This is a genomic window from Streptomyces sp. SID8352 (assembly GCF_009862265.1).
GTDB lineage: Bacteria > Actinomycetota > Actinomycetes > Streptomycetales > Streptomycetaceae > Streptomyces.
Genome location: NZ_WWGX01000072.1, coordinates 1 through 57296, shown reverse-complemented (window position 1 = coordinate 57296; position 57296 = coordinate 1). Strand labels below are relative to the sequence as shown.

The window sequence follows — 57296 nt, the reverse complement described above, 5'->3', positions numbered from 1 at the left end:
GCGCTGGCCGTGCTCAGCGGGGTGCTGCTGTTCACCGGGACGGTGTGGCTGTGGCCGAGGCTGGCCCGGCAGAGCTGGCGGACCGTCGGGGCGCGGGTGGGGCTGCTGTTCGCGACCCAGGCGGCCGTCTTCGCCGCGGTCGCCCTCGTCGCCAACCAGTCCTTCGGGTTCTACGCGAGCTGGGCCGACCTGTTCGGCCGGGAGACAGGGCGGGGCGTCGTCGTCGACCACTCCGCGGGCGGTGCCCCGTCCGGCGTGCGGGTGGTCGACACCCGGCGGGTGGTCCCGGCGGGCACCGGCCGCCCGGAGTCCGGCGGGCAGGTCCAGAGGGTCGAGATCGTCGGCCGGACGACGGGCATCACGACCCCCGCCTACGTGTACCTGCCGCCGGAGTACTTCCAGCCGCGCCACCGCGCCCGCACCTTCCCCGTGGCCGTGGTGCTGACCGGCTACCCGGGGACGGCCGAGGCGCTGGTCGACAAGCTGCACTATCCGCGGACGGCGCTCAACCTGGCCAGGGACGGGCGGATGCGGCCGATGATCCTGGTCATGCTGCGGCCGACGGTGGCGCCGCCGCGCGACACGGAGTGCGTGGACGTGCCGGGCGGTCCCCGCGCGGAGTCGTTCTTCGCCCGGGACCTGCCCGAGGCCGTGCTCGGTCACTACCGGGTGGGCCGGGGGCCGGGGAGCTGGGGCGTCGTGGGCAATTCGACCGGCGGGTACTGCGCGCTGAAGCTCGCCCTGCACCATCCCGGCGTCTACGCCGCCGGAGCCGGGCTGTCGGCGTACTACGACGCCCCCGTGGACGCCACGACCGGCGACCTGTTCCGCGGGGACCGCGCGCTGCGCAATCGGGCGAACCTGTGGTGGAGCCTCGAACACCTTCCACCGCCGGACACTTCACTGCTCGTCACCAGCAGCCGCTCCGGGGAGTCGAACTACCGGGACACCCTGGAGTTCATTGAGCGGGCGAAGCGCGGGAAGCCGACGCGGATCTCGTCGATCATCCTGGAAAGCGGCGGTCACAACTTCAATACGTGGCGCCGGGAGATCCCGCCGACCCTGGAGTGGCTCAGCGAGCGGCTGAGCCCCCGGTGAGAGGCGTGCGGGGGCGGCGCGGGCGGTGACCCGGGCGCCGTCCGGGCCCGTCGCCCAGCGGTGTTGAGGCGGGTGCCGCGGGGGTTTCCGGCGCCGTCCCGGAAAATGATCTTGGGGGAATTCGGTCCGGGTTCGGCCGGCCGAATGCCGGGGGGCCGTGAACGCCGGGGAGGAAAGGGTGTTTTCGCGGGGCGGGGCGCCAAGAATCCCCTACGCGCGGTAAGTTTCTGGCCATGCCACGTGGACGTCATCGCCATTCCCCGCCCCTGCACAGGATGCTTCCGCCGTCGGCGATCGCGGGCGTCTCCGTCGTGTGCGCCGTCGGCCCCTGGGTGGTCGCGGAGACGACGGTGCTGCGCGCCCTGGCCGCGGCCGCCGCGGTGACGGCGGTCGTCGGCGCCGTCGTGATGCGCCGCTGGGACGCGCAGGCGGGCAAGCGCGTCGCCGACCTCTCGCGCGCGCGGGCGAGCGACGAGTGGCGCCACGAGGAGCGGGCCGCCGAGCTGGAGTCCGACCTGGACGAGTCGCGCGAACTGCGGGCGAAGTTGGAGCAGAAGCTGCGGGCCAAGCGCGCGGAGCTGGCGAAGCTGCGCAACGAGCACGCCGCCCTGCTGCGGCGGTACGCCACGGCGGAGACCGAGCGGGCCAGCGCCCTGGAGGGCCGTCGGCTGCTGGAGATCGAGACCGTGCCCCCGGCCCGCGCGCTCCCGGCGCCCCGCACGGCCCCGGTGACGGCGACGCCGGGTGAGCCGGTGCGGCCGACCGGGCTGGCGCCGGCCGCCGGGCCGGGGAGGTCCGCCGGTGCGGTGCGGGCCGGGGGCCCGGAGGCGTCCGCGGGAGTGGCGGAGCGCGTCGGCGCGGAGGAGCCCGACGAGGCCGGTGAGGCCGTCCGGGAGATCCTGGCCGCCTTCCCGGCCGGAGGCGCCGCCCGGCTGTACGCCCTGGCCAACGAGGCGCTGAACCGGCTCGGCGTGCCGGACGACGACGAGGGCGGCGACGAGGGCGCCGACGGCGCCGCCGACGGCGACGAGAACGACTCGCAGGTCGCAGCGGGCGCGGTGGAGGACGACGCCGAGGGCGCGGAGAACGCCGGGGGTCCGGAGGGCGCCGAAGCGGCGGAGAGCGCCGGCGAGGGCGACCGGGCGGACGACACCGACGGGGCCGAGCCCGACCCCGATCCGGACGGTGGCGGCGACGGCGACGGCGACGGCGGGGACGACGGCGATGGCGGGGGAGAGGCCGTGACGGCGGCCGAGCCCGCGCCGCAGGGTGTCGTCCGGCCGCGCGACGGCTCGGCCGACGACGGCCCTGCCGCGGCGCCCTCCGCCCGGTCGGCCGCCTCGGCGCACTTCGCGGTGGAGGCCGCCGTGGCGGTCGCCCCGGCGGAGCCCGCGCGGCGGCCCCGGGTCGAGGGCGGCTTCGACTTCTTCGGCACCAAGGGCACCGGGTTCACCGGCGAGGCCGGTGGCGGCCCCCGGACCGGGGCCCCCGTCGCCGCCCGGGGCGCCGAGGCGGCCAGGGGGGCCAGGGAGGCGCTGGAGTCGGTCCAGGACGAGGACCTGGCCGACGTGATCGGCGAGGAGACGCTCGCCCTGCACAAGGCCGAGACGCGGGCCCGGCGCGAACCGGTGGCCCGGGAGACCCGGGGCACCGATCGGGTGATCGACCTGACCGCCCACGACGAGACCGAGCAGATCGACGTCAAGGGGCTGCGCAGCGCGGTCTCCTGACCCGGGGGCGCGTGGGGGGTGGCGGGCCCCTCGGGCCAGGGTCCTGTGGCGCGGTCTCCGGGTGCCCGGGGCCGGTTCCCGGGCCGGATGCCTGGGCCGGGTGCCGCTGCCAGTACCCACCAGGGACCGGTTATTACGGTCGGGTGCCGGGTGCCGGGTGCCGGGTGCCGGGTGCCGGGTGCCGGGTGCCGGGTGCCGGGTCCGGTTGCCTGGTGCCCTGTTTGGGGGTACCCACCGTCCCGGTGCGGGTGGTCGGCGGGCGGGCCACCTGCGGCCCGGCGGACGGTCGGGTGGCCCGGTTCCCGGGCCGGGTGCCCAGGTCCCTGACAGGGGGTGGGTTCCCGGGGGTCCGGGCGGGGGGTTCGTATCCGGGTTCCAGGCGGGGCGTTCGTACCCGGGATCCTGGCGTCCAGGTCAGGTGTCCGGGACAGGGTGTCGAGGAGCAGCGCGCCCGGGGCGCACTGCTCGGCGCCGGACCACCGGGCACCGGAGACCGAGCCGGTCCGGACCACCTGGCATCTCGGGTCCCGGAACCCGAGCCGGTCACCTGACGCCTCGGCACCGGCACCCGGACCGGCCACCTGGCATCTCCGGCCCCCGGCAGCCGGTCACCGGTTGTCCCGGGGCCCGGGGCCGGAGCCGGACTCTTGGAGCCCACCCCGGCCCAGGGCCCGGGCCCGGCCACCCGTTCCCGCCCCCGGCCGTGGCTCACGTCATCCAGCGGTCCGGCTGGGCGTCCCTGCGGCCCGTGCGGGAGCGGTCGGCCTGCTGCTGGAGCAGGGCCGCGGCCTCGGCGGCGTCGCGGAGGCCGGCGGTGACCGTCCCGTTGGCGCCGGTGTCGACGCGCACGTCGGCCAGGTCCAGCGCGCGCCGCACGGGCCCCTGCGTCAGGCGGACGCTCTGCACCTTGGCGTGCGGGACCAGTGACAGGGTGCGCCGGAACAGCCCGCGCCGGGCGGCGAACACCGTGTCCGTGACGACCACCCCGTGGCCGCGCCACCACACCGGTCGGCACCAGCGGGCCCGGCCCGGCGGGCGGGACAGGGAGGACGGCGGCGGCACCGTCACCCCGGGCAGGGCGCGGGCGACGACCGACTCGGCGAGCGCGCGCGGGGCGACCGGCAGCAGCAGGGAGTTGGCCGAACCGGCCACGTCCAGCTCGACCCGCACCCAGCCGGGGCGGCGCCACAGCAGCGGTTCCACGATCCGCACCGACTGCACCCGGCCCGGCGGCACCGTCTCGTGGGCCCGGTCCAGCAGCCCGTGGTCGATGCGCAGGCCGTCCGGCGACTCGGCCACCGTCCAGTCGTACTCCTTGACGTACCGGCCCACGCTGGCGGCGCCCGCCGCGCCGAGCAGTGGTACGGCGAGGGCCAGCAGCGTCCACGGGCTGTGGGTGAACGTCCACAACACGGGCAGCACGACCAGGGCGGTGGCCAGGGTGGCCCAGGTGGCGCCGGTCAGCAGCAGCGAGACGGCGAGCACCCCGGGCGGTACCCGCAGCAGTTGGCGGGACGGGGCCTCGCCGACCTCGCGGGCGCTGTCGGGAGCGAAACCGGCGGCGCGGGCGAGGAGTTCGGCGCGCAGCGCGCGTGCCTCGTCCGCGCCCAGGAAGGCCAGTTCGTCCTTCGAGTCGGTGCCGACGACATCGAGCTTCAGCTTGGCGACCCCGGCGATCCGGGCCAGCAGCGGCTGGGTGACGTCGATGGCCTGGACCCGCTCCAGCCGGATGTGCGCGGTGCGCCGGAACAGCAGCCCGGTGCGGATGCGCAGCTCCGTGTCGGTCACCGCGAAATGGGTGAACCACCAGGTCAGGAAGCCGTACAGGGCGGCGGCCGGGATCAGTACGGCGAGGCCGACCAGCAGGGTCGTGGTGGTCAGGTGGGTCAGGTGGCGGCGCGCCTGGTCGGGGTCGTGCACGGCCCAGCCGATGAGCACGGCGATCGGCGCCCATGCCCGGCGCAGCGGGGTGACGGGGTGCAGCCGCCGCTCGGTGACCCGGTCCACCGGCCGCGGCTCCGGTGTGCTCACAGCCCCGCCGATCGGGCCTCGCCCAGCTCGGTCAGCCGGTCGCGCAGCCGCTCCGCCTCGGCCGGGTCGAGGCCGGGGACGGTGGCGTCGCTCGCGGCGGCGGCCGTGTGCAGCTGCACGCTGGCCAGTCCGAAGTGCCGCTCCACGGGCCCGGAGGTCACCTCGACGAGCTGCATCCGGCCGTACGGCACCACGGTCGTCGTCCGCCAGAGCACACCGCGGCTGATCAGCAGGTCGTCGGCGCGCTCGGTGTACCGCCAGGAGCGCCAGTTGCGCTCCAGCATCACCCAGCCCCAGACCAGCAGGGCGAGCGGCGGCGCGGCGAGGGCCGCCCACGGGGGGCCCAGGACCAGCCCCGGGACCAGCCCGGCGGCGACTGTCAGCAGGCCCAGCCACACCACCAGCAGCAGCCGCCGCATCCGCAGCAGCCCCGGCGGCAGCCCGGTCCACTCCGGGCCGGGGCCCGCCGGAGCCGTCCCGGCCGTGCCCTGAGCCGTTCCGGCCGCGGGAGCCGTTCCGGTCGTGCCCGCTGCCGCTTCCGTGCCCGGTGCCGCCCCGGCCGCTGCGCCCGGCGCCGCCGCCGTACCGGCCGCCGTCCGCGCCCCGGCACCGGACGGAGCCACCGCCCCGGCCGTGCCGGGTGCCGTCGCCGGTTCCGTCGCCGCGCCGCCCGTGTCGTCGTACGGGCTCCCCGTTTCCATGGGCCCAGCGTACGTAGGGGAGACTGGGACCATGACGCCCACGACGGAGACCACGGTCGGTATCGGCGGCGCCGCGGAGAGCACCGACATGGTGCTCAACATCGGCCCCCAGCACCCGTCGACGCACGGTGTGCTGCGGCTGCGGCTGGTCCTGGACGGCGAGCGCGTGGTCAGCGCGGAGCCGGTGATCGGGTACATGCACCGCGGCGCGGAGAAGCTCTTCGAGGCCCGTGACTACCGGCAGATCATCATGCTCGCCAACCGCCACGACTGGCTGTCGGCGTTCTCCAACGAGCTGGGCGTGGTCCTCGCCGTGGAGCGGATGCTCGGCATGGAGGTCCCCGTGCGCGCGGTGTGGACGCGGACCCTGCTCGCGGAGCTGAACCGGGTCCTCAACCACCTGATGTTCCTCGGCTCCTACCCCCTGGAGCTGGGCGGCATCACCCCCGTCTTCCACGCCTTCCGGGAGCGCGAGGTGCTCCAGAACGTCATGGAGGAGGTGTCCGGCGGGCGGATGCACTACATGTTCAACCGCGTCGGCGGCCTCAAGGAGGACCTCCCGGCCGGCTGGACCGCCCGCGCGCGCTCCGCCGTCGCCTCCGTGCGCTCCCGGATGGACGTCTACGACGACCTGGTGCTCGGCAACGAGATCTTCCGCGGGCGCACGCGGGGCGTGGGCGTTCTGTCCGCGCGGGCCGTGCACTCCTACGGCGTCAGCGGGCCCATCGCGCGCGCCTCCGGCGTCGACTTCGACCTGCGCCGCGACGAGCCGTACCTCGCCTACGGCGAACTCCAGGGCACCCTGCGACCCGCGGTCCGGGCCGAGGGCGACTGCCTCGCCCGCTTCGAGTGCCTCCTGGAGCAGACCCACAACGCGCTCGCCCTCGCCGACGCCTGCCTGGACCGCCTGGCCGAGCTGCCGCCCGGCCCGGTCAACCAGCGGCTGCCCAAGGTCCTGAAGGCCCCCGAGGGCCACACGTACGCCTGGACCGAGAATCCGCTCGGCATCAACGGCTACTACCTGGTCAGCAAGGGCGAGAAGACGCCGTACCGGCTGAAGCTGCGCTCGGCCTCGTTCAACAACATCCAGGCGCTGGTGGAGCTGCTGCCCGGGACGCTGGTCGCGGACATGGTGGCGATCCTCGGGTCACTGTTCTTCGTGGTCGGCGACATCGACAAGTAGCGCGGACGCGTCCGGCGGGCCGACCGGCTGCGCCAGCCAGAGGAAGCCGCCCAGCCCGTCCGGCGCGGTCAGCTCGGCGGCCTCGGAGGCGCCCGCTAGGGCGCGCACGTACGCCGCCGGGTCCCGGGAGGCCAGCGCGAGCGGGGGGCGCGCGCCGGTCACGCCCAGGGCGCGCAGGGCCGCGCGCTGGGGGAGCAGCAGCGCCCCGGGGAGCCCGGGTGCCGCCGCGCAGGCGTCAAGGGCCACATGGGCGGTGATGTCGCAGGACCCGTCCGGCACCGGCGCCGTCCCGCGGCCCTCCCGGAACCCGGTCAGCGTTCCGTACGGCGGTCGCGCGCCGGCCGTGTGGGCGTAGTCGGCGGCCACGGCGAGCCCCCGCTCCAGGGTGGCGACCGCCGAGGTCCACGCCGTGTCCCGGGGCAGCCCGATCTCGGCCCGCAGGCCGGGCACCGCCGCCCCGGCCGCCGCCTCCCGCGTCCCGGCAGCGCCCGCCCCGGTTCCGGGGGCCGTCGTGCCCGGCAGCGGCCACCAGCGCGCCAGCCACGCGGCGTCAACGCCGTCCACGGGCGCCCCGGGCCGCTCGGTGCCGTCCCCGGCGACGAGCACCCGGCGGACCACGCCCGCGCCGTCCGTCTCGACGACGTCCAGGGGGACGTTGTCCAGCCACTCGTTGGCGAACAGCAGCCCGGTGACCCCGTGCGGCGGCGCGGGCAGCCAGCGGACGCGGGGGTCGAGCCCGCCGGGGCGCCGGGTGACCTCCACCGCGTAAGCGGTGGTGCGGGCGGCCACGGCGGGGGGCAGCGCGGCCAGCACGCCGGCCGCCAGTTCGCCGCGCCCGGCGGCCATGTCCACGAAGGCCAGCTCCGGGGGGTGCCCCAGCGCCGCGTCCACCCGGCACAGCAGCCGCGCCACGGCCCCGGCGAACAGCGGCGACGCGTGCACCGACGTACGGAAGTGCCCGGCCGGGCCCTCGGGGCGGCGGTAGAAGCCGTCCGGCCCGTACAGGGCCTCCTCGGTGGCCTCCCGCCACCCCCGCGCCCGCGCGGGGCTCCGTGTCGCGTCTCTCACGCGCCCAGACTAGGGTCTTTCGTTCGGACGAGCCCGGCATGATCCGAACGAGAGGCCCCAGGGCCTGCCCGGGAGCGGCCGTCCGGGCCGGGCACCCGCGCGGGCGCGGTGTTCCGGGGCCGCCCCCTGGCGCGGTGTCCGGCGGGGCGCCGGGGGCCTTCGGGGACGGCGCCGGGGTGGGGCCGGGCGGGACGCCCCGGGGGCGCCACCGGGGCATCCCGGGTGCCCCGGGGCGGTACCGGTGGGGTGCCCGGGGCGGGCTCCCGGCGCGGATGCCCGGGGCCGCGCGCGGGGCGGCGGGACACGCGCCGGGCGCGGCGGGCCGAGGCCGTGGGAAAGGGGGCCTCCACCTTGGGGAGTACGCGCGGGGGGCGCGGATCGGCCCTTCGGCTGACCCCTGCGCCCGTCCCGCTTCCATACGCTGGATGGCGTGCAGCGCCTCTACGACTTCCTCCGCAGACACCCGACCGGGGTCGACTGTTTCTGGGCCCTCGTCCTGTTCGGGATGTCCGTGGCGTCCGAGGCCTCGGTGCCGGACGAGGTGGGCACCACGCGCATGGCGCTGATCGTGCCGATCCTGGTGCTGCTCTCGGTGGTGGTGGCGCTGCGCCGGAGGATGCCGGAGCGGATGCTGCTGCTGGCCGGCGCGACCGGTCTGGCGCAGCTCCTGCTGGACGTCTCCACGATGATCGGCGACTTCGCGCTGCTGGTGATCGTCTACACGGTGGCCGCGACCGGCGCCCGCTGGTCCTCCCGGGCCGCGCTCACCCTGGGCCTGGTCGCGGCGCCCGTCGCCCAGGTGCGCTGGCCCCAGGAGAGCAGCGGGCTCGCCGGGAACATCGCCATAACGGTCTTCCAGGCGGTGCCCTTCGCCCTGGCCTGGGTGCTCGGCGACTCCATCCGCACCCGGCGCGCCTACTTCGCCCAGCTGGAGGAGCGCGCCGCCCGCCTGGAGAAGGAGCGCGAGGCCCAGGCCAAGGTCGCGGTCGCCGCCGAGCGCGCCCGGATCGCGCGCGAACTGCACGACGTGGTCGCGCACAACGTCTCTGTCATGGTGGTCCAGGCCGACGGCGCCGCCTATGTCCTGGACGCCGCCCCCGACCAGGCCAGGAAGGCGCTGGAGACCATCTCCTCCACCGGCCGTCAGGCCCTCGCGGAGATGCGCCGGCTGCTCGGCGTGCTGCGCACCGGCGAGCACCGGGAGGCCGGGGAGTACGTCCCGCAGCCCGACGTGCGGCAGATCGAGGACCTCGTCGAGCAGTGCCGCACCGCCGGACTGCCCGTCGACTTCCGGGTCGAGGGCACGCCGCGCCCGCTGCCCAGCGGCGTGGAGCTGACCGCCTACCGCATCGTGCAGGAGGCGCTCACCAACACCCGCAAGCACGGCGGGCCCAACGCGGGCGCGAGCGTCCGCCTGGTCTACTTCGACGACGGCCTCGGCCTCCTCGTCGAGGACGACGGCAAGGGCGCCCCGCACGAGCTCTACGAGGAGGGCGGCGAGGACGGCCGGGGACACGGCCTGATCGGCATGCGGGAGCGCATCGGCATGGTCGGCGGCACCCTGGACGCGGGTCCCCGGCCGGGCGGCGGCTTCCGCATCAGCGCCCTCCTGCCGATCAAGCAGCACTGAACCGCCGGCCGCGCCCCCGGGCGCGGCCCGACACCTGTCACGGACCGGCACACAGGCGGACGCCCCGGGCGCCGCCGCCGGAGAAACGGAAGAGGCCCCGATGACGATCCGCGTGATGCTCGTCGACGACCAGGTGCTCCTGCGCACCGGGTTCCGGATGGTGCTCGCGGCACAGCCGGACATGGAGGTCGTCGCGGAGGCGGGCAACGGCGTCGAGGCCCTGGAGGTGCTGCGCTCGACCGCCGTGGACGTGGTCCTGATGGACGTCCGCATGCCCAAGCTCGACGGCGTGGAGACCACCAGCCGCATCCGCGCCCAGGAGGACCCGCCCAAGGTGCTCATCCTGACCACCTTCGACCTGGACGAGTACGCCTTCTCGGGGCTCAGGGCGGGCGCCTCCGGCTTCATGCTCAAGGACGTGCCGCCGGGCGAGCTGCTCGCCGCGATCCGCTCCGTGCACAGCGGCGACGCCGTGGTCGCCCCGTCCACCACCCGCCGCCTCCTCGACCGGTTCGCCCCGATGCTGCCGACCGGCGGCCAGGAGCCCCGGCAGAAGGAGCTCCAGCGGCTCACCGAGCGGGAGCGCGAGGTGATGGTGCTGGTCGCCAACGGCCTGTCCAACGGGGAGATCGCCGCCCGGCTGGTGCTCTCCGAGGCGACGGTCAAGACGCACGTCGGCCGCATCCTGACCAAGCTGGGGCTGCGGGACCGGGTGCAGGTGGTCGTCCTGGCCTACGAGACCGGACTGGTCCGGGCGGGCGGCGGCCACGCCTGACCCGGCCCCCGGCGCGGAAGGGACCGGCGCGGGCCCGGCGCGGGACCGGGGCGGACCGGTCCGGGATCCGGTCAGGACCGGGCCGGTGACCCGGACGGCCGGCGCCGCTACCGTCTGCCGCATGCTCCTCTGGATCAACGGCCCCTTCGGGGGCGGCAAGACGCAGACCGCGTTCGAGATGCGGCGCCGCCTGCCCGGCAGCGTCGTCTGCGACCCCGAGCACATCGGCTTCGGTCTGCGCCGGACGCTGCCGCCGGGGCTGCGCACCGACTTCCGGGACCTGGCGGCCTGGCGGCAGGGCGTGGTGGAGGTGCTCGACCTGACCCTGCGGGGGCAGGGCGGTGTGGTACTGGTGCCCATGACGGTGACCGACGCCGGGCACTTCGAGGAGACCGTGGGGCGGCTGCGCGAACGCGGGCACGACGTCCGCCACTTCACCCTGCTGGCCGCCCGCGAGACGGTGCTGCGCAGGCTGCGCGAGCGGGGCCCCGGGCAGCTGCTCGCCCACGCCGCGCGCACCGGTCCCCGCGAGAACTGGGCCGTGCGGCAGCTCGACCACTGCCTGGAGCGGCTGCGCGAGCCGGAGTTCGCCGAGCACCTGTGGACCGACCACTCGACGGTGCCGCGCACCGCGGACCGGATCGCCGCGCTGGCCGGGCTGACCCTCGCCCCGAACGCGGAGGGCCCGCTGAGGACCCGGCTCCGCCAGGTGCGGGTGGGGCTGCGGCACATCCGGTTCGACTGACGGGGCGGCGCGCGGCCGGGCGGTGACGCGCGCGGCGCCAGGTCCCCTCCGTCCCGCCGCCCGGCGCGGGGCCCGCCCGGTACGGGGCTCCCCGGGCCGGAGACGTCAGCGCAGGACGCCCTCCAGGAGGTCGCCGCCCAGCCGGGCCACCACGGTCACGTCCAGCTGGTGCGGCACGTACCGGCCCCGGCGCCGGGTGATGATCAGGCCCGCCCTCTTCAGCACCCCCAGGTGCCGGGACACCTCCGGCGCCGTCATCCCGTGGGCCTGCGCCAGCTCGCCGGTGGAGTACGCGCTGCGCGCCAGATGCCGGCAGAGCCGCAGCCGCACCGGGTGCGACAGCGCCGTCATCCGCAGCAGGAGCTGCTCCACCGAGGGCGGCGAGGACAGCTCGGGGGAGGCGACGGGTACGCCGCGCCGCCCGAGGCCAGGCCGCGCCGCCCCTGGGCCCCGGCCGTGCCCGGGCACCACCGACGGCCTCCGGGGCTCCCCGTCCTCCCGGGGGGCACCCCTTCCGGAGCGGGACCGGCGCCCGCCCGGGACGCCGGGCCCGGTCGGCCGCCGGGCGGGTCGCCCGTCGGCCGGGTCAGCCGTCGGCCCCCGGCAGCCGGGCGGCGAAGTCCGCGACCGCCGCCCGCACGTCGTCGGCCGTCCACTCCAGGCCCGCCGCCTCCACCCCGACCTCGGTGACCGCGATGCCGGGTCCGGGGGCCTGCCAGGAGCGGGCGAAGAGCAGGGTCCCGGTCTCCTCGCCCTGCCGTACGGCGGCCTCCGCGGCGGCCTCGGCGTCGTGGGGCAGCCAGACCTGGAACTCGTGGGTGTGCGGCACCCCGGGGTGGACCCGTGCCCAGGGCAGCCCGGCCGCCGTGAAGCCCTCGCGCAGCGCGGCGGCCACCACCCGCGCGTGGGCGACGTAACCGGGCAGCCGGGGCAGCTCCCGCTCCAGCCCGGCGAGCGCGGACAGGGCCGTGGGGAACTGCTGGAAGACCGCGCCGCCGTAGCGGTGCCGCCAGGTCCGCGCCTCCTCCATCAGCGAGCACGGCCCGGCCAGGGCGGCGCCCCCGTAGCCCTTGAGGGACTTGTAGAACGAGACGTAGACGCTGTCCGCCAGGCCCGCGATCTCGGACAGGGGGCGGCCGAAGTGGACGGTGGACTCCCAGAGGCGGGCGCCGTCGAAGTGGACCACGGCGTCGCGCTCCCGCGCGGCGGCCACCGTCTCCGTCAGCTCCTCCCAGGTGGGCAGCAGATAGCCGGCCTCCCTGAGCGGCAGTTCCAGCATCAGCGCGCCGAAGGGCTCCGCCAGGTCGCGCACCTCGTCGGCGGTCGGCTGCCGGGGCGCGGAGGTGATCCTGACCGGGCGCAACCCGCTGACCTGGCTGAAGGCGTCGCCCTCGTGGAGTTCGGGGTGGCTGAGCCCGTGCAGCGCGACCGCCCGGTCGCCGGTGCGGCCGGCCCAGCAGCGCAGGGCCACCTGCTGGGCCATGGTGCCCGTCGGGAAGAAGGCGGCGGCCTCGGTGCCCAGGAGGGCGGCCACCCGCTCCTCCAGGGTCTCCACGACGCCGTCCCCGTAGAGGTCCGAGGGCTCGTCGAGATCGTGGAACTCCGCCGCGCCGTCCAGCAGCGCGAGCCGTTCGCGCAGGCTGGCGCCGAAGCCTGGGCCCGCCAGGGCGCGCCGGGCGCTGCGGTGGGCGGCGGTGCGCCGCTCCCTCAGCACGGCGAGCCGCTCCTCCGGCCCGCCGGAAGGTGCCGTCTCGTCCGGGCCGCTGTCCCGCCCGCTCCCGTCCGCCGGGGGCGGGGCACCCGAAGTGGCCCGGGGGTCCGTGTCCGCCGTACGCGCCGCTGAGTCGCTCATGCCGGGATGATGCCCCGTGCGCGCCCGCGCGGGCACCCCGCCCTCACCACCTCCGGCCGCGCCGGCCTCCTCGCCCGTGCGCGCCCGCGCGGGCACCCTGCCGGAGCCGGGGCAGGTGGGCGGTGTCGGCCACCCTGCGCGCGCCCGCCCGGCGCACGCCCCGCGCCCGCGCGTTCCCCGACCCGGCGTTCCCCCGTGCCCCGTCGGCGAGCGATTCCCCCGGGCCCCGGGGAATCCGCCGAGCCCTGGGAACCCGTCGGTCGCCCACAGCCTGTGGACGGCCGGACGGAGCCCGCACCGATAGCGTTAACATGACGAGAAATCGTCCGGTACCCCGAGCGGACTGGAACGGGAAGGCCCCGCCGCGTGAATCCAACCCCACAGCCGGATCCCAAGGACCGCCCCGCGCGGCTCACCGTAGGCGTCGTCGGCGCCGGACGCGTGGGTCCCGCGCTGGCCGCCTCACTCCAACTGGCCGGGCACCGGCCGGTGGCCGTCTCCGGCGTCTCCGAGGCCTCCCGCAGGCGCGCCGAGGCCATGCTCCCGGACGTGCCGCTGGTGGCCCCCGCCGAGGTGCTGGGCCGCGCCGAGCTGGTGCTGCTGACCGTCCCCGACGACGCCCTGCCCGGCCTGGTCGCCGGGCTGGTGGAGACCGGGGCGGTGCGCCCGGGCCAGCTCCTGGCGCACACCTCCGGGCGGTACGGGGTGAGGGTGCTGGAGCCCGCCCTGCGCGCCGGGGCCCTGCCGCTGGCCCTGCACCCCGCGATGACGTTCACCGGCACCCCCGTGGACGTCCAGCGGCTCGCCGGGTGCTCCTTCGGCGTCACGGCGCCCGAGGAGCTGCGGCTGGCCGCCGAGGCCCTGGTGATCGAGATGGGCGGCGAGCCGGAGTGGATCGCCGAGGAGCGCCGCCCGCTCTACCACGCGGCGCTCGCCCTGGGCGCCAACCACCTGGTCACCCTCGTCGCCCAGTCCATGGAGCTGCTGCGCACGGCGGGCGTCGCCGCCCCCGACCGGATGCTCGGCCCGCTGCTGGGCGCCGCCCTGGACAACGCCCTGCGCTCCGGCGACGCGGCGCTGACCGGCCCCGTCGCGCGCGGGGATGCGGGCACGGTCGCCGCCCACGTCGAGGAGCTGCGCGCGCACGCCCCGCAGGCCGTGGCCGGGTACCTGGCGATGGCCCGCGCGACCGCCGACCGGGCGCTCGCCCACGGACTGCTCAGGCCCGAGCTCGCGGAGGACCTGCTCGGCGTCCTCGCCCACGCGGCCGACGGCACCGAAGGGAACACCCGATGACCACCGCCCTGCTGCGCACCGCCGGGGAGCTGCGCGACCGCGAGCGCCGCGGCCGCCGTGCCGTCGTGATGACCATGGGCGCCCTGCACGAGGGCCACGCCACCCTGATCCGCGCCGCGCGCGAGCGGGTCGGCGCGGACGGGGAGGTCGTCGTCACCGTCTTCGTCAACCCGCTCCAGTTCGGCGAGGCCGAGGACCTGGACCGCTATCCGCGCACCCTGGAGGCCGATCTGGAGGTGGCCGGGCGGGCGGGCGCCGACGCGGTGTTCGCCCCCTCCGTCGAGGAGGTGTACCCGGGCGGCGAGCCCCAGGTGCGGGTCAGCGCGGGCCCCATGGGCGGACGCCTGGAGGGCGCCTCCCGCCCCGGGCACTTCGACGGCGTGCTCACCGTCGTCGCCAAGCTTCTCCACCTCACCCGCCCCGACCTGGCCCTCTACGGACAGAAGGACGCCCAGCAGCTCGCCCTGATCCGCCGCATGGCGAGCGACCTGAACTTCGGCGTGGAGGTCGTCGCCGTCCCCACCGTCCGCGAGGAGGACGGGCTGGCCCTGTCCAGCCGCAACCGCTTCCTCTCGCCCCGGGAGCGCGGTACCGCGCTGGGGCTGTCCCGGGCGCTCTTCGCGGGGGTGGACCGGCTCGCCGCGCAGGAGGCGCTGAGCGCCCGGGCCCGCGAGGTGCCCGCCACGCCCGCGCGCGCGGAGGCGCTCGACGCCCTGGGCGAGTCCCGGGCGGCGGCCGACGCGCACGCCGTCTCCCGCGCCGCCCCGGGCGGCCCGTCGGCGGTGCGGGCCGCCGCCCGCCTGGTGCTGGACGAGGCGGCCCGCCTGGATCCGCCGCTGGAGCTGGACTACCTGGCCCTGGTCGATCCGTCCGACTTCACCGCGATCGCGGACGGGTACACCGGCCCGGCCGTCCTCGCGGTGGCCGCCAGGGTCGGCGCCGTCCGGCTGATCGACAACCTCCCCCTCACCTTCGGAGCCGCCTCGTGACCAGCACAGGCATACGACTGCACGCCCCCGCGCCCGGCTGGGCCGTCGCCGCGGACGTCGTGGTCGTCGGTTCCGGCGTCGCCGGCCTGACCGCCGCCCTGCGCTGCGAGGCGGCCGGGCTGGACACCGTGGTCGTCACCAAGGCCCGGCTGGACGACGGCTCCACCCGCTGGGCGCAGGGCGGCATCGCGGCGGCCCTGGGCGAGGGCGACACCCCCGGGCAGCACCTGGACGACACCCTCGTCGCGGGCGCCGGGCTGTGCGACGAGGAGGCGGTGCGCATCCTGGTCACCGAGGGCCCCGACGCCGTGCGGCGGCTCATCGACACCGGGGCGCACTTCGACGAGTCCGACGAGGGCGGCCTGGCACTGGCCAGGGAGGGCGGCCACCACCGCAGGCGCATCGCCCACGCGGGCGGCGACGCCACGGGCGCGGAGATCTCCCGGGCCCTGGTCGAGGCGGTCCGCGTGCGGGGCGTGCGCACCGTGGAGAACGCGCTGGTCCTGGACCTCCTCACGGACGCCGACGGCCGCACCGCCGGGGTGACCCTGCACGTCATGGGGGAGGGCCGGCACGACGGCGTCGGCGCGGTGCACGCCCCCGCCGTGGTCCTGGCGACCGGCGGCATGGGCCAGGTCTTCTCGGCGACCACCAACCCCTCCGTGTCGACCGGCGACGGCGTCGCCCTCGCCCTGCGCGCCGGGGCCGAGGTCAGCGACCTGGAGTTCGTCCAGTTCCACCCCACGGTGCTGTTCCTGGGCGCGGACGCCGAGGGCCAGCAGCCGCTGGTCTCCGAGGCCGTGCGCGGCGAGGGCGCCCACCTGGTGGACGCGGACGGCGTGCGCTTCATGCTGGGGCAGCACGAGCTGGCGGAGCTGGCGCCCCGGGACATCGTCGCCAAGGGCATCACCCGGCGGATGCTGGAGCAGGGCACCGGGCACATGTACCTGGACGCCCGGCACTTCGGCGCCGAGATGTGGGAGCAGCGCTTCCCGACGATCCTGACCGCCTGCCGCGCCCACGGCATCGACCCGGTCACCGAACCGGTCCCGGTCGCCCCGGCCGCGCACTACGCCTCCGGCGGTGTCCGCACCGACTCCCGGGGCCGCACCACGGTGCCGGGCCTGTACGCGTGCGGGGAGGTCGCCTGCACCGGTGTGCACGGCGCCAACCGGCTGGCCTCCAACTCGCTCCTGGAGGGCCTGGTCTACGCCGAGCGCATCGCCGCCGACGTCGCGGCCCGCCACGCCGACGGCACCCTGGGGGCCCGCGTCCCCGCCGAGGTCCCGCACCCGGAGTCCCCCGCGCACCCGCTGCTGCCCGCGGAGGCCCGCTTCGCCATCCAGCATGCCATGACCGAGGGCGCCGGCGTGCTGCGGTCCGCCGCGTCGCTCGACCGGGCCGCCGGGAAGCTGCAGGACCTGCACGGCGCGGCCCGCGAGGCGCTGCGCGAGCACGGCAAGACCGCCGAGCCCGGCGTCGACACCTGGGAGGCGACCAACCTGCTGTGCGTGGCGCGGGTCCTGGTGGCCGCCGCGGCCCGGCGCGAGGAGACCCGCGGCTGCCACTGGCGCGAGGACCGCCCGGGGCGCGACGACACCGCCTGGCGGCGCCACGTCGTGGTACGGCTGAACCCGGACCGTACGCTCGCCGTGCACACCACACCGACCGCGGAGTTCCCTCCGACCACCCCCGGCCCCCGGCCGGCGCAGCGCCCCCAGGAGCGACAGCAGTGAACACCCCCGACCTTCCCCTGGCCTCCTCCGGCGGCTGCGGCGGCGACTGCGCCTGCGCCGCGGACCACGACGGCGAGACGTACCAGGAGTGCGGACTCGACCCGGCCCTGGCGGCGCTCCTGCTCGACTCCGGGCTCGACCCGGTGGAGGTCGAGGACATCGCCAACGTCGCCCTGGGCGAGGACCTGGCGCACGGCGTGGACGTGACGACGGTCGCCACCATCCCCGAGGACGCGGTCGCCACCGCCGACTTCACGGCGCGCGAGGCGGGCGTGGTGGCGGGGCTCAGGGTCGCCGAGGCGGTCCTGTCCCTCGTCTGCGAGGAGGAGTTCGAGGTCGATCGGCACGTGGCGGACGGCGACCGGGTGCAGCCGGGCCAGCGGCTGCTGTCGGTCACCTCGCGCACCCGCGACCTGCTCACCGCCGAGCGCAGCGCGCTGAACCTGCTGTGCCGCCTGTCGGGCATCGCGACGGCCACCCGTGCCTGGGCGGACGTCCTGGAGGGGACGCGGGCCAGGGTCCGCGACACCCGCAAGACCACCCCCGGGCTGCGCTCGCTGGAGAAGTTCGCGGTCCGCTGCGGCGGCGGCGTCAACCACCGCATGTCGCTCTCCGACGCGGCCCTGGTCAAGGACAACCACGTGGTGGCCGCGGGCGGGGTGGCGGCGGCCTTCCGGGCGGTTCGCGAGCACTTCCCCGAGGTGCCGATCGAGGTCGAGGTGGACACCCTGCACCAGCTCCGCGAGGTGCTGGACGCGGGCGCCGACCTGATCCTGCTGGACAACTTCACGCCGGGCGAGTGCGAGGAGGCGGTGGCCCTGGTCGACGGCCGCGCCGCCCTGGAGGCGTCCGGGCGGCTGACCCTGGACAACGCGGCCGCCTACGCCGCCACCGGCGTCGACTACCTGGCCGTGGGGGCCCTCACCCACAGCTCCCCCGTCCTGGACATCGGCCTGGACCTGCGGGAAGCGGTGTAGGGCCATGCTGCTGACGATCGACGTGGGCAACACCCACACCGTCCTGGGGCTGTTCGACGGCGAGGACATCGTCGAACACTGGCGCATCTCCACCGACCCGCGCCGTACGGCGGACGAGCTGGCGGTGCTGCTGCAGGGGCTGATGGGCCGCCACCCGCTGCTCGGCGACGAGCTGGGCGACGGCATCGACGGCATCGCCATCTGCGCCACCGTCCCCTCCGTCCTGCACGAGCTGCGCGAGGTCACCCGCCGGTACTACGGCGACGTCCCGGCGGTGCTGGTGGAGCCGGGCGTGCGGACCGGGGTGCCGATCCTCACCGACCACCCCAAGGAGGTCGGCGCCGACCGCATCATCAACTCGGCCGCCGCGGTCGACCTGTACGGCGGCCCGGCGATCGTGGTGGACTTCGGCACGGCGACCACGTTCGACGCGATCAGCGCGCGCGGCGAGTACATCGGCGGGGTCATCGCCCCCGGCATCGAGATCTCCGTGGAGGCGCTCGGCGTGCGGGGCGCGCAGCTCCGCAAGATCGAGGTGGCCCGGCCGCGGAGCGTGATCGGCAAGAACACGGTGGAGGCGATGCAGGCGGGCATCGTCTACGGGTTCGCGGGCCAGGTCGACGGGGTGGTCCGGCGGATGGCGCGGGAGCTGGCGAAGGACCCGGACGAGGTGACCGTCATCGCGACGGGGGGCCTGGCGCCGATGGTGCTCGGCGAGTCGTCGGTGATCGACGAGCACGAGCCGTGGCTGACGCTGATCGGGCTCCGCCTGGTCTACGAGCGCAACGTCCCCCGCGCCTGACGCCTCCCGCCGGCTCCGGAGCCGTACCCCTCTCCGGAGCCGCCCGCGCGGGCCGGGACGCCCCGGGAGGGGCGCGTCCTCGGGCCGCCGGGAGCGGAGCCGCCCGGACGCGGAGCCGCCCCGCGCGGCCGGGACCCGTCCTCGGGCCGCGCGGGGCGGGTCCGGCGGGCCGCTCGGGCTGTCGCGGGCGGCACCGGCCCCCGGGCTCGGACAGGCACCCCTTCGGGGGCGCGATGACGCGCCACGCCGGGGCGCTATGGGGATTTTGTCCGATTAGCGCGTATCGTCGGCCCATGCCCACGCCCTACGGACCCCGCGGCGGGATGGCCTTCGGCGCACAGGAACTGCGTGTGCTCCGGCGCGCCCTCGCCCTCGCCCTGCATCCCCGTCCCGCCTCCGCCGAGGACGTCCATGACTGTCTCCGCCTCGCGGAGTCCCTGGACGAGGCGATGGACGAGGCCACCCGCCTGCGCGCCTTCCTGCTGGCCGACCTCGCCCGCTACCGCGCCGCCCTCCCCGGCAGCGTCACCGGCTACCTCGCCGTCCTCACCGAGGCGCTGGACGCCGGCCATCAGCCCGGGGCGGACGACCTCGCCGCCCTGCGGGCCCTGCGCGGCACGCCGGCCGCCGCCGTGCTGCTGGCCCGGTGCCGCCCCGTCCCCGCCGCCCGCAGCCACCTGCTCGCCCTCCCCGGCGGGCGCCGGGCCGACGAGAAGCCGCCGCAGGACCCGGCCCGGAAACCCGCCCGGAAGCCGGCCCCCGCGCCCGCCCCGGCCGACCCCCGCCGCCCGATCCCCACCCCCGGCGAGGTCTTCCCCCGGCGCAGGCCCAACCCGCCCGCCCCCGGCTCCCGGCACCACCTCGCCGCGGGCTGAGCGGCCCTGGCTACTCTGGAGCCATGGAATACGTCTCCGCGCTTACGCCCCCGTTCGTCATGGCGGCGCTCTTCATCGGCGTGATCAGGGTGATCGTGAAGACCCAGGGCGGCGCCAACAAGGCCAAGGAGGACGCGGCCGTGGACGCCGCCCTCGCCCGGACGGACGGCACCGCGGCCCACCGGGAGTCCTGACACCCCGGCGCGGCACGGCACGACGGCGCGGCCGGTGCCGTACCGCGCCGTACCGCGCCCGCGCCGACCCCCCTCCGCCCCTGCGCGCCCACCCCCCAGGGGCCGTGACCTCGCGGCACCGCTCGGCGACTCCGCGTACGACGCGTGCTCCGGCACCCGTCGTACGCCCTTTTTATGGCGATCTGTCGACACAGGCGCATGCCCAGCCATCAAATGTCCCGTTTCCCCCGTATTGTTCTGACCGTGCCTCGCCCCTTGGGAGAACTCGAAGACGCGGTCATGACGCGGGTGTGGAAGTGGAACCGCCCGGTCACCGTCCGGGAAGTCCTCGAAGACCTCCAACAGGAACGGTCCATCGCCTACACCACAGTGATGACGGTTTTGGACAATCTTCATCAGAAGGGCTGGGTGCGCCGCGAGGCGGAAGGCCGGGCCTATCGATATGAGGCCGTCTCCACCCGGGCCGCCTACGCCGCCGCACTGATGAACGACGCCTGGTCGCAGAGCGACAACCCCGCCGCCGCGCTGGTGGCCTTCTTCGGCATGATGAGCGAGGAACAGCGGGGGGCGCTGGCGGACGCCATCCGTATCGTCCAGGCCCCGGAATCACGGAACCCGGAACCCGAGCCGAACCCCGGTTCCCTTCCCGGCGCGGGCGGGCGATAGCGTCCCCCCATGCCAAAAGCCATCACCGTCCGGAGGGCCCGCACCAGCGATGTCCCGGCCGTGCGCAGGCTCCTCGACACCTACGTCCACGAGCGCATCCTCCTCGACAAAGCGATGGTGACGCTTTACGAGGACATCCAGGAGTTCTGGGTCGCGGAACGGGACGACAACGGCGAGGTCGTCGGCTGCGGTGCCCTGCACGTGATGTGGGAAGACCTGGCGGAAGTGCGGACTCTCGCGGTGAAGCCCGGTCTGAAGGGGGCCGGCGTCGGCCACCAGTTGCTGGAGAAGTTACTGGAGACCGCACGCACGCTGGGCGTTCGCCGGGTATTCTGCCTGACCTTCGAAGTGGACTTCTTCAGCAGGCACGGCTTCGTGGAGATCGGGGAGACCCCGGTCGACCGGGACGTGTACGCGGAGCTGCTGCGTTCCTATGACGAGGGCGTAGCGGAGTTCCTGGGTCTCGAACGGGTGAAACCGAACACCCTGGGCAACAGCCGCATGCTTCTGCATCTGTGATCGCCGGACTTCGCCAAGTGACATCGGGGATCGGCCGCGATCACCGCGCATCATCCCGGGCATCGGCGGCCGTTCGCCGCGTTTATTCGGAGGGGTGCCGCACGCGGTCCCTATGTCCGAAACGCGCAACTTTCCGGCTCCGGAGTGCTCCGGCCGGGACCACGAGTCCCGGCCGGGGGTTTGTGTTTTCCGGGCAAAAGCGGTTTGCTTTCCGGCGTACTGCTGTACTGCATATAACAAGGGGCGGCGATACGGCGGACGCCGGCGGACCTCCGACCCTCACGTTATCGATGAAAGGAAATCCGGTGGCACAGAAGGTTCAGGTCCTTCTTGTCGACGACCTCGACGGTGGCGAGGCAGACGAGACCGTGACGTTCGCGCTGGACGGCAAGACATACGAGATCGATCTCACCACCGCCAATGCGGACAAGCTCCGCGGCCTTCTCGACCCCTATGTGAAGGGCGGACGCCGCACCGGTGGCCGTGCTTCCGGCGGTCGGGGCAAGGCACGCGCGGCGTCCGGCGGCAGCCAGGACACCGCGGCGATCCGCGCCTGGGCGAAGGAGCGGGGCCTGGAGGTCAACGACCGCGGCCGCGTTCCCCAGGCGATCCGCGAGGAGTACGAGAAGGCCAACGGCTGATCACCGGTCCGGCCGCGGGCCGCGCGCCCGTGGACGCCGTCCCCGCGCGCTACCGCGCGGCCCGGGACAGGCGCGTCCGGTGGACCTGCGTCGCCAGGGTGTGGACGAGTCGTGCGAGATCGGGGGCGCGCGACGGGCCCGCCACGGCCGACAGCGCCGGAAGCGGGCATTCGGCCTCGCGACCCGGCACGGGGGGCCGCAGCCATACGGCGGCCCCCTGCGAACCGCCGCGGCCCACGGGGGAGCCGGCCGGCGAGGGCGGCAGCGGTGCCTCCACGCACCCTCCGGCGCCCGACGCCGTCAGATCCAGGGTGACCGGACCCCATTCCAGCCACTCCAGCAGCCCCGGCAGTTCCTCCGCCCCGCCCGCGGCCACCAGCAGCAGCATGCGCCCGCCCCGGACGGCCACGGGAAAGCCCGGTCCCGTATCCCCGCCTTTCATGCCACCGGCCTCACCGGCTCCCGCGGACGTCCCCGCGCCCAGCCTCCGCAGGGCCGCGCGCCCGGCCCCGGCGGGCACCTCCAGCACGTCGAAGCGGACACCCGTCCTCAGCCGGAGCGGGGCCCCCGGCAGTACCGGCCAGCCGAGCACGTTCTCGTACCACCACCGGGCCCCCTCCCACGGGCCCTCCATGGCGGCGGGTCGGCGGGGGAGCGGCAGCGCGGGCGCGGCGGCGTGGGGCGGGACGCCAATCATGTCCACTGCAACCGTCATCGGGTCCCCCGGGTTACGCTGAGTGTCGAAGCAATCGCGGAGCGTACGGGAAGCGGGGGCATGCGGGGGTGCGGAGCCGTACGGCGGTGTTCGCCCGTAGCGGAGGAAACGGGGGTGCGCCGCATGGAGTCTCGGCATCGGCGGGTAAGACATCCCTAGTGGGAGGGGGCGACACGCAGAATGGGCCGTCTCGCGTTCGCCATCGGCGTACTGGCGAGTGGGGTAAGTGCCTGGCCTGCGGGAACATCGTCTCGCACCATCGGGTTGTGGCAGATGTCGGCGTCAGGGGTCAGGAGGCCATCGACGGTGTCGGCAGTTGGAATGAGCGGTCCCCGCTTGCGGGACTAAGCTGCGGAAGGACAGGGAGGGGAAGTTCCCCTTACTGCCTGACCGCTCTGAGGAGCGATTAACGATGTTCGAGAGGTTCACCGACCGCGCGCGGCGGGTTGTCGTCCTGGCTCAGGAAGAAGCCCGGATGCTCAACCACAACTACATCGGCACCGAGCACATCCTCCTGGGCCTGATCCACGAGGGTGAGGGTGTCGCCGCCAAGGCCCTTGAGAGCCTCGGGATTTCGCTCGAGGCGGTCCGCCAGCAGGTGGAGGAGATCATCGGGCAGGGCCAGCAGGCCCCGTCGGGTCACATTCCCTTCACTCCCCGTGCCAAGAAGGTGCTGGAGCTGTCGCTCCGCGAGGCGCTTCAGCTGGGACACAACTACATCGGCACCGAGCACATCCTGCTCGGCCTGATCCGCGAGGGCGAGGGCGTCGCCGCCCAGGTCCTGGTGAAGCTGGGCGCCGACCTCAACCGGGTGCGCCAGCAGGTCATCCAGCTGCTCTCCGGTTACCAGCAGGGCAAGGAGACCGCCACCGCCGGCGGCCCCGCCGAAGGCACGCCCTCCACCTCCCTGGTGCTCGACCAGTTCGGCCGGAACCTCACCCAGGCCGCTCGTGAGTCCAAGCTCGACCCGGTCATCGGGCGCGAGAAGGAGATCGAGCGGGTCATGCAGGTGCTCTCCCGCCGGACCAAGAACAACCCGGTCCTGATCGGTGAGCCCGGCGTCGGCAAGACCGCCGTCGTCGAGGGCCTCGCGCAGGCCATCGTCAAGGGCGAGGTGCCCGAGACCCTCAAGGACAAGCACCTCTACACCCTGGACCTCGGCGCGCTGGTCGCCGGCTCCCGCTACCGCGGTGACTTCGAGGAGCGGCTGAAGAAGGTCCTCAAGGAGATCCGCACCCGCGGCGACATCATCCTGTTCATCGACGAGCTGCACACGCTGGTCGGTGCGGGTGCCGCCGAGGGCGCCATCGACGCGGCCTCCATCCTGAAGCCGATGCTGGCCCGCGGTGAGCTGCAGACCATCGGCGCCACCACGCTCGACGAGTACCGCAAGCACCTGGAGAAGGACGCGGCCCTGGAGCGCCGCTTCCAGCCGATCCAGGTCGCGGAGCCGTCGCTGCCGCACACCATCGAGATCCTCAAGGGCCTGCGCGACCGCTACGAGGCGCACCACCGCGTCTCCATCACGGACGAGGCCCTGGTCCAGGCCGCCACCCTGGCCGACCGCTACATCTCGGACCGCTTCCTGCCGGACAAGGCGATCGACCTGATCGACGAGGCCGGTTCCCGGATGCGCATCCGCCGGATGACCGCCCCGCCGGACCTGCGCGAGTTCGACGAGAAGATCGCCGGTGTCCGCCGGGACAAGGAGTCCGCGATCGACTCGCAGGACTTCGAGAAGGCCGCCTCGCTGCGCGACAAGGAGAAGCAGCTCCTCGCCGCCAAGGCCAAGCGGGAGAAGGAGTGGAAGGCCGGCGACATGGACGTCGTCGCCGAGGTCGACGGCGAGCTGATCGCCGAGGTCCTCGCCACGGCCACGGGCATCCCGGTCTTCAAGCTGACCGAGGAGGAGTCCTCGCGCCTGCTGCGCATGGAGGAGGAGCTCCACAAGCGCGTCATCGGCCAGATCGACGCCGTCAAGGCGCTGTCCAAGGCGATCCGCCGTACGCGGGCCGGTCTGAAGGACCCGAAGCGCCCCGGTGGCTCGTTCATCTTCGCCGGTCCGTCCGGTGTCGGTAAGACCGAGCTGTCCAAGGCCCTCGCGGAGTTCCTGTTCGGCGACGAGGACGCGCTGATCTCCCTCGACATGTCGGAGTTCAGCGAGAAGCACACGGTCTCGCGCCTCTTCGGTTCGCCCCCCGGCTACGTGGGCTACGAGGAGGGCGGCCAGCTCACGGAGAAGGTCCGCCGCAAGCCGTTCTCGGTCGTCCTCTTCGACGAGGTCGAGAAGGCCCACCCGGACATCTTCAACTCGCTGCTGCAGATCCTGGAGGACGGTCGCCTGACCGACTCCCAGGGCCGGGTCGTGGACTTCAAGAACACGGTCATCATCATGACGACCAACCTCGGCACCCGGGACATCTCCAAGGGCTTCAACCTGGGCTTCGCCGCCGCGGGCGACACGAAGACCAACTACGAGCGCATGAAGAACAAGGTGTCGGACGAGCTGAAGCAGCACTTCCGCCCCGAGTTCCTCAACCGCGTCGACGACGTGGTCGTCTTCCCGCAGCTCACCCAGGACGACATCCTGGCGATCGTCGACCTGATGATCGCCAAGGTGGACGAGCGCCTCAAGGACCGGGACATGGGCATCGAGCTCTCCCAGTCCGCCAAGGAGCTGCTGTCCAAGAAGGGCTACGACCCGGTGCTGGGCGCGCGTCCGCTGCGGCGGACCATCCAGCGCGAGGTCGAGGACACGCTCTCGGAGAAGATCCTCTTCGGCGAGCTGCGCCCCGGCCACATCGTGGTCGTGGACACGGAGGGCGAGGGCGACGCCAAGACCTTCACCTTCCGCGGCGAGGAGAAGTCGGCGCTGCCCGACGCCCCGCCGATCGAGCAGGCGGCCGGCGGCGCCGGTCCGAACCTGAGCAAGGAGGCGTAGCCCTCCGGGTGAGCCGGTGAAGGGGCTGCCCGGGACTTCGGTCCCGGGCAGCCCCTTCCGCATGCCAGGGCCCGGGGACGTGCACCGGGCCCCGGGGAGGGGGCGGCGGCGCGGTCCGGACCGGGCGGCGAGCCGTGCGGGACGACCCTCCGCCCCCCGGGAGGAGGGACGGAGGGTGAGTCCTCCACCCTCCTCCGGCGGCGGCCGGCGACAGGAACCCGATGCCGTGCGGGACGGGGCCCGGCATGGGCCGAGGCAGCCCCGGGAGGGCGTCGCGAACAGCGGCTGGCCGACCGGTCGGCCAGGAGACCCGGGTGATCTCCGTCCGGTCCCGGCGGTCAGTGGGGGAGCCGGGTGATCTCCGTCTGGGCCCCGGCCATCAGTGGGGACCCGGGTGGGTGACCTCCGGTCCGGTCCCCGGCGGTCAGCGGGACACCAGGGGAGAGCCTGAGTGGACGCGGGGCGCTTCCGTGTTACAGCCGGTGGCTCCGGTGACCCGGTGACCCGGTGACCCGGTACCCCGGTGACCCGGAGGCCCGCGTGCGACAGCCCGTGCGGGCCGGTGGCCCCGGTGGCCCTGGTGGTGCCGGGCCCCGGGGCAGGGTGTCCAGGGTGGCCCCGGGAGACGGGGAATCGGTCAGGGGGCGTCCCGGGAAGGGGGATGCGGGACGCCGCTTGACCGTCTCCTGAGGCAGTCCGGCCCGCCCGGGCCGGACACCGCGGGCACGCCCGCGAGGGTCGGCCCGGTGAGGTGCGCCGAGAGTGGCCCGAGTCCCCGCCTGGCCCGCAGCGCGCCCTCCCCGGCCTCCATCGCGGCCTGTGCCGAGGGGTCCGGCAGGATGTCGCCCCGTGCGGCAGGATCCGGTCACGGGCACGCGGTGCGGCCCCTTGGCGGGCAGTCGGTCGGCGCGTTCCGGCCCGGCGCGTTCCGGCCCGGTGCGGCCCGGCGCGATCGGCAGGGTGCGCGGGGTGGTCCTCGCCGGTGGTCGCCTTGCGGGGCCGCGGCTCTGGACGTGGCCGTCGTCCCGCAGGGCCGTCCACGGGGCCTTCGCACGGCCGGGCTGCGGGAGGGGCGTCGACGGGCGGCCCGGGCGGGGCTGCGGCGCGCTTGTTCACGGGCGCTCTCCCGGCGGGCCGCGGGGCTGCGGGGCCGCAGGGTCGCGGGGCTGAAGGGGGGTGCTCGTTGTCCGCGAGCGGCGGTCTGCGGGCGGGACGGGACGCCGTTGTCCACGGGCATCGGTGTCGCCGGGCGGGGCTGCGGCGCCGTTCTGTCCACGGGCGTTCTCCGGGCGGGCCGCGGGGCCATGGGGCCGCGTAGCCACGGGGCTGCGGGGGAGTGGCCGTTGTCTGGGGCGGAGGGCCTGCGGGCGGGACGGGGCCGGGGTGGCGGGGTGCGCGTGGCGCGGGTGGCACGCCAGGTGGCGGCGGCTGTTCCCGGTGGTCCGGTTCCGTTGGGTGCGGGCGGGAGGCCGCGTGGGGCGTGGGGCCGTACGGCTGGCGTGTGGGCGTGTGGGCGCGGGCGCCTCTCCCCCGCGCGGGGGGCTCGCCGGGCCGACCGGTGTCCTGCGGGCCCGCGCGTCGCTCCGTGTCCCGCGCGGGGCGGCCCCGCACCCGCCGCTGGAGACGCCATGAAGGGCCCGCCGGCGCGGATCGGCCCGCCGGAGGGCCCGCGGACCCCCGGATCCTGTGACCTGGGCCATGTTCCGGCCCTGTCGAACGGCCTTGTGCGGAGCGCGGGTTCGGTCGTCGGAGGGTGGCCCGGACCACATCCGGGGGTGTGTGGATCAAGGTCTCCGGTGACGTGCCGCACAGGGCATTCGGGGCGTACTAGATGGAATAGTGGGCGCCGCAAGTGGGGTGAAAAGGTCTATATCGCCCCACGGGAGGGGGAGATTCCCGGGCCGCTGAGCTGCTTTTGTCCCGATTGGGCACTCTGTCGCGACTCGGGAAGTATCGGGTTGAAGTACTAGATGTCGTCGTAGGTCACATCATTGTGCGGTTTGGGTCGGTCGGGTTACCAAGGTGGAGCCCGCCCGGTGACCGACCACGTGTCGCCGGAGGGCGTTCCTCTGCACCCGACCCCATGAGGTTTCGAATGTTCTCGCGTGTCACGACCCGTAAGCCCCGCACGACCACCCTCCGCACCCGCGCCGCCGTCATGTCCGTCGGCCTGGGAGCCTCGGTCGTCCTGGGTGCCGGGGTCGCGGCCGCCTCCAGCAGCACGGCGGCCACCAACACCTCGACCGTCGCGAGCGCCGTCCAGGCGCAGGCGGCGGCCCAGGCGAAGGCCGCGCAGACGGCCAAGACCACCAAGGCCGTCAAGGCGGCCGACGTCAAGAAGGCCGCCGCGTCCTGGGTGGACCCGGTCAAGGGCTACACGCTGACCGCCAGCTTCGCCCAGAACGGCGGCATGTGGGCGGCCAAGCACAGCGGCCAGGACTTCGCCGTGCCGGTCGGCACCAACGTCGTCGCCGCCCACGGCGGCACCGTCGTCAAGGCCGGTGGCAACGGCGCCGGTGACGGCCCCGCCTACGGCAACGCCATCGTCATCAAGCACGGCAACGGCACGTACTCCCAGTACGCCCACCTGTCCCGTGTCGACGTGAAGATCGGCCAGGTCGTCAAGACCGGCCAGCACATCGCGCAGTCCGGCAACACCGGCAACTCCAGCGGTCCGCACCTGCACTTCGAGATCCGCACGACCCCGAACTACGGCTCGGCGGTCAACCCGGTCACCTTCCTGCGCGCCCAGGGCGTGACGGTCTGATCCGGGCCGAACCGGCCGGATGAGACCGGCGACTACGGCCGGGCCGGGACCCCTCCACGGGGTCCCGGCCCGGCCGTTTCGCGTGTTCCGGAACGCCGCGGGGTGGTCCTCAGGGGTCCCGGGTGCCCCGGTGGGCCTGGGTGATCAGGTCGGTGGCGACCTCCATGACGGCCTCGTGCCGTCTGCCAGGGTCCTTCTCCAGGTCCTGGAGCACGAACATCCCGGCGTGCAGGGTGAACAGCGCGCTCACGCAGCGGACCTGGTCCACCAGCTCCGCCTCCGGGTCGATCAGGATGTTCCGCAGGCCCATCATGCGGTCCTTGAACATCTCGCCGATCCGCAGTTCCCGGATCGCCGCCTGGTTCTCCTGCATGAAGCGGAACAGCGGGGCCGCGTTCGCCAGCGCCTCGCCGTAGCGGCGGATGATCTCCCGCTTGGTCTCCAGGGTGGGCGGCTGTCCCCGGCCCCACTCGATCAGCTCCTCGATGGGCCGGGTGCGGTCCGCGAAGACGCTGACGAGGATCTCCTCCTTGGTCTTGAAGTGGTAGTACAGCGCCGCCTTGGTGACGTCGAGGCTCTCCGCGATCTCGCGGAGCGAGGTCTTCTCGTATCCCTGCTCGGCGAAGAGTCCGAGGGCCACGTCCTGGATGCGCTGCCGGGTGTTCCCGCGGCGCCGCTGCTGCCTGGTGCCGTCCATCGTGCCGTCCATCTCCCACGCCGCCTTCCGACCCGCGCACTTTCCAAAAACTTACTTGACGCCCGGCTAGTACGCGTCTACCTTTCCCGAGTCTAGTCAACTTGCCGGGCGGCAAGTAAGTAGCGGTAGCTGGGGGAGTGGAACGTCATGGCCGGAACACCGAGGGGCGGCCCCGCCGAAGGGGCCGGCGGGGCCGACGAGGTCCGGGGAGAACAACCGAAGAACGTGCGGGTGGTCCTGCTCGCGCTGATGATCGCGATGATGCTCGCGATGCTCGACAACATGATCATCGGCACCGCGATGCCGACGATCGTCGGTGAGCTGGGCGGACTGGCACACCTGTCCTGGGTGGTCACCGCCTACACACTCGCCACCGCGGCCTCCACCCCGCTGTGGGGCAAGATCGGCGACATGTACGGGCGCAAGGGCTCGTTCCTGTCGTCCATCGTGATCTTCCTGATCGGTTCGGCGCTCAGCGGCATGGCCCAGGACATGGGCCAGCTCATCGGCTTCCGCGCGATCCAGGGCCTCGGCGCGGGCGGTCTGATGGTCGGCGTCATGGCGATCATCGGTGACCTCATACCGCCCCGGGAGCGGGGCAAGTACCAGGGCATGATGGCCGGCGTCATGGCGCTGGCGATGATCGGCGGCCCGCTGGTCGGCGGCACCATCACCGACCACTGGGGCTGGCGCTGGGCCTTCTACATCAACCTGCCGCTCGGCGCGGTGGCGCTGGTCGCCGTGACCGCCGTGCTGCACCTGCCGAAGAAGCGCAGCCAGGCGCGGATCGACTATCTCGGCGCCGCGCTGCTGACCGTCGGCATCACCGCCATCGTGCTGGTCACCACCTGGGGCGGGACCGAGTACGCCTGGAGCTCCGCGCGGATCATGGAGCTGATCGCGATCGGCGTCGCCGCGCTGGTCGGCTTCGTGTTCTGGCAGACCAGGGCCGCCGAGCCGATCGTGCCGCTGCACATCTTCCGCAGCCGCAACTTCACGCTGATGTCCCTGATCGGCTTCATCGTGGGCTTCGTGATGTTCGGCGCCACCCTCTTCCTGCCGCTGTACCAGCAGTCGGTGCAGGGTGCGTCCGCGACCAACTCCGGGCTGCTGCTCCTGCCGATGCTGGGCGCGATGCTCGTCACGTCGATGGTCGCCGGGCGGGTCACCACCAGCACCGGCCGCTACAAGATCTTCCCCGTGGTCGGCAGCGTGCTGATGACCGGCGGACTCCTCCTGCTGTCGCTGATGGACACGGGCACCACCCGGTTCACCTCCGGCCTCTACATGGCCGTGGTCGGTCTCGGCATGGGCTGTCTGATGCAGATCACCATGCTGGTGGCGCAGAACAGCGTGGAGATGAAGGACATGGGCGTCGCGTCCTCGTCCACGACCCTCTTCCGCACGCTCGGCTCCTCCTTCGGTGTCGCGATCATGGGCGCCCTGTTCAACAACAAGGTCCAGGACTCCATGGCCGAGCGGGCGGGCGGCCTGGGCTCGGACGTGACGGCGAAGTCGGCGCAGCTCGACGCGAGCAGCCTGGCCAAGCTGCCGGTAGCCCTGCGCGAGGCGTACCAGCACGCGGTGTCCGAGGGGACGCACGCGGCGTTCCTGCTCGGTGCCGTGGTGGCGGTGCTCGCGCTGGTCGCGGCGGTCTTCGTCAAGGAGGTTCCGCTCAAGGGGGCCGGCCCGGCGCCGGCCGCCCCCGCGGGCCCCTCGGACGGCACCGCCCCGGATGCGGCCCCGGACTCCTCCGACGCCACGCCCGGTGCCGGTGACCCCGCGCCCGGCGCGGACACCGGTGCCGGTGACCCGGCGGAGCGGGCTCCGGCGGCCAAGGGGGTCTGACCCGGTCCGGAGGGGCCCCGGTCGCGCGGATGCGGCCGGGGCCCCTCCTTGTGTCCGCCCCGCTGGGGTGGGCGCAGGGCGGACACAGGGCCCCTGAGGTGCGTGCCCGTGGGGAATCGTTCCCCGCAGGGTGACCGCCGGGAACGTCTGCCGGGGACTGCCCTGCCCCGTTTGCCGGGTCGCCCGCCTCTCGGCCGCCCGCCTCTCGGTCGCCCGCCTTTCGGTCGCCCGCCTTTCGGTCGCCCGCCTCTCGGCCGTCGGCCGTCCGTCTCTTGGTCGCCCGCCGCTGGCCGTCGGTCGCCCGTCTCTCGGGCACATGCTCCGGGCCCTGGATGCCGGCCAGTGCCCGCGAATGCTCCCGGGTCGGCGCCCGGGAGGGCCGGTCAGTGGATCGGGCGGGTGGTCAGCGGGCCGTGTGGGACGGTTCCGGCAGGGTCGGATAGCTGCCCGTGTTGGTGGGCGCGTGCTCGGGGAGCCAGAGCACGGCCACCGCGCCCTCCGCGGGAGCCTCGGGGACGGCGCCGACCGGTCGTATGTTGCGGAAGGTGAGGCGGGCGCCCAGGACGCGGGCCTGCCCCGCCGCGATGGTCAGCCCGAGCCCGTGCCCGTGTCCGGCCCGGTCCGCGCTGCCGGTGCGGAAGCGGCTCGGTCCGTCGGCGAGCAGGGCCTCGGGGAAGCCGGGGCCGTGGTCGCGGACCCGGATCACCCGCCCCTCGACGCTCACCTCGACGGGCGGTCTGCCGTGCCGCGCGGCGTTGGCGAGCAGATTGAACAGCACCCGCTCCAGACGGCGCGGATCGGTGGTGACCTCCGACTCGTGCACCACGCGCACGGTGATGTCCGGGTCCTTGGCCGCCACCCTCCGGGCCACGAAGTCGCCCAGCATGATGTCCTGCAGTTCGGCCCGCTCCGAGGCGCCGTCCAGCCGGGCCACCTCCAGCACGTCCTCGACCAGGGTGCGCATGGCCTTGGCCCGGTCGAGGACCAGCTCCGTGGGCCGCCCCGGCGGCAGCAGCTCGGCGGCGGTCAGCAGCCCCGTCACCGGGGTGCGCAGCTCGTGCGCGATGTCCGCGGTGACCCGGCGCTCGGCCTCCAGCCGCTGCTGCAGCACGTCCGCCATCGCGTCGACGGCGCTGGCCAGGTCGTCCGTCTCGTCCCGCACCACTCCGCCGATGGCGTCCCGCACCCGGACGTGCGGTTCGCCGTTGGCGACCCGGTTGGCCGCGGCGGCGGCCTTGCGCAGCCGCCGGGAGAGCTGCCCGCCGGTGAGCACGCCCAGCGCGCTGCCCCCCAGGACGACCGCGATGGAACCGATGACCAGGGCCCGGTCGAGGTCCTTCAGGATGTCGGCGTTGCGGTCGGTGAAGCCGGAGTGCAGGGACATCACGTGCCCGTCCTTGAGCGGCACGGCGGCCCAGATGTCCGTCACCCCGTCGGCCCGCTCGGTGACGTAGGTGGCCCGCCGTCCTTCCGCGACCCGGCGGCGCAGCTCCGTCGGGAGGTCGGGATCGTCGATCTTGGTGTTGGGGAAGTTCAGCCGGCCCGACAGCTCGTAGTTCCGCTGGGCGACCAGCACCCGGTCGTCGGCGAGATCACGCGCGTTGTCCAGCATCAGGACCCGGGCCGCGTTGTGCACGACCAGGCTCAGGGTGACGGCGACCAGCGCGCCGACCAGGGCGATGGCCGCGCTGAGCTTCCACCGGAGCCCCGTGCGCATGCCGCCGCGCCACCCCGGGGCCGCGCCCCTGCCACCCGCGAGCCCGGTGAAGCGCCCCGGCCGGACGGCCGCGCGATGCCGGAAGAACCCCCGCATGTCCCCGCCCCCGCCCCGCTCAGGCCTTCAACTTGTAACCGAAGCCGCGCACCGTCTCGATGCGGTCCTGGCCGATCTTGGTGCGCAGCCGCTGGACATGGACGTCCACCACCCGGGTGTCACCGCCCCAGCCGTACTCCCACACCCGCTCCAGCAGCTTGTCGCGCGAGAGCACGGTGCCCGGGGCGGAGGAGAACTCCAGCAGCAGCCGCATCTCGGTGGGGGTCAGCGCCACCGGGCGACCGGCCCGGCGCACCTCCATGCCCTCGGTGTCGATCTCCAGCTCGCCGAAGGTGAGCGTCCCTCCCTCGTCCGCCGCGCCGTCCGGGGCCGCCCGGTCGCCGCCCGCGTGGCCGAAGCGGCGCAGCACGGCGCGGATGCGGGCGACCAGGACGGCGCCGTCGAACGGCTTGGTGACGTAGTCGTCGGCGCCGGCCTCCAGGCCGAGGACGACGTCGATGGAGTCGGCCCGCGCCGACAGCATGATCACCGGAACGGTGGACTCGTCGCGGATCCTCCGGCACAGGCTGACGCCGTCGAGACCGGGCACCATCACGTCCAGCAGGGCGATGTCCGGGCGGTGGGCCCGGAACGCCTCCAGGCCCGACAGGCCGTCGGGCATCGCGGTGACCGCGAAGCCGACCCGCTCCAGGGCGAGCTGGGTGGCCTCGCGGATGACGTCGTCGTCCTCGACGAACAGGACGTGGGTCTGGTCTGCCATCCCGCTGCTCTCTGTCCTCGGTGTTGCTCGTGGTCCTCGGTGTCCCCCGCGCCTCCCGCGCCCGGTGTCCGGTGAGTCTGCCCGGGGCCGGCGGACGCGGTGTCACCGGGGGTCCTGCCGCCTCCACCCCATCATCGGTCCGGCCCGCCCGAACGGTTCACGCACGGACCGGGGAACTCCGGGCCCGGGGATTCCGGCCTGTGCCGGTCCGGCCCGGAGGCCGTCCCGGCCCGGCCCGGAGACGCGTGCCGGCCAGGCCCGCCGGCCCGCGCGGATCCGGCACGGGCCGCCCGCCGGACGCCGGGGCGCCCACGTATTTCCCGGAGGCCGACGGCACCGGCGCCCGGCCCGGCACGGGACGCGGGCCGCGGGCCAGGCACGGGACACCCGGCCGTCGCGTCCCGTCCGCCCCGCAGCGGCACGGCCCCGACCCCGGCCGCGGCACGCCCGCCGACGGGCACCCGCCGCCGGGCTTTCCGCCGGACCCCGGCCGGACCCCGGCCAGGCCCCGGGCCCTGCCCCGCCTCCGGCCAGGCCCCGGGCCCCCGGCCCGCCCCCGGGCGTCCGCCGTGCATCGGCCCCCTCCGTCAGCCCGACGGCGCCGCCGAGGGCATCGCCCCGGCGCCGGCCGCCTTGCTGTAGTCGTTGTGCGTGCGGAACGTCTCGCTGAACCCGCCCGACGACCACCGGTAGGTGATCACGTTCTCGCCGGACGGGTTCGACACCGGGTCGCCGTCGTCGTAGACCTGTTTCGTCACCACCAGGTCCCCCCGGTCGATCTCCGCGTAGACCGGCGGCTCCTCGGCCACGAACACGTTCTCGTACGCGCCGTCCTTCTCCCGGTACACATAGCTGCCCATGCCCACCGCGTCCCCGCAGGTCAGGACGTTGACGACGACGTCGTCGGCGGCGGCGCCGGAGGTCAGCCGGCCGTAGGAGACGTCGATCGGGTACTCGTCGGCGACGCAGGGCTTCAGCTCGTGCTTGACCTCCTCGGAGACCGCGGGGTCGTCCTTGATCAGCCGCACCGCGTCCACCCGTCCGGGGACCCTGGGAACCGGTGAGGGCACCGGGGAGACGGAGGCGAGGACGCCGTCCACCGGGTCCGCGTGGGCCGGCCCCTCGTCCCGGGCGCCGGTCCCGCCCGCGGAGCAGGCGGAGAGGGAGACGCCGAGGGCGACGAACACGGCCAACGCCGCGTTCGTCGCCGGTGGGGTGCCCCGGGCCGCCCTCGCGGGCTTTCGGCCGACGGTCAGGCCGCGCAACGCTCCTGCTCCTCACGCTCCAGCGCGCGTGCGTCCAGGTCGCGGGCGACCAGCTCCTCGCGGAGCCGGGCGAGCGCCCGGTGCAGCGTGCTCTTGACCGTTCCGGCCGACATGCCGAGTGCGGCGGCCGTCTCCTCTGTTGACATCTGCTCCCAGTGTCGCAGCACGACGACACTGCGTTGCTTCGGGGCGAGCACCTTCAGGACGTCCATCAGCAGGGCGCGGTCCGCGTGCTGCTCGGCGGCGTCGTCGACGCAGGACTCGGGGAGCTGCTCGGTCGGCACCTCCTCCAGCTTCCGCGCCCGCCACCACTCGGTCCGAGTGTTGATCATGACCCGGCGCAGGTAGGCGTCCGCCAGCCGCTTGTCCTCGATGGTCTCCCAGCGGCCGTAGGTGCGGGCCAGCGCGGTCTGGAGCAGGTCCTGGGCGTCGACCGGGTCCGGGACCAGGCGGCGGGCGCTGCGCAGCAGCGCCTCCTGCCGCGTGCGGACGTACTCCTCGAACTCAAGCACCTCGCCCTGCGCCATGTGGACCGCCTCCGTGTTCCCCGTTCACCCCGGCGTGGTCGTCGCCGGGGTGCCCTGTCCGTCGTTCCGGTCGTCGTGCTCGACGACCACGACACGAAGGTAGGGAAGCGGTGTCACGGCGCTGTGCGGGAGAGCCTTCGGCCACCAATCGGCTGTACGTCGGTTGTGTAACGGAGGGCGGAACGGGGCAAGGCGGCCGGATGCTTCGTCCATCTTCGGGATGATGTGTCCCGTTTCTGGAATGCCTGTCCCGGAGCCGGGTCCCGCACGACGCGGTCGAGGTGCGGTCGCGCTACGGCCCGCGGCGGACGGTGCAGCGGGGCCCCGCGCGGGCCGGGTGCCGGTGGAGGCGGTGGTGGGCACGGCGCTCACCGGAGCGCCCGCCACCGCGCTCATCCGGGGTGGCGGGCACGGCGTCGCGCCCCCGGGCCCGGCCGGGTGCGCCGCGCGGCCGGCCCCCGGGTCAGCTCAGCGGCAGCCGGTAGCGGCCGTCCGCCAGGGGCTCCACCAGGCCGTCGGAGACGAGGCCGTCCAGGGCGCGGGCCCGCTGCACCGGCTCGTGCCAGACGCGGTCGAGGGCCGACTGCGGCACCGGGGTGTGCGCCTCGCGCAGCACCGCGAGCAGTCTGCCGCGCACCTGCCGGTCGGTGCCCGCGTAGGTCTGGCCCCGGCGCGGCGGTCCCTCGTGCTCGGGCTTGCCCGCCAGTCGCCAGGCGCACTGCGCGGCGATCGGGCAGCGGTGGCACGCCTCGTTGCGCGCGGTGCACACCAGGGCGCCCAGTTCCATGGAGGCGGCGGCCCAGCGGGCGGCGGTGGCCTCCTCCTCGGGCAGCAGCGCACGGGCCAGCCGCCGCTCGGCGGCGGTGGTGGCGTTCGGCGGGTACCGCACACCGGTGACGGCGCGGGCGAAGACCCGGCGCACGTTGGTGTCCAGGACGGCGTGCCGCCGGCCGTGGGCGAAGGACGCGACCGCGGCGGCGGTGTACTCGCCGATGCCGGGCAGCGCGAGGAGCTGGGCGTGGTCCGACGGCACGTCGCCGCCGTGCCGTTCCGTTATGGCCGCCGCGGCGCCGTGCAGCCGCAGGGCGCGGCGCGGATAGCCGAGGCGGCCCCAGGCGCGGACGGCCTCCCCGGGGGCCTCGGCGGCGAGGTCGGCGGGGCGCGGCCAGCGGACCAGCCACTGCTCGTAGACGGGCAGGACCCGGTTCACCGGAGTCTGCTGGAGCATGAACTCGCTGACCATCACGCCCCACGCCCCGGCCTCCGGGCGCCGCCACGGAAGGTCGCGGGCGTGCTCGTCGAACCAGCCGATGACGGGGGAGTGCAGCGCGGTGCCGGACGGGGTGTGCCCGGCGCCGCGGTCGGAGCCGGGAGCGGGGGCGGCGGGGTTGTCGGGCGAGGGCTTCGTGGGCGCAGTCATGACCCTCCGATCCTGCCACGGGACGGCCGTCCCGCGGGCGCACCGCGACCCGGGCGCGACGAACTGGGCCGCGAGGTCACCCGGGAGCGGGCGGGGAGAGGGCCGACAGGGTGTGCGGGCGCCCTCCGGTGCCTGCCCGGGAGGACCGTCCGGCCGCCCCGGAGTGGTCACGTTCCGTATGGGCGCGGGGAATATGATCACACTCCGCGATCAAGGTGCGGGGGGTGGCGTCACCGGAATGATGATCCGGAAAAGTTGCCGCCCCGAACGGCATGTGCGACGGGGTAACGCGCTGAACTCTCGTACAGTTTGGGCGTGGGATCTCTGCGCAATCCGATCGGGCCGCTTCCCTCCTCCATCTACTGGCGCCGGAGGGCCGTACTGCTGTCCTTGGTCGCCCTGTTGGCCCTGCTGCTCACCTGGGTCGTGGTAGCCGGCGACGGCGACGACGGCAAGGGCAGCGAGGACGGCGCCAACGGCAGGAGTCCCGCCCCGTCGATCACCGCGGGGCCGTCCGGCTCCGGCCCGGCGATCACTCAGGCGCCGGGCGGGCGCGACGAGTCGGAGGGCGGGGGCACCCCGGGACCCGGTTCGGGCGGGGGCTCCAAGGGCACCGGTGACGGCTCGGGCGCGAGCCCCGGTACGGGGCCGGGCGGCACCGCCGGTTCCGCGAGCCCGGGCGGTACGGGCGCTGCGGGCGCGGGCTCCGGGAACGGCGCGGTGACCGGCGTCGGCGCGGGCGACGCCCTGCCCGCCGGTACGGATCTGGTGAGCTGCACGCCCGGCTCGGTCAGGTTCAGCCTGCGCAGCGTCCGCAACAGCTACGCCCCCGGCCAGACCCCCGCGTTCGAGCTGACCGCGCGCAACACCTCCAGCGCCGACTGCGAGGTCGACCTCGGTCCCAAGGGCGCGGTGCTGACGATCGGCAAGGCGAGCGGCGACGGCCCCTACTGGGCCTCCGACGACTGCGTGAAGGACGGGGGGAGTCGCCGCTACCGGGTCCCCGCGGGCAGCGGCATCACCTACACCGTGAAGTGGGACCGGCGGCCCAGCGCCCCCGAGTGCGGGACGCCTCCGGCGGGCTCGGCCGGGGCGGGCACCTACCTCGTGGAGGCGAAGCCGGGCGGTTTCGAGAAGGTGCGGACGTCCTTCGTGCTCAAGAGCGACTGAGGCGGCGTCACGAGCGGTCGCCAGGCGGCCGCCGGGCGCCCTCGCGGGCGGCCCGGCGCGGCGACCCGGCGCCCCGCGCGGGACCGGGTCGCCCGCAGGGTGACCGAGGCCGTGGGGACGCGACGGGCAAGGCGGTACGTGGCGCCCGGGGAGGCCCGTTCGGCCGGGCCCTCGCACGTCGCGGAACGGGCGCCGGGCCCTTGGAGCGCGCGCCGCGCCCGGTCTCCGGGGCAGTGACCGGCACCCGGCGCCGGGTCCTTGAGCCGGGCCCCGGCGCGGCAGGACGACCGAGGGCTCCGTCGGCCGGAACACCCGGGCGCTGCCCGCGCGGACCCGCCGGGCCGGGTGTGAGCGCCGCGCCGGACGGCGCGGCGGTCCCGCAACCCGGCCGCGACGGCCGTCACCGCCGGCCGCGACGCCGCCACCGCCGACCGCGGCGGGCCGGAACCGGCCGAACCGACGGCAGGCGGCCGGGACGGACGGTAACCGGCCGGACCGAACGGAAGAGTCCCGGCCGGACCGGAGCCGGCCGGGACGGGACCGGACCGAACCCGGTCAGACGTAGCGTTCCAGGATCGACGACTCCGCCAGGCGCGACAGCCCCTCGCGGACGCTGCGGGCGCGGGCCTCGCCGACGCCGTCCACCGCCTGGAGGTCGTCCACGCTGGCGGCGAGCAGCTTCTGCAGGCCGCCGAAGTGCTCCACCAGGCGGTCGATGATCGCGCCCGGCAGCCGCGGCACCTTGGCCAGCAGCCGGAAGCCGCGCGGCGACACCGCCGAGTCCAGCGTCTCGGGCGAGCCGGTGTAGCCCAGCGCGCGGGCCACCGTGGACAGTTCGAGCAGCTCGGCGTGGCTGAGCTTGTCCAGCTCGGCGAGCGCCTCGTCGACCGTGCGGGACCGCTTGGCGGTGGGCTCGGGCACGTAGTCCCGCACCACCAGCTCGCGTTCGGGCTCCACCCCGGCGATCAGCTCGTCGAGCTGGAGCGCCAGCAGGCGCCCGTCGGTGCCCAGCTCCACCACGTACTCCGCGATCTCGGTGGCGATGCGGCGCACCATCTCCAGGCGCTGGGAGACCGCCGAGACGTCCCGGACGGTGACCAGGTCCTCGATCTCCAGGGCGGACAGGGTGCCCGCGACCTCGTCGAGGCGGAGCTTGTAGCGCTCCAGGGTGGCCAGCGCCTGGTTGGCGCGGGACAGGATCGCCGCGGAGTCCTCCAGGACGCGGCGCTGGCCGTCCACGTACAGGGCGATGAGCCGCATGGACTGGGAGACGGAGACCACGGGGAAACCGACCTGCTTGCTGACGCGGTCCGCGGTGCGGTGCCGGGTGCCGGTCTCCTCGGTGGGGATCGTCGGGTCGGGAAGGAGCTGCACGCCCGCCCGCAGGATCTTCGAGAGGTCCGAGGAGAGCACGATGCCGCCGTCCAGCTTGCACAGTTCGCGCAGCCGGGTGGCGGTGAACTCCACATCGAGCACGAAGCCGCCGGTGCACATCGACTCGACGGTCCGGTCGGAGCCGAGCACGATGAGACCGCCGGTGTTGCCGCGCAGGACCCGCTCCAGGCCGTCCCGCAGGGGCATGCCGGGCGCCACCGCGCTCAGCGAGGCGCGCATCAGGCCATCGGCACCGGCACTCCCACCGGACTTTCCGGGAGCTGCTGCCCGGTCGTTGGCTGCCACTGCACTCCTCCGGTCGCAGGTTCTTCTGGCGCTCCCGTACCGCGCACTCGGTTCGCACGGACGGGCGGGACCAGGGCAAAGTCTACCGGCGCTCCTCCGCCTCCCGCGGGGCCTCCCGGCGACGCGAACGCGGAAGGACCCGCAGGGCGTCCCCGACGTCCGCGACCTCCAGCACCTTCATGCCCTCGGGGACCCGGCCCGGGTCGCCCGGGACGAGGGCGTGGGTGAAGCCCAGCCGGTGCGCCTCGGCGAGCCTGCGCTGCACGCCGGTGACCCGCCGCACCTCCCCGGCGAGGCCCACCTCCCCGATCGCCACCAGGTTCTTGGGCAGCGGGATGTCCCCGGCGGCCGACGCGAGGGCGAGGGCGATGGCCAGGTCGGCGGCCGGTTCGGAGAGCTTCACGCCGCCGACCGTCGCCGAGTAGATGTCCCGCTTGCCCAGGGCGCTGATGCGGCCGCGCTGCTCCAGGACGGCCAGCATCATGGAGACGCGGGAGGTCTCCAGCCCGGAGGTGGTGCGGCGCGGGGAGGGGATCTGCGAGTCGACGGTGAGCGCCTGCACCTCGGCCACCAGCGGGCGGCGCCCCTCCAGGGTGACGGTGAGACAGGTGCCGGGGACGGGCTCCGCCCGGCGGGTGAGGAAGAGCCCGCTGGGGTCGGCGAGGCCGGTGATGCCTTCGTCGTGCAGCTCGAAGCAGCCGACCTCGTCGGTGGTGCCGTAGCGGTTCTTGACGCCGCGGACCAGGCGCAGCCGGGCGTGCCGGTCGCCCTCGAAGTGCAGCACCACGTCGACGAGGTGCTCCAGGAGGCGGGGCCCGGCGATGGCGCCGTCCTTGGTGACGTGGCCCACCAGCAGGGTGGACATCCCGCGCTCCTTGGAGGCGCGGATCAGGGCGCCCGCCACCTCCCGCACCTGCGCCATGCCGCCGGGGGCGCCGTCGATCTCGGGGGAGGCCACGGTCTGCACCGAGTCCATGATCAGCAGGGACGGCCGCACCTCGTCCAGGTGGGCGAGGACCGCCGCGAGGTCGGTCTCGGCGGCCAGGTAGAGGTGGTCGTCGATGGCCTTGATCCGGTCGGCGCGCAGCCGCACCTGGCTCGCGGACTCCTCGCCGGTGACGTAGAGGGTGCGGTGCTCCTCGCTCGCGGACTTGGCGGCCACGTCCAGCAGCAGGGTGGACTTGCCGACGCCGGGCTCGCCCGCGAGGAGCACCACCGCGCCGGGCACCAGGCCGCCGCCCAGCACCCGGTCCAGCTCGGGCACGCCGGTGGAGCGGGCGGTGGCCCGGCGGCCGTCCACCTGGCCGATGGGCAGCGCGGACGTGGTGACGCGGCCCGGCGCCGTAGTGCGGACCGCGGGCGAGCCGTACTCCTCCACCGTGCCCCACGTCTGGCACTCGGGGCAGCGGCCGAGCCACTTGGCCGTCTGCCAGCCGCACTCGGTGCAGCGGTAGGACGGGCGGTCCTTGGTGGTCTTGGTACGGGCAGCCATGCACGAACGGTATCCGCCGCCGCCGACAGCGCGGCCCGCGCGGCCGTCCGGCCGCCCCGCGATGCCCGCGCCGCCGTCCGCCCGCCCCGGTGGCCCCGCGTCCGGAGCACCGGCTCCCGTGGGAGTACGCGCTCCCGTCGGAAGCACCGGCTCCCGTGGGAGTACGCGCTCCCGTCGGGACCGTCGCCTTCCATCCCGCGACGGCCCGGCCGCGCGCTCCGTCCCGCCCGGCTCCGCCCGCGCTCCCCGCGTGCGCCCCTCCGGGACCGGGTGCGCCCGGTCCCGTCCCGTCGCGCCGTGTGCGCCCCGCGCCGGACGGGCCGCGTACGCCCGTCGCCCCGTGCCCGGTCCGGCCGCCGGGGCCCGTCGCGCCGGCACCGCGGTCGATCGGAACCGGCCACTGTGCGAGCCGAAACGGCCAGGTCGGAAACGGCTCCCGTCCCCTTATGAGGGATCGTTTCACCCGTACGAATTAAAAGTGTCGAATGCGCCAGTTCACGCCACCCATGGACCCCTACGGTCACCGGGTGATGAGGAGCAGTCCGGAGAGCACGACCGGCGCACACCGGGCGCACGGGGAAGCGCGTGACCGAACCGCCGCACGCACCCTCGCGCAGCGACCGCCCGCGCGCTACGAGGCGTACCTGGACGGCCTGTTCACCTACTGCCTGTCCGTGCTGGGCGACCACGACGACGCCACCGCCGCCCTGGGCGACGTCCTCGCCCTCGTGGAGCGCCGGGGGCACCGCGTCCCGGAGTCCGTAGCCGACCACCGGGCCTGGCTGTACGCGCTGGCCCGCTGGGCGTGCCTGCGCCGTCCGCCCGCGCCGGGACGTGGTCCCTCGGCCGACGGGCCCGCCCGGCCCGGACGCGAGCGCCGCTCCGCCGGGCGGCCCGCCGCCGTGCCCGCGCCCCGGCCGCCCTCCGCCGAGGAGCGGGACCGGCGCCGTCGCGAACTGGACCGGCTGGCCTGGCCGGAGGCGGCCGGCATCGGCCCGGAGCAGCGCGAGGCCCTCGAACTGGCCGTGCGCCACCGGCTCGCCGCCCACGAGGTCGCCGCCGTCCTCGGCCGGGACCCGGCCGCCACCCGGGAGCTGCTGGCCTCCGCCGCCTGCGAGGTCGAGCGCACCCGCGCCGCCCTCGCCGTCGTCGAGACCGGCGGCTGCCCCGGTGTCGCCCGCCTCACCGGCGAGGACCGGGCGGCGCTCTGCGCCGGCCTCCGCCGCGAGCTGGTCCGGCACGTCGACGACTGCCCCCGCTGCCGCGGCGCCGCCGCGCGCGCCATCCCCGGCCGGTGGCCCGGCACCAGCGTCAGCCCGGCCGAACTGCCGGTGCTCCCGGCGCCCCGCGCGGCGCTGCTCCTGGCGATGGCGCACCTCCGGCGCGCGCGGGGCGCCGCTCCGCGCTTCGACCGGCGCGGCTTCCCGATGGACGCCAAGGACCGCGCCGCCCGCCGGGACCGGCTGCGCGCGCGGGCGGTCACCACGACCGTCGTCGCCACCGTGGTCGCCGCCCCGGTCCTGACCCTGTGGGCGGCCTACCGGGGCACCCCGGTAGGGGAGGCCGAGGGCGGCCGCGCGGCCGTGGCGGGCGAGCCCCACGGGCACGGCGGCGGCCCGGCGGGCGGTCACGGCCTCGCCGACGCCACCGCCACCCGGCCCGGCGGACGCCCGGGCGGGGGCGACGCGGCCGGGGTCTCGGTGGCGGTCGTCAGCGTCAGCGGCGCCGGGGAGAAGGGCACCGGACGGCTGGAGGTCGCGGCGGGCAGCGACGGCGACACCACGCTCATCACCCTGACCGCGTCCGGCGAGGCCCCGGTGCGCTGGTCGGTCTCCACCTCCGCCCCCTGGCTCTACCCGAACCGCTCCTCGGGCGTCCTGCGGCCGGGCGGGCGGGTGACGGTCCGGGTGCACGTCGACCATCTGCGCGAGCCCACCGGGCACTGGGGGGCCAAGGTCGCCGTCTCGCCCGCGGGCGCCGTGGTCTCCATCGACGGGCACGGCCGCGTGCCGGGGCCGGGCCGTCCGGCGCCGGGCCCGGGGCGGCCCGGGGCGTCACCGCGTCCGTCGGCGCCCGGTCCGGGGCCCACGCCCTCGGCGTCCGCGCCGCCGGGGCCGACGCCCACCGCGGAGCCGTCGTCCACCCCGCCGGACCCCGGCCCGACGAGCGCGGAGCCGTCCCCGACGGACGGCCCGGAGAGCACCCCGCCGCCCCCGGACGGCGAGGGCGGCGACGGCCCGGACCCGGCGGGCGCGCAGGCGCGCGGGGCGGCGGGCCGGAGGGGCTGAACCGCGCGGGGCGGAGGCCCCTCGGTCCCGGTCCCGGGCCCCTCCGCCTTCCTGGCCCTGCCTGCTGCCTGGCCCTGTTTCCCGGCCCCCTGCTCCCTGGCCCTGGTCGCGGGCCAGTGGCTCGGCTCCGGTCCTGGCCCGGGCTCCGGTCCTGGTCCTGGTCCTGGACCCGGCCAAGGCCCGGCCGGGGCTCGGCACCTGGTTCCGTTCCGGGCCCGCCTACGCCCCCGCGGCCGGCGGGTCCGCCGGGTGCGGGGCGACCAGGGGGAGCGCGGAGGCGAGCCGCCGCTCGCACAGCTCCACCAGCCGGTCGTAGCCGGCGGCGCCCATCAGCTCGATCAGCTCCGGCCGGTACGAGACGTAGACCGGATCGCCCGCGCCGTGCGCCGAGGCCGCCGAGGTGCACCACCAGTGCAGGTCGTGGCCGCCCGGGCCCCAGCCGCGCCGGTCGTACTCGCCGATCGACACCTGGAGCACCCGGGTGTCGTCGGGCCGGTCGATCCATTCGTACGTCCGCCGCACCGGGAGCTGCCAGCACACGTCCGGCTTGGTCTCCAGCGGCTCCCGGCCCTCCCGCAGCGCCAGGATGTGCAGCGAGCAGCCCGCGCCGCCGGCGAAGCCGGGACGGTTCTGGAAGACGCACGAGCCCTCGAAGGGACGGGTCTGACGGGAGCCGTCCTCGTCCTCGGAGACCCAGCCGTCCCGGGTGCCCTCGGCGTGGTGCTGCCAGATGTCCGGCGTGAGCCTCGCCACATGCCCGGCGACCCTCCGCTCGTCCTCCTCGTCGGAGAAGTGGGCGCCCAGGGTGCAGCAGCCGTCGTCGGCGCGGCCCGCCCGGATGCCCTGGCAGCCGCTGCCGAAGACGCAGCTCCAGCGCGAGGTCAGCCAGGTCAGGTCGCAGCGGAACACCTGCTCCTCGTCGGCCGGATCGGGGAACTCGACCCACGCGCGCGCGAAGTCGAGGCCCTTCTCGTCGTCCGCCGAAGGAGCCGCGTCCGGAACCGGCGGGCCGACCCTGATGCTCATCTTGTCCTTCTTGGGCGACTTCTCGTCCTTCGCCTTTTTCGTCTTTGGCACGGGACCAGGGTAAGTGGCCCGCATCGCGGGACGGCACCGTCCGCACCCCCGGGCCGCAGTAGCGTTTCCCTCCATGAGACTCGGTGTCCTCGACGTGGGATCGAACACGGTGCATCTGCTGGTGGTGGACGCCCACCACGGCGCGCCCCCGCTGCCCGCGCACTCGCACAAGGCGGATCTGCGGCTGGCCCAGCTCCTCGACGCGGACGGGGCGGTCGGTCCCGAGGGGGTCGACCGCCTCGTCGCGGTCGTCCACGAGGCGCTCCGGGCCGCCGAGGACCAGGGCGTCGAGGACCTGCTGCCGTTCGCGACCTCCGCCGTCCGCGAGGCCCGCAACGCCGACGAGGTGCTCGCCCGCGTGCGCGAGGAGACCGGCGTCGAGCTGGCCGTCCTCAGCGGCGAGGACGAGGCCCGGCTGACCTTCCTCGCCGCCCGCCGCTGGTTCGGCTGGTCCGCCGGGCGCCTGCTGGTCCTCGACATCGGCGGCGGCTCCCTGGAGATCGCCTGCGGCATCGACGAGGAGCCCGACGCAGCCGTCTCGCTGCCGCTGGGCGCGGGCCGGCTGACCGCCGCCCGGCTGCCCGGCGACCCGCCCGCCCCCGACGACGTCCGGGCGCTGCGCCGCCACGTCCGTACCGAGATCGCCCGCACGGTGGGGGAGTTCAGCCGCCTCGGCACCCCCGACCACGTGGTCGCCACCTCCAAGACGTTCAAGCTGCTCGCCCGGCTCGCCGGAGCCGCCCGCTCCGCCGACGGCCTGTATGTGCAGCGGGAGCTGAAGCGGGCCTCCCTGGAGCCGTGGGTGCCCCGGCTCGCCGCGATGACCGCCGCCGAGCGCACCGAGCTGCCCGGCGTCTCGGACGGCCGCGGGGGCCAGCTGGTGGCCGGGGCGCTGGTGGCCGAGGCGGCGATGGAGCTGTTCCGCGTGGAGAGCCTGGAGATATGTCCCTGGGCGCTGCGGGAGGGCGTGATCCTGCGGCGCCTGGACCAGATGGGCCGGGGCTGACGGCCTCCGGCTCCCCTGACGGCTCCCGGTTCCCCTCACGGCTCCCGGCCCCGGGGCGGGGGCGCGCCACGGGCGGCCGGGAACCCCGCCGGTCGCGCGACGGACGTGCCCGGACGGCGCCCGCACCCGCCGGGCGCGGGCGCACGCGGACGGGCCGTGCCCCTCCCCCGGAACGGCCGGGGCGGACGCACGGAGACCCGCGCATCCGCCGGGCCCCGGGCGGACCGGCCGTGCCCGGCGACCGCGCGCCCCGCCGGAACCCACCGAGACCCACCGAGACCCGCCGAAGCCCACCGAGACCCGCCGCGTCCTGCCAAGCCCGCCCCGGCGGAGGCGTGAACGGGGCCGCGCGGCCACCGGTCCCCCGGCCGGGCGGACGCGCGGGCGGTCGCGGAGCCCGCCGGGTCCCGGGCCCGGTGCCCCCGTGGCGCTCGCCACAGCCGCCCGGCGCGACCCCGCGCCTCCCCCGGCCCACCCCGTAACCTGGCCCCCGTGGCAGAACCAAGGGACGTAGTCCGCCTCCCCGCCGCGAAGGTCGCGCTGTCCACGGCTTCCGTCTATCCGGAGTCGACGGCGACGGCCTTCGAGATCGCCGCGCGCCTCGGCTACGACGGGGTCGAGGTCATGGTCTGGACGGACCCGGTGAGCCAGGACATCGACGCGCTGCGACGGCTCAGCGACTACCACCGGATGCCGGTCCTGGCCGTGCACGCGCCCTGTCTGCTCATCACCCAGCGGGTCTGGTCCACCGACCCGTGGACCAAGCTCCGGCGCGCCCGCGCCGCAGCCGAGCGGCTCGGCGCCGGCACCGTCGTGGTGCACCCGCCCTTCCGCTGGCAGCGCCAGTACGCCCGGGACTTCGTGGACGGCGTGTGGCGGATGGCGGACGAGACGGACGTGCGGTTCGCCGTGGAGAACATGTACCCCTGGCGCTACCGGGACCGCGAGATGCTCGCCTACGCCCCCGACTGGGACGTGACCCGGCACGACTACCGGCACTTCACGATCGACCTCAGCCACGCCTCCACGGCCCGTGTGGACGCCCTCGACATGGTCGCCCGGATGGGCGACCGGCTGGGACACGTGCACCTCGCCGACGGCCGGGGCTCCGCCAAGGACGAGCACCTGGTGCCCGGCCGCGGCACCCAGCCCTGCGCCGAGCTGCTGGAGCGGCTGGCGCAGGCCGGGTTCGACGGCCATGTCGTCATCGAGGTCAACACCCGGCGCGCGATGTCCGGCGCCGAACGCGAGGCCGATCTCGCCGAGGCGCTGGCCTTCACCCGGCTGCACCTGGCGTCGGCCGCGGCGGCGGCGAGGGCGCGGCGCGGCTGACGGGGCCGGGGCCGGGGGCGGGGCCGGGGCGTCGGGGCGCCGCGGCGGAGTGGGGAACGGGGCCGCGGGACGTGGCCCGGCGGCGGAGCCGAGGTCCGGGCACCGGCTCCGCCCGGGGGCCGTGCGGCGGGGGCTCCGAGGGCTCCCCGGCGAGACGCCCGTCCCGCATTCCGGACGCCCCGTCCCGAGCGCTGGATGACCGGCGTACGCTCGTCGACAGTCAGAAAACTGCCGGGCGCGCTCCAGCCGGAGCCCCGGCGGAACTCTCCGAAGGAGCGAGCGACGATGCCCGAGCTGAGGTCCCGCACAGTCACCCACGGCCGCAACATGGCGGGCGCCCGTGCCCTCATGCGGGCCTCCGGTGTACCCGGCGCGGACATCGGCCGCAAGCCGGTCATCGCCGTGGCCAACAGCTTCACGGAGTTCGTGCCCGGCCACACCCACCTGGCGCCCGTCGGCCGGATCGTCAGCGAGGCCGTCACGGCGGCCGGGGGCATCCCGCGCGAGTTCAACACCATCGCCGTCGACGACGGCATCGCCATGGGCCACGGCGGCATGCTCTACTCGCTGCCCTCCCGCGACCTGATCGCGGACAGCGTGGAGTACATGGTGGAGGCCCACTGCGCCGACGCCCTGATCTGCATCTCCAACTGCGACAAGATCACCCCGGGGATGCTCAACGCCGCCCTGCGGCTGAACATCCCGACGGTCTTCGTCTCCGGCGGCCCGATGGAGTCCGGCCGCGCCACCCTGGTCGACGGCACGGTGCGCACCCTGGACCTGGTCGACGCGATGGTCGAGGCGGCCAACGACAAGGTCTCCGACGCGGACGTGCAGCGCATCGAGGAGAACGCCTGTCCCACCTGCGGCAGCTGTTCCGGCATGTTCACCGCCAACTCGATGAACTGCCTCACCGAGGCCATCGGCCTCTCGCTGCCGGGCAACGGCTCGGTCCTGGCCACCCACACCGCGCGCCGGCAGCTCTACGTGCGGGCCGCCGAGACCGTCATGGAGCTGACCCGCCGCCACTACGAGCAGGACGACCACTCCGTCCTGCCGCGCTCCATCGCCACGATCGACGCCTTCGAGAACGCCATGGCCCTGGACATCGCCATGGGCGGCTCCACCAACACGATCCTGCACCTGCTGGCCGCCGCCGAAGAGGGCGGTGTCCCCTTCGGCCTCACCCAGATCGACGCCCTCTCGCGCCGGGTGCCGTGCCTGGCCAAGGTCGCGCCGAACGTCGGCAAGGACCGCACCTACTACATGGAGGACGTGCACCGGGCGGGCGGCATCCCCGCCCTGCTCGGCGAGCTGCACCGGGCGGGCCTGCTCCACGAGGGCGTCCACTCCGTGCACAGCCCCTCGCTGGCCGACTGGCTGAAGAACTGGGACGTGCGCGGCGGCTCCCCCTCCGAGGAGGCCGTGGAGCTGTGGCACGCGGCGCCCGGCTGCGTCCGCTCCGCCGAGGCGTTCTCGCAGTCCGAGCGCTGGGACACCCTGGACGAGGACGCCGAGGGCGGCTGCATCCGCTCCGCCGAGCACGCCTACTCCAAGGACGGCGGCCTCGCGGTGCTGCGCGGCAACCTGGCGGTCGACGGCTGCGTCGTCAAGACGGCCGGCGTCGACGAGGCCATCTGGACCTTCGAGGGCCCCGCGGTGGTCTGCGAGTCCCAGGAGGAGGCGGTGGAGAAGATCCTCACCAAGCAGGTCACGGCGGGCGACGTGGTCGTCATCCGCTACGAGGGCCCCCGGGGCGGCCCCGGCATGCAGGAGATGCTCTACCCGACCTCCTACCTCAAGAGCCGCGGCCTCGGGAAGGTCTGCGCGCTGATCACCGACGGCCGGTTCTCCGGCGGCACCTCGGGCCTTTCCCTGGGCCACGCCTCGCCGGAGGCGGCCTCGGGCGGCACCATCGCCCTCGTCGAGAACGGCGACCGCATCCGCATCGACATCCCCAACCGCTCGGTCGAGCTGCTGGTCGACGACGCCGAGCTGGCCCGCCGCGAGGAGGCGCTGAACGGCGTGTACGCGCCCAGGCAGCGCGAGCGCAAGGTGTCGGCCGCCCTGCGGGCCTACGCCGCGATGGCGACGAGCGCCGACCGGGGAGCCGTCCGGGACGTCTCCCGGCTGGGCTGAGCCCGCCGCCCGCCGCCCGCCGCCCGCCCGGAGCCGGTTCCGGCGGGCGGCCCCCCGCCCGCGCGGGGCCCTCAGGACCCGGTGCGCTGCCAGGCGCCCGGGTCCCTGCCGTCCACCCCGAAGACCGAGCCGTCGGGCGCGCCCGCGTAGACGCGACCGCCCGCGACCACCGGTGCCGGGAGCGAGGCGGGCACCCGGTCGGCCCCGGCACCCAGCCGGGGCGGGGTCTGCCCGAGCAGCCGCCCGGTGCGCGCGTCGACGCCGAGGAGCCGCCCGTCGGGCGCGGTGACGTACACGTGCCGTCCGTCGGAGACGGGCGCCGAGCCCCGGCTCATCCCCGTCTCCAGCCGCCACCGCTCGGTGCCCGCCGCCGGGTCGACGGCGACCAGCGAGCCGCCCACGCCCATCAGGTACACGGTGGTCCCGCGCACCGTCGCCTGCGCCTGCGCGACCGGTGAGGCCAGCACCGTCCGGCGCAGGGAGCCGTCGCCCGGGGTGTAGCGGAGCACGGCCCCGGCGTCCCCGTACACCGCGTCCCCGGCCAGGAAGTACACGGAGCCGCCGGCCGAGCCGACGGGGGTCAGGGCGCCGTCCAGATCGGCCTTCCAGCGCACGGTGCCCGTCGCCGGGTCCATCGCGGTGACCCGGGTCCGCGTACCGCCGCCCGGCATGCTCGTCGCGTACGCCACCGGGTCGCCGGGGAACGAGGAGAAGTACGGCACGGCCTGCCCGGGGACCCGGCCCGACCAGCGGGTCCCGCCCGAGGAGCCGTCGATGCCGGTGACCCTGCCGTCGGCGCCGGTGAGCAGCAGGGTGCCGCCCGCGCCGCGCAGTCCGCCGAACTCCGGCGCCTCGTGCCGCCACGCCGTCTCGCCGGTGACCGGGTCGAGGGCCTCCAGGGCGCCGATGCGGTCGATGGAGGGGTGCACCAGGCCGCCCGCGGCGACCGGCGCCCGGCTCGGCTCCGACGGCTCCACGTCGTGCCGCCACAGCACCGAGCCGTCGGCCGGGTCGAGCGCGAAGACCTCTCCCGCGCGGGCGCACAGCAGCCGTCCGGTGCCGTAGGAGCAGTGCGGCATGCCGCCCTCGGCGGTGGGGGCGGTCCGCCAGGTGCCGAACCGGGCGGGCGCGGTCTGCGTGGCCGCGGTGTGGCCGGGCGGCTTCCCCGGAGCGCCGAGCAGCGCCAGCGAGGCGAGCCCGCCGAGCACGGCCAGGCAGAGCCCGCCCGCGACCAGGGCGGTGCGCCGGCCGATCCGCCGCACGGGTCGCCCGGCACCGGCCCGGCCGCCGGACGCGGCGCCGGAACCCTCCCCGCCCCCGCCCCCGGCGGATGCGCCGGGCCCCGGAACGCCCCCGCCGGGCTCCGGCTCCTCCGCCCCGGCCCAGCCCCAGGCCGAGACGTCCCCGGATCCGGTCCCGTCGCCCCGGCCCGGGTCCCGCGGCGCCGGGACGAACGTCTGGGTGTCGTACGACGCGGCCTCCCCGCGCAGTTCGCGCATCAACTCGTCCGGGGTGGGCCGTTCGTCCGGGTCCTTGGCGAGGCAGCGCAGCACCAGCGGCGCCAGCGCCTCCGGCAGCCCGGTCAGATCGGGCTCGTCGTGGACCACCTGGTAGGCGACGACGTAGTGGCTGTCGGAGTCGAAGGGACCGCGCCCGGTCGCCGCGTGCACCATCAGCGAACCCAGCGCGAACACGTCGGCCGCCGGGCCCACCTGGCGCGGACGGCGGAACTGCTCGGGCGCCATGAACGGCGGGGTGCCGATCAACTTGCCGGTCTCGGTGCGCAGTTCGCTGTCGGTGGGCCGGGAGATGCCGAAGTCGATGACTTTCGGCCCGTCCTCGGCGAGCAGCACGTTGCTCGGCTTGAGGTCCCGGTGCACCACCCCCACCCGGTGGATGTCGCGCAGCGCCTCCGCCAGGCCGGCCATCAGCCGCCGCAACCGGGCCGCGTCCATGGGCCCGTTCCGCTTCACCCGGTCGGCGAGGGTCGGACCCGGGATGAACAGCGTGGCCATCCAGGGGCGTTCGGCCTCGGGGTCGGCGTCGACGACGGGTGCCGTGAAGGCGCCGCTCACCCGTCGCGCGGCGGCCACCTCCTGCCGGAAACGGCCCCGGAACTCGGGGTCCTCGGCGTAGCGCGCGTGGACGACCTTCACCGCGAGCTTCATCCCGGAGGCGCTCCGCGCCACGTGCACGACGCCCATGCCGCCGGAGCCGAGACAGGAGTCCAGCCGGTAGTGGCCGATGTACCGCGGATGCTCCCCGAGATATTCCGGATGATCCCCGGCGTTCGTCCGTGGCGCCATGGGACCACCCCCGTGCCGTTCCGTGCGCGCGCGACGTTCGGAGCCTAGTCGATGGCACGTTCGGGGCCGAGGGGGCTTGCTAGCCTCGCCGTACGAGTCGCGAACGCGCTCACGATCGGGGAGGGACCCTATGAAGACCGGCCACGGGGAAGAGCGGGACGGCACGGGTGAGGAGGCCGCCGCGGAGGGCGCGGCCGCCACGGAGGGCAAGGCCGGTACGGGGGCGGTCGCCGGGGTCGCGGCAGCGGCGGCAGCGGCGTCCTACCCGATCGCACCGGGCGTCCAACTCAACGTCCGCAGCGGGCCCGGCACCTGGTACAGCATCGTCCGCGTGCTGCCCGCGGGCTCGCGTGTGACCATCACCTGCCAGCGGCCCGGCACCAACGTCGCGGGCCCGTACGGCACCACCACCCTCTGGGACAACATCGCGAACGGGCAGTACGTCTCCGACGCCTACGTGTACACGGGCAGCAACGGCTACGTCGCGCCCCGCTGCTCCTGAGCCCGGCCGGGGCCCGCGGCGGGCCGGGGAGCCATAATCGTCCCGTGAGCGCAGAGAACGGTACGAACGGCACACCCGACGGCACCGCGGGCTCCCCGCCCGCCGCCGGGCCCCGCCCGGAGCCCCTCCGGTTCTACGGCACGACCTGGGTCGGCCACGACGGCGGCTACGCCGCGCGCCGGGCCGGCCTCGCCCTCGGCTCGGCCGTCGCGGCGGTGGCCGCCTGCCTCGTGCTGCGCTTCGCCTACCAGGGCCTCCGGATCGCCGAGGTCGGCGGCTTCGTCACGGGGCTGACGATCGTGATGTTCGCCGTCTGCAGCGCGCTGGCCTTCGGCCACACCTGGGGCGGCTACTCCCAGCGCCCCGACCCCGAGCGCCGCTCCTCGCTGCGCGGGCTGCTGGCCGTGGGCTTCGTCGGCTCCCTGTGCGCCTACGCGCTGCGCTCGCTCTTCGAGGCACCCGGCGAGAAGCTCCTGCGCGCCGAGTACGAGACGGCCCGCGAGCAGTACGAGCGGCGCACGGCCCGCCGCTCGGGCAACCCGCGCAAGAAGAAGCGTCCGGCGTAGGCGAGCGGCCGGGACGCCCCGCCCGCCGCCGGAGCCTCCGGCCCTTCCCCCTCCGCGCGCGGGCCGGAGAAACCCCCTGCCGTCCCGGTCCGTCCGCGTCACCATGGGGGCATGACCACGACACCCCCGGCTCCCCGGGGCGGCGACCGCGTCGCGCGGGCGCGGTCCTTCGACGCCGCCGCCGCGCAGTACGCCGCCCACCGCCCCTCCTACCCGCCCGCCCTGCTCGACGCCGTCGAGGAGCTGAGCGGCCGTCCGCTCGCCGGTTCCCGGGCCGTGGACGTCGGCGCGGGCACCGGCATCGCGACCGCCCTGCTGCACGCGCGGGGCGCCGAGGTGCTCGCCGTGGAGCCGGGCGGCGGCATGGCCGCGCAGTTCCGCCGCTCCCTGCCCGGCGTGCCCGTGGTGCGGGGCAGCGGTGACGCCCTGCCGCTGGCCACCGGCACCGCCGACCTCGTCACCTACGCCCAGTCCTGGCACTGGACCGACCCCGCCCGCTCGGTGCCGGAGGCGCTGCGGGTGCTGCGGCCCGGCGGCGCGCTCGCCCTGTGGTGGAACACCGACGCCCTCGACGTGCCCTGGACCGCCGCCGCCGGGGAGCGCGCGCGGCGCCACTTCGGCGTCGACTCCGCCGCCGAGCGGCGCGGCGCCGCGGCCGGCGGTGTCGCCGACCCCTCCGGCCGCCTCGCCTTCGCCCGCCGCGAGGTCCGCTGGTCCCGCCGGGTTTCCCTCGACGGCCATCTGGCCAACCTCGGCAGCCACTCCGCCCTCCTGCTCCTCCCCGACCGGGGCGCCGCCTTCCTCGCCGAGGAGCGCCGCCATCTGCTGGAGGTCTTCCCGGACGGCGTCGTGGAGGAGACGTACGACACGGTCCTCCTCCTCGCGAAGGCGCCCCCGGTGGCCTGAGCCCCGTCGTGCCTGCCATGCCCGCCCCGTCGTGCCTGCCCCGTCGCGCCCGCCGTGCCGTGCCTGCCGTGCCGTGTCCGCCGTGGTCCCGCCCCCGTGGGACCCGGGGCCGCCGGGGTCCTCCCTCCGGGCCCCGCCCGCGCCGCCCCGGCCCGTACCCGTCCCGCCGCCGGGCCCCGTACCCGTCCCGCCCACCGGACGCGCCGCCCCCGCGCACCCCCGGGGTGCGAGGATGACGAGGGACGACGCACCCACGGAGGGCACCGAACGCCATGACCCAGAAAGTCGCAGTCCTCGGCACCGGAAAGATCGGCGAAGCCCTGCTCAGCGGCATGATCGGCTCCGGCTGGTCGACCGCCGACCTGCTGGTCACCGCCCGCCGCCCGGAGCGAGCCGAGGAGCTCCGCGCCCGCTACGGCGTCACGCCGGTCGGCAACGCCGAGGCCGCCCGGAGCGCCGACACGCTGATCCTCACGGTCAAGCCGCAGGACATGGGCACCCTCCTCGACGAACTCGCCCCGCACATCCCCGCCGACCGCCTGGTCATCAGCGGCGCCGCCGGCATCCCCACCGCCTTCTTCGAGGACCGGCTCGTCCCCGGCGTCCCCGTCGTCCGCGTCATGACGAACACCCCGGCCCTCGTCGACGAGGCCATGTCCGTCATCTCCGCCGGCACCCACGCCACCGAGGCCCACCTCGCGCACACCGAGGGCATCTTCGGCTCGGTGGGCAAGACCCTGCGCGTCCCCGAGTCCCAGCAGGACGCCTGCACCGCCCTCTCCGGCAGCGGCCCGGCCTACTTCTTCTACCTGGTCGAGGCCATGACCGACGCGGGCATCCTGCTCGGCCTGCCCCGGGACAAGGCCCACGACCTCATCGTCCAGTCCGCCATCGGCGCCGCCACCATGCTCCGCGACAGCGGCGAGCACCCGGTCCGGCTCCGCGAGAACGTGACCTCCCCGGCCGGCACCACCATCAACGCCATCCGCGAGCTGGAGAACCACGGCGTCCGCGCCGCCCTGATCGCCGCCCTGGAGGCCGCCCGCGACCGCAGCCGCGAACTGGCCTCCGGCAGCAAGGACTGACCGCCGCGCCCGGCGGGCGGGTTCACCCGGCGGCGGCCACGACCTCCCCGGTCGTCACCACCCGCGCGAACCCGCCCCCGTGCAGCGACACCGCCGACGCCCGCGCCAGCTCGTCGGCGCTCCGCCGCCAGCCGAAGGGCCCCTCCAGGCCGAACGTGTACGTCGCGTCGTAGGCGACCAGCACCTCGTACCCCAGGTTCCCGCCCATCCGCGCGGTCGTCTCCACGCACATGTTCGTCTGGATACCGGCCAGCACGATCTGCGTGATCCCCTCCCCGCGCAGCCACGTCCCCAGATCCGGTGATCCGAGAAACGCCGAGTTGACGCTCTTGGTCACCAGCAGCTCGGCCCCGCCGCCCCGCCCGCGCCGCTCGGCCACGTACTCCTTGAAGTCGTTGCCCGCGTACCCGGTCCGCAGCGGCGAGTCGGGGCGCGCCGAGTCGTGCCGCACGAGGACCACCGGGCGCCCGGTCGACTGCCACACGTCGATGAGGGCGGCGATGTTGCCGTCCGCCTCCGGATGGTTGCGCTCGCCCCAGAAGTCCAGCTCCTCGAAGCCCTTCTGCACGTCCACGACGACCAGTGCCGCGTTCCCGGCGACGGCCACGCCGCCCGCCGTCCCCACCGCGCCGCCCGCGCGCCCGCCGTCCCGGCCACCACCGTCCGTGCCCATGTCCCCACCCGTGCCCCTGCCCTGGTCGCTGCCCTGGTCCCGGTCCTGTTCCATGCCGCCATCGTGCCGCCGCCCGGCGCCCCGCCCCAGCGGTACGAAAGCCAGCGATCGATGGTTTACTGCCACTCATGGCAGCACCGGCCGCCCCCGCGCCCCACCGGATCGCCCTGGTCGCCTTCCCCGGTGTCCGGGCCTTCGACGTCTCCGTCATCACCGAGGTCTGGGGCACCGACCGCACCGACCGCGGCGCCCCCGCCTTCGAGCTGCGCCGGGTCGCCGCCGACCCCGGCACCCCCGTCCCGATGCGCGGCGGCCTCGACCTCCGGCCCGACCGCGCCCTCGGCTGGCTCGACCGCGCCGACCTCGTCGTCGTCCCCGGCCTCGACGACCACCTCACCCCGGCGCCCGAACCCGTCCTCGCCGCCCTGCGCCGCGCCCACGCCCGCGGCACCACCGTCGCCGCCCTGTGCGCCGGGGCGTTCACCCTCGCCCAGGCCGGACTCCTCGACGGGCGGCGCGCCATCACCCACTGGCGGCTGACCGACCTCCTGCGCCGCCGCCATCCCGGGGTCACCGTCGTCCCCGACGCCCTCTTCATCGAGGACGGCACCCTCTGGACCTCCGCCGGGACCGCCGCCGGGATCGACCTCTGCCTCCACCTCGTGCGCCTGTCCCACGGCGCCGAGGCCGCCGCCGTCATCGCCCGCTCGATGGTCACGGCGCCCTTCCGCACCGGCACCCAGGCCCAGTTCATCGAGCACCCCACCCCGCGCGCCGACCGCGACGCCGACGCCCTCGCCGCCGTCCGCGAGCACGCCCTGCGCCATCTGGGGGAACCGTTCACCGTCGCCGACCTGGCCGCCCGCGCCGGGATGTCCCCGCGCGGCTTCGCCCGGCACTTCGCCGCCGCCACCGGCACCACACCGCTGCGCTGGCTCCTCGACCAGCGCGTCGCGGCCGCCCAGAAGCTCCTGGAGCGCACCGACCTGCCCATGCCCGAGGTAGCCCGCCGGGCCGGGTTCGGCAGCGAGGTCACGATGCGCCAGCACTTCGCAGCGCGCCTCGCCACCAGCCCCCGGGCCTACCGGGCCGCGTTCACCACCGGGTCCGCCACGGGTTCCAGCAGCCCGAGCGCCCGGTAGGCGGCGTCGACCCGGGGCCGCGCCATGGCCCGGGCCCGCTCCGCGCCCTCCCGCAGCACGGCGTCGACGTGGCCGGGGTCGGCGCACAGCTCCCGGTGCCGTTCCCGCAGCGGGCGCAGCGTCTCCACCACGGCCTCGGCGGTGTCCTTCTTGAGGGCGCCGTAGGAGTCGTAGGACCCGGCGAGCGCGGCGGGCTCCCCGCCCACGCAGGCGGCGAGGATCTCCAGCAGGTTGGCCACCCCGGGACGGCCCGCGGGGTCGTGCACGACCTTCTGACCGCTGTCGGTCACGGCCCGCATGATCTTCCCGCGCACCGTGTCCGGCTCGTCCAGCAGATAGACGATCCCGGGCCCGCTGTCGTCGCTCTTGCCCATCTTCGCCGCCGGTTCCCGGAGGTTCATCACCCGTGCCGCCACCGCCGGCCGGGTGGCCCGGGGGACGGTGAAGGTGTGCCCGTAGCGCTGGTTGAACCGGACCGCCAGGTCCCGCGCCAGCTCCACGTGCTGCGTCTGGTCGTCACCCACCGGCACCTCGTCCGTGCCGTACGCCAGGATGTCCGCCGCCATCAGCACCGGATACGTCAGCAGCGACAGCCGCACCCCGCCGCCCCGCTCGCGCTCCCGGACGGCCTTCTCCTTGTACTGGATCATCCGCCGCGCCTCCCCGTCGCCCGCCACGCACTCCAGCGCGTAGGACAGCCGGGTGTGCTCGTCGACATGGCTCTGCACGAACACGGTGCACAGCCGGGGGTCGAGCCCCGCCGCCAGCAGCAGGGAGGCCGACTGCCGGGTGAGTCTGCGCACCCGCGCCGGGTCGTGGTCGACGGTCAGGGCGTGCAGGTCGACGACGCAGAACAGGGCGTCGGCGCGGTGCTGGTCCACGTCGGCCCAGCGCCGCATGGCTCCCAGGTAGTTCCCGAGCGTCAGATGGCCCGTCGGCTTGATGCCGCTGAAGACCCGTGTCATCTCTCCACCTCTTCGTCGGGGCCGCCGAGGTCCGCCGGCCGCCTCCGCGGGGGAGACACGGGAAACGGCCGCCGGGAGCGGCGGCCGTCACGGTGCGCGTACGTGAGCGGGGCCGCCGTCAGGCGGCCCACCAGAACTGGCTGTGCGTACGCGTCGTCATGCCCCGCACAGTACGCCCGTGACGACGGTCCGTCAGGCGGTTGACACGCCCCGGCCGCGTCCGTATGGTTCTCCGGGTTGCCCGACGTGAGCACCGACTCCGGTCGGCCCCGGGCAGCGATTCCGTACGTACCAGCCCTCCTTCGACGAGCAGCCGCGCTATCGGCGTCGCCGCAGGAATGGTCCGTGTATTCGCGGAATGAGGAATCCCCGTTCGAAAGGACGGTGGCCCCCGATTAGCTCGGGGGCCGGGAGTCCGCTAAGGTCTCACCAGTCGGAACGGCCCAACGGCCGCACCGGCGGCCCCCTCTGACGGGGAATCGGGACCGGAAGGTTCTGATAGAGTCGGAACCGCCGGAAAGGGAAACGCGGAAGCGGGAACCTGGAAAGCACCGAGGAAATCGGGTCGGAAAGATCTGATAGAGTCGGAAACGCAAGACCGAAGGGAAAGCGCCCGGAGGAAAGCCTGAGATTGAATCTCGGGTGAGTACAAAGGAAGCGTCCGTTCCTTGAGAACTCAACAGCGTGCCAAAAGTCAACGCCAGATATGTTGATACCCCGACCTGATCGGATCTCCGACCGGGTT

Annotated in this window: 46 protein-coding genes and 1 pseudogene (1 of these 47 running past the window's edge); 29 read left to right on the top strand and 18 right to left on the bottom strand. The window is 75.2% G+C overall.

Annotated elements, in window-relative coordinates; translation table 11 throughout:
- Both GTY84_RS22300 and GTY84_RS22295 read left to right on the top strand, forming a co-directional pair.
- Window positions 1–1098 carry the 3' portion of an alpha/beta hydrolase-fold protein gene (locus GTY84_RS22300; protein WP_161228090.1) on the top strand. The gene continues 27 nt to the left of window position 1, outside the view, so the window shows 1098 of its 1125 coding nt (coding positions 28–1125); the start codon falls outside the window, past its left edge; it ends in the stop codon at window positions 1096–1098.
- Window positions 1099–1373: 275 nt separating this feature from the next.
- Complete coding sequence (locus tag GTY84_RS22295) at window positions 1374–2828, top strand: hypothetical protein (RefSeq protein ID WP_237532513.1); 1455 nt, start codon at window positions 1374–1376, stop codon at window positions 2826–2828.
- Window positions 2829–3536: 708 nt separating this feature from the next.
- Here GTY84_RS22295 and GTY84_RS22290 read toward each other — a convergent pair.
- A complete protein-coding gene (locus tag GTY84_RS22290; protein WP_345943500.1) occupies window positions 3537–4859 on the bottom strand; it encodes a PH domain-containing protein in 1323 nt (440 codons plus the stop codon).
- Entirely contained in the window at window positions 4856–5278 is a 423-nt protein-coding gene (locus GTY84_RS22285; RefSeq protein WP_161228098.1) for a PH domain-containing protein, read from the bottom strand. The genes GTY84_RS22290 and GTY84_RS22285 overlap by 4 nt, the downstream gene beginning before the upstream one ends.
- A 313-nt stretch (window positions 5279–5591) precedes the next feature.
- Between GTY84_RS22285 and GTY84_RS22280 the strand changes: the two genes are divergently transcribed.
- Window positions 5592–6743 (top strand): NADH-quinone oxidoreductase subunit D, encoded by a 1152-nt coding sequence (locus tag GTY84_RS22280; protein ID WP_161228088.1) that lies wholly within the window; start codon window positions 5592–5594, stop codon window positions 6741–6743.
- Here the strand turns inward: GTY84_RS22280 and GTY84_RS22275 are convergent.
- On the bottom strand, window positions 6708–7811 hold the full coding sequence (locus tag GTY84_RS22275) for an SAM-dependent methyltransferase (protein ID WP_161228087.1): 1104 nt from the start codon (window positions 7809–7811) through the stop codon (window positions 6708–6710). The genes GTY84_RS22280 and GTY84_RS22275 overlap by 36 nt on opposite strands.
- 430 nt (window positions 7812–8241) lie before the next feature.
- Here GTY84_RS22275 and GTY84_RS22270 point away from each other — a divergent pair, with 430 nt between their 5' ends.
- The 3 genes from GTY84_RS22270 (at window position 8242) to GTY84_RS22260 (ending at window position 10961) form a co-directional block, all read left to right on the top strand.
- A complete protein-coding gene (locus tag GTY84_RS22270) occupies window positions 8242–9441 on the top strand; it encodes a sensor histidine kinase (protein ID WP_161228086.1) in 1200 nt (399 codons plus the stop codon).
- Between the two features lie 100 nt (window positions 9442–9541).
- Window positions 9542–10216, top strand: coding sequence for a response regulator transcription factor (locus GTY84_RS22265; RefSeq protein ID WP_161228085.1), 675 nt, complete (start codon window positions 9542–9544; stop codon window positions 10214–10216).
- Window positions 10217–10337: 121 nt separating this feature from the next.
- Window positions 10338–10961, top strand: coding sequence for an AAA family ATPase (locus GTY84_RS22260; protein ID WP_161228084.1), 624 nt, complete (start codon window positions 10338–10340; stop codon window positions 10959–10961).
- Window positions 10962–11066: 105 nt separating this feature from the next.
- On the opposite strand, the pseudogene GTY84_RS22255 reads toward GTY84_RS22260, so the two are convergent.
- Together GTY84_RS22255 and GTY84_RS22250 are read right to left on the bottom strand one after the other, a co-directional pair.
- Window positions 11067–11369: pseudogene (locus GTY84_RS22255) on the bottom strand (metalloregulator ArsR/SmtB family transcription factor); the annotation flags it as partial.
- A 178-nt stretch (window positions 11370–11547) separates the two neighbouring features.
- A complete protein-coding gene (locus tag GTY84_RS22250; RefSeq protein ID WP_161228083.1) occupies window positions 11548–12813 on the bottom strand; it encodes a beta-eliminating lyase-related protein in 1266 nt (421 codons plus the stop codon).
- A 366-nt stretch (window positions 12814–13179) separates the two neighbouring features.
- Here GTY84_RS22250 and GTY84_RS22245 point away from each other — a divergent pair, with 366 nt between their 5' ends.
- From GTY84_RS22245 to GTY84_RS22205, 10 genes are all read left to right on the top strand, one after another.
- The gene (locus GTY84_RS22245) at window positions 13180–14109 is read left to right on the top strand and encodes a DUF2520 domain-containing protein (protein ID WP_161228082.1); all 930 of its coding nucleotides are present in this window, start codon (window positions 13180–13182) and stop codon (window positions 14107–14109) included.
- Window positions 14106–15098 carry a pantoate--beta-alanine ligase gene (panC, locus tag GTY84_RS22240; RefSeq protein WP_161228081.1) on the top strand — a complete coding sequence of 331 codons (993 nt, stop codon included), beginning with the start codon at window positions 14106–14108 and terminating at the stop codon, window positions 15096–15098. The genes GTY84_RS22245 and panC overlap by 4 nt, the downstream gene beginning before the upstream one ends.
- On the top strand, window positions 15095–16834 hold the full coding sequence (locus GTY84_RS22235; RefSeq protein ID WP_161228080.1) for an L-aspartate oxidase: 1740 nt from the start codon (window positions 15095–15097) through the stop codon (window positions 16832–16834). Before panC ends, GTY84_RS22235 begins: the two co-directional genes overlap by 4 nt.
- Window positions 16831–17811, top strand: a complete 981-nt coding sequence (nadC, locus tag GTY84_RS22230) for a carboxylating nicotinate-nucleotide diphosphorylase (protein WP_161228079.1) — start codon at window positions 16831–16833, stop codon at window positions 17809–17811. The genes GTY84_RS22235 and nadC overlap by 4 nt, the downstream gene beginning before the upstream one ends.
- A gap of 4 nt (window positions 17812–17815) precedes the next feature.
- Complete coding sequence (locus GTY84_RS22225; protein WP_161228078.1) at window positions 17816–18613, top strand: type III pantothenate kinase; 798 nt, start codon at window positions 17816–17818, stop codon at window positions 18611–18613.
- A 293-nt stretch (window positions 18614–18906) separates the two neighbouring features.
- Window positions 18907–19488 (top strand): hypothetical protein, encoded by a 582-nt coding sequence (locus GTY84_RS22220; protein WP_237532512.1) that lies wholly within the window; start codon window positions 18907–18909, stop codon window positions 19486–19488.
- Between the two features lie 23 nt (window positions 19489–19511).
- Window positions 19512–19682, top strand: a complete 171-nt coding sequence (locus GTY84_RS33090; protein ID WP_202551581.1) for a hypothetical protein — start codon at window positions 19512–19514, stop codon at window positions 19680–19682.
- A gap of 243 nt (window positions 19683–19925) precedes the next feature.
- Entirely contained in the window at window positions 19926–20348 is a 423-nt protein-coding gene (locus GTY84_RS22215) for a BlaI/MecI/CopY family transcriptional regulator (protein WP_265296204.1), read from the top strand.
- Window positions 20349–20357: 9 nt separating this feature from the next.
- Window positions 20358–20867: an amino-acid N-acetyltransferase gene (locus GTY84_RS22210; protein ID WP_161228077.1), complete on the top strand. Its 510-nt coding sequence runs from the start codon at window positions 20358–20360 to the stop codon at window positions 20865–20867.
- A 305-nt stretch (window positions 20868–21172) separates the two neighbouring features.
- Window positions 21173–21508 carry an Lsr2 family protein gene (locus tag GTY84_RS22205; RefSeq protein ID WP_161228076.1) on the top strand — a complete coding sequence of 112 codons (336 nt, stop codon included), beginning with the start codon at window positions 21173–21175 and terminating at the stop codon, window positions 21506–21508.
- A 49-nt stretch (window positions 21509–21557) separates the two neighbouring features.
- Here the strand turns inward: GTY84_RS22205 and GTY84_RS22200 are convergent, their stop codons facing one another.
- Window positions 21558–22205: an SCO3374 family protein gene (locus GTY84_RS22200; protein WP_237532515.1), complete on the bottom strand. Its 648-nt coding sequence runs from the start codon at window positions 22203–22205 to the stop codon at window positions 21558–21560.
- A gap of 430 nt (window positions 22206–22635) precedes the next feature.
- Here GTY84_RS22200 and GTY84_RS22190 point away from each other — a divergent pair, with 430 nt between their 5' ends.
- Together GTY84_RS22190 and GTY84_RS22185 are read left to right on the top strand one after the other, a co-directional pair.
- On the top strand, window positions 22636–25164 hold the full coding sequence (locus GTY84_RS22190) for an ATP-dependent Clp protease ATP-binding subunit (protein WP_161228074.1): 2529 nt from the start codon (window positions 22636–22638) through the stop codon (window positions 25162–25164).
- A gap of 2095 nt (window positions 25165–27259) precedes the next feature.
- The gene (locus GTY84_RS22185; protein WP_161228073.1) at window positions 27260–27931 is read left to right on the top strand and encodes a M23 family metallopeptidase; all 672 of its coding nucleotides are present in this window, start codon (window positions 27260–27262) and stop codon (window positions 27929–27931) included.
- 109 nt (window positions 27932–28040) lie between these two features.
- Here GTY84_RS22185 and GTY84_RS22180 read toward each other — a convergent pair whose 3' ends face one another.
- On the bottom strand, window positions 28041–28640 hold the full coding sequence (locus GTY84_RS22180; protein ID WP_161228072.1) for a TetR/AcrR family transcriptional regulator: 600 nt from the start codon (window positions 28638–28640) through the stop codon (window positions 28041–28043).
- A 135-nt stretch (window positions 28641–28775) separates the two neighbouring features.
- On the opposite strand from GTY84_RS22180, the gene GTY84_RS22175 reads away from it, so the two are divergent.
- Window positions 28776–30476: an MDR family MFS transporter gene (locus GTY84_RS22175; protein ID WP_272919249.1), complete on the top strand. Its 1701-nt coding sequence runs from the start codon at window positions 28776–28778 to the stop codon at window positions 30474–30476.
- A 403-nt stretch (window positions 30477–30879) separates the two neighbouring features.
- Here the strand turns inward: GTY84_RS22175 and cseC are convergent, their stop codons facing one another.
- From cseC to GTY84_RS22150, 5 genes are all read right to left on the bottom strand, one after another.
- Entirely contained in the window at window positions 30880–32193 is a 1314-nt protein-coding gene (gene cseC, locus GTY84_RS22170) for a two-component system sensor histidine kinase CseC (RefSeq protein WP_237532511.1), read from the bottom strand.
- 115 nt (window positions 32194–32308) lie between these two features.
- On the bottom strand, window positions 32309–33010 hold the full coding sequence (gene cseB / locus GTY84_RS22165) for a two-component system response regulator CseB (protein WP_161228070.1): 702 nt from the start codon (window positions 33008–33010) through the stop codon (window positions 32309–32311).
- Between the two features lie 587 nt (window positions 33011–33597).
- Window positions 33598–34275, bottom strand: coding sequence for a hypothetical protein (locus GTY84_RS22160; protein ID WP_202551579.1), 678 nt, complete (start codon window positions 34273–34275; stop codon window positions 33598–33600).
- Window positions 34263–34802, bottom strand: a complete 540-nt coding sequence (locus GTY84_RS22155) for a SigE family RNA polymerase sigma factor (protein ID WP_161228069.1) — start codon at window positions 34800–34802, stop codon at window positions 34263–34265. The genes GTY84_RS22160 and GTY84_RS22155 overlap by 13 nt, the downstream gene beginning before the upstream one ends.
- Window positions 34803–35265: 463 nt before the next feature.
- The gene (locus GTY84_RS22150; protein WP_161228068.1) at window positions 35266–36222 is read right to left on the bottom strand and encodes an A/G-specific adenine glycosylase; all 957 of its coding nucleotides are present in this window, start codon (window positions 36220–36222) and stop codon (window positions 35266–35268) included.
- Window positions 36223–36537: 315 nt separating this feature from the next.
- On the opposite strand from GTY84_RS22150, the gene GTY84_RS22145 reads away from it, so the two are divergent.
- Window positions 36538–37392 carry a hypothetical protein gene (locus GTY84_RS22145; RefSeq protein ID WP_161228067.1) on the top strand — a complete coding sequence of 285 codons (855 nt, stop codon included), beginning with the start codon at window positions 36538–36540 and terminating at the stop codon, window positions 37390–37392.
- A 555-nt stretch (window positions 37393–37947) separates the two neighbouring features.
- Here the strand turns inward: GTY84_RS22145 and disA are convergent.
- Together disA and radA are read right to left on the bottom strand one after the other, a co-directional pair.
- Window positions 37948–39072: a DNA integrity scanning diadenylate cyclase DisA gene (gene disA, locus GTY84_RS22140; RefSeq protein ID WP_161228066.1), complete on the bottom strand. Its 1125-nt coding sequence runs from the start codon at window positions 39070–39072 to the stop codon at window positions 37948–37950.
- Window positions 39073–39154: 82 nt separating this feature from the next.
- The gene (gene radA / locus GTY84_RS22135) at window positions 39155–40564 is read right to left on the bottom strand and encodes a DNA repair protein RadA (protein WP_161228065.1); all 1410 of its coding nucleotides are present in this window, start codon (window positions 40562–40564) and stop codon (window positions 39155–39157) included.
- Window positions 40565–41094: 530 nt separating this feature from the next.
- Between radA and GTY84_RS22130 the strand changes: the two genes are divergently transcribed.
- On the top strand, window positions 41095–42852 hold the full coding sequence (locus tag GTY84_RS22130) for a hypothetical protein (RefSeq protein WP_161228093.1): 1758 nt from the start codon (window positions 41095–41097) through the stop codon (window positions 42850–42852).
- Between the two features lie 219 nt (window positions 42853–43071).
- On the opposite strand, the gene GTY84_RS22125 is transcribed toward GTY84_RS22130, so the two are convergent.
- Complete coding sequence (locus GTY84_RS22125) at window positions 43072–43929, bottom strand: hypothetical protein (protein WP_161228064.1); 858 nt, start codon at window positions 43927–43929, stop codon at window positions 43072–43074.
- A gap of 73 nt (window positions 43930–44002) precedes the next feature.
- Between GTY84_RS22125 and GTY84_RS22120 the strand changes: the two genes are divergently transcribed.
- From GTY84_RS22120 to ilvD, 3 genes are all read left to right on the top strand, one after another.
- The gene (locus tag GTY84_RS22120) at window positions 44003–44935 is read left to right on the top strand and encodes a Ppx/GppA phosphatase family protein (RefSeq protein WP_161228063.1); all 933 of its coding nucleotides are present in this window, start codon (window positions 44003–44005) and stop codon (window positions 44933–44935) included.
- 492 nt (window positions 44936–45427) lie between these two features.
- Window positions 45428–46267, top strand: coding sequence for a sugar phosphate isomerase/epimerase (locus GTY84_RS22115; protein ID WP_161228062.1), 840 nt, complete (start codon window positions 45428–45430; stop codon window positions 46265–46267).
- A gap of 285 nt (window positions 46268–46552) precedes the next feature.
- Complete coding sequence (gene ilvD / locus GTY84_RS22110; protein ID WP_161228061.1) at window positions 46553–48406, top strand: dihydroxy-acid dehydratase; 1854 nt, start codon at window positions 46553–46555, stop codon at window positions 48404–48406.
- Between the two features lie 71 nt (window positions 48407–48477).
- Here the strand turns inward: ilvD and GTY84_RS22105 are convergent, their stop codons facing one another.
- Window positions 48478–50712 carry a serine/threonine-protein kinase gene (locus tag GTY84_RS22105; RefSeq protein ID WP_161228060.1) on the bottom strand — a complete coding sequence of 745 codons (2235 nt, stop codon included), beginning with the start codon at window positions 50710–50712 and terminating at the stop codon, window positions 48478–48480.
- Window positions 50713–50842: 130 nt separating this feature from the next.
- On the opposite strand from GTY84_RS22105, the gene GTY84_RS22100 reads away from it, so the two are divergent.
- The 4 genes from GTY84_RS22100 to proC all read left to right on the top strand — a co-directional run bounded on the left by GTY84_RS22100 (window position 50843) and on the right by proC (window position 53771).
- Entirely contained in the window at window positions 50843–51214 is a 372-nt protein-coding gene (locus GTY84_RS22100; RefSeq protein WP_161228059.1) for an SH3 domain-containing protein, read from the top strand.
- A 44-nt stretch (window positions 51215–51258) separates the two neighbouring features.
- Entirely contained in the window at window positions 51259–51780 is a 522-nt protein-coding gene (locus GTY84_RS22095; protein ID WP_161228058.1) for an EamA/RhaT family transporter, read from the top strand.
- A 111-nt stretch (window positions 51781–51891) separates the two neighbouring features.
- Window positions 51892–52686, top strand: a complete 795-nt coding sequence (locus GTY84_RS22090) for a class I SAM-dependent methyltransferase (RefSeq protein WP_161228057.1) — start codon at window positions 51892–51894, stop codon at window positions 52684–52686.
- A gap of 272 nt (window positions 52687–52958) precedes the next feature.
- Window positions 52959–53771 carry a pyrroline-5-carboxylate reductase gene (gene proC, locus GTY84_RS22085; RefSeq protein ID WP_161228056.1) on the top strand — a complete coding sequence of 271 codons (813 nt, stop codon included), beginning with the start codon at window positions 52959–52961 and terminating at the stop codon, window positions 53769–53771.
- 22 nt (window positions 53772–53793) lie between these two features.
- Here the strand turns inward: proC and GTY84_RS22080 are convergent, their stop codons facing one another.
- A complete protein-coding gene (locus tag GTY84_RS22080; protein WP_161228092.1) occupies window positions 53794–54378 on the bottom strand; it encodes a cysteine hydrolase family protein in 585 nt (194 codons plus the stop codon).
- 194 nt (window positions 54379–54572) lie between these two features.
- Between GTY84_RS22080 and GTY84_RS22075 the strand changes: the two genes are divergently transcribed.
- Entirely contained in the window at window positions 54573–55586 is a 1014-nt protein-coding gene (locus GTY84_RS22075; protein ID WP_161228055.1) for a helix-turn-helix domain-containing protein, read from the top strand.
- On the opposite strand, the gene trpS is transcribed toward GTY84_RS22075, so the two are convergent.
- Window positions 55526–56551, bottom strand: a complete 1026-nt coding sequence (gene trpS, locus GTY84_RS22070) for a tryptophan--tRNA ligase (RefSeq protein WP_161228054.1) — start codon at window positions 56549–56551, stop codon at window positions 55526–55528. The two genes, GTY84_RS22075 and trpS, sit on opposite strands and share 61 nt — an antisense overlap.
- Window positions 56552–57296 lie beyond the last annotated feature (745 nt).

Excerpts from the sequence above, each read along its gene's own strand:
- GTY84_RS22295 (WP_237532513.1), top strand. The coding sequence starts at position 1,374 with ATGCTTCCGCCGTCGGCGATCGCGGGCGTCTCCGTCGTGTGCGCCGTC.
- GTY84_RS22285 (WP_161228098.1), bottom strand. The coding sequence starts at position 5,278 with ATGCGGCGGCTGCTGCTGGTGGTGTGGCTGGGCCTGCTGACAGTCGCC.
- GTY84_RS22280 (WP_161228088.1), top strand. The coding sequence starts at position 5,592 with ATGACGCCCACGACGGAGACCACGGTCGGTATCGGCGGCGCCGCGGAG.
- GTY84_RS22265 (WP_161228085.1), top strand. The coding sequence starts at position 9,542 with ATGACGATCCGCGTGATGCTCGTCGACGACCAGGTGCTCCTGCGCACC.
- GTY84_RS22260 (WP_161228084.1), top strand. The coding sequence starts at position 10,338 with ATGCTCCTCTGGATCAACGGCCCCTTCGGGGGCGGCAAGACGCAGACC.
- GTY84_RS22250 (WP_161228083.1), bottom strand. The coding sequence starts at position 12,813 with ATGAGCGACTCAGCGGCGCGTACGGCGGACACGGACCCCCGGGCCACT.
- panC (WP_161228081.1), top strand. The coding sequence starts at position 14,106 with ATGACCACCGCCCTGCTGCGCACCGCCGGGGAGCTGCGCGACCGCGAG.
- GTY84_RS22225 (WP_161228078.1), top strand. The coding sequence starts at position 17,816 with ATGCTGCTGACGATCGACGTGGGCAACACCCACACCGTCCTGGGGCTG.
- GTY84_RS22220 (WP_237532512.1), top strand. The coding sequence starts at position 18,907 with ATGCCCACGCCCTACGGACCCCGCGGCGGGATGGCCTTCGGCGCACAG.
- GTY84_RS33090 (WP_202551581.1), top strand. The coding sequence starts at position 19,512 with ATGGAATACGTCTCCGCGCTTACGCCCCCGTTCGTCATGGCGGCGCTC.
- GTY84_RS22210 (WP_161228077.1), top strand. The coding sequence starts at position 20,358 with ATGCCAAAAGCCATCACCGTCCGGAGGGCCCGCACCAGCGATGTCCCG.
- GTY84_RS22200 (WP_237532515.1), bottom strand. The coding sequence starts at position 22,205 with ATGATTGGCGTCCCGCCCCACGCCGCCGCGCCCGCGCTGCCGCTCCCC.
- GTY84_RS22190 (WP_161228074.1), top strand. The coding sequence starts at position 22,636 with ATGTTCGAGAGGTTCACCGACCGCGCGCGGCGGGTTGTCGTCCTGGCT.
- GTY84_RS22185 (WP_161228073.1), top strand. The coding sequence starts at position 27,260 with ATGTTCTCGCGTGTCACGACCCGTAAGCCCCGCACGACCACCCTCCGC.
- GTY84_RS22180 (WP_161228072.1), bottom strand. The coding sequence starts at position 28,640 with ATGGACGGCACGATGGACGGCACCAGGCAGCAGCGGCGCCGCGGGAAC.
- GTY84_RS22175 (WP_272919249.1), top strand. The coding sequence starts at position 28,776 with ATGGCCGGAACACCGAGGGGCGGCCCCGCCGAAGGGGCCGGCGGGGCC.
- cseC (WP_237532511.1), bottom strand. The coding sequence starts at position 32,193 with ATGCGCACGGGGCTCCGGTGGAAGCTCAGCGCGGCCATCGCCCTGGTC.
- cseB (WP_161228070.1), bottom strand. The coding sequence starts at position 33,010 with ATGGCAGACCAGACCCACGTCCTGTTCGTCGAGGACGACGACGTCATC.
- GTY84_RS22155 (WP_161228069.1), bottom strand. The coding sequence starts at position 34,802 with ATGGCGCAGGGCGAGGTGCTTGAGTTCGAGGAGTACGTCCGCACGCGG.
- GTY84_RS22150 (WP_161228068.1), bottom strand. The coding sequence starts at position 36,222 with ATGACTGCGCCCACGAAGCCCTCGCCCGACAACCCCGCCGCCCCCGCT.
- radA (WP_161228065.1), bottom strand. The coding sequence starts at position 40,564 with ATGGCTGCCCGTACCAAGACCACCAAGGACCGCCCGTCCTACCGCTGC.
- GTY84_RS22130 (WP_161228093.1), top strand. The coding sequence starts at position 41,095 with ATGAGGAGCAGTCCGGAGAGCACGACCGGCGCACACCGGGCGCACGGG.
- GTY84_RS22120 (WP_161228063.1), top strand. The coding sequence starts at position 44,003 with ATGAGACTCGGTGTCCTCGACGTGGGATCGAACACGGTGCATCTGCTG.
- ilvD (WP_161228061.1), top strand. The coding sequence starts at position 46,553 with ATGCCCGAGCTGAGGTCCCGCACAGTCACCCACGGCCGCAACATGGCG.
- GTY84_RS22105 (WP_161228060.1), bottom strand. The coding sequence starts at position 50,712 with ATGGCGCCACGGACGAACGCCGGGGATCATCCGGAATATCTCGGGGAG.
- GTY84_RS22100 (WP_161228059.1), top strand. The coding sequence starts at position 50,843 with ATGAAGACCGGCCACGGGGAAGAGCGGGACGGCACGGGTGAGGAGGCC.
- GTY84_RS22090 (WP_161228057.1), top strand. The coding sequence starts at position 51,892 with ATGACCACGACACCCCCGGCTCCCCGGGGCGGCGACCGCGTCGCGCGG.
- proC (WP_161228056.1), top strand. The coding sequence starts at position 52,959 with ATGACCCAGAAAGTCGCAGTCCTCGGCACCGGAAAGATCGGCGAAGCC.
- GTY84_RS22075 (WP_161228055.1), top strand. The coding sequence starts at position 54,573 with ATGGCAGCACCGGCCGCCCCCGCGCCCCACCGGATCGCCCTGGTCGCC.
- trpS (WP_161228054.1), bottom strand. The coding sequence starts at position 56,551 with ATGACACGGGTCTTCAGCGGCATCAAGCCGACGGGCCATCTGACGCTC.